The organism is Kosakonia sp. SMBL-WEM22 (genome assembly GCF_014490785.1).
GTDB lineage: Bacteria > Pseudomonadota > Gammaproteobacteria > Enterobacterales > Enterobacteriaceae > Kosakonia.
Genome location: NZ_CP051488.1, coordinates 980,268 through 1,037,938, shown reverse-complemented (window position 1 = coordinate 1,037,938; position 57,671 = coordinate 980,268). Strand labels below are relative to the sequence as shown.

At 56.7% G+C, this 57,671-nt stretch carries 49 protein-coding genes, 4 tRNA genes and 3 rRNA genes (2 of these 56 cut by a window edge); 21 read left to right on the top strand and 35 right to left on the bottom strand.

Annotated elements, in window-relative coordinates; all coding sequences use genetic code 11:
- The 3 genes in view from mazG to rlmD are tightly spaced (at most 60 nt apart) and all read right to left on the bottom strand, a layout consistent with a single transcriptional unit that may run on beyond the window.
- On the bottom strand, positions 1 to 72 hold the beginning of the coding sequence (mazG, locus tag HF650_RS04920) for a nucleoside triphosphate pyrophosphohydrolase (RefSeq protein WP_187801417.1). It extends 720 nt beyond the left edge of the window; 72 of the gene's 792 nt are visible here — the first part of the coding sequence; its start codon is at positions 70 to 72; its stop codon lies beyond the left edge, outside the window.
- A gap of 60 nt (positions 73 to 132) precedes the next feature.
- Positions 133 to 2,370: a GTP diphosphokinase gene (gene relA / locus HF650_RS04915; protein WP_187801416.1), complete on the bottom strand. Its 2,238-nt coding sequence runs from the start codon at positions 2,368 to 2,370 to the stop codon at positions 133 to 135.
- Between the two features lie 52 nt (positions 2,371 to 2,422).
- Positions 2,423 to 3,724, bottom strand: coding sequence for a 23S rRNA (uracil(1939)-C(5))-methyltransferase RlmD (rlmD, locus tag HF650_RS04910; protein WP_187801415.1), 1,302 nt, complete (start codon positions 3,722 to 3,724; stop codon positions 2,423 to 2,425).
- 57 nt (positions 3,725 to 3,781) lie between these two features.
- On the opposite strand from rlmD, the gene barA reads away from it, so the two are divergent.
- On the top strand, positions 3,782 to 6,556 hold the full coding sequence (barA, locus tag HF650_RS04905) for a two-component sensor histidine kinase BarA (protein ID WP_187801414.1): 2,775 nt from the start codon (positions 3,782 to 3,784) through the stop codon (positions 6,554 to 6,556).
- A gap of 52 nt (positions 6,557 to 6,608) precedes the next feature.
- Here the strand turns inward: barA and HF650_RS04900 are convergent, their stop codons facing one another.
- From HF650_RS04900 to syd, 9 genes are all read right to left on the bottom strand, one after another.
- A complete protein-coding gene (locus HF650_RS04900) occupies positions 6,609 to 6,884 on the bottom strand; it encodes a hypothetical protein (protein ID WP_187801413.1) in 276 nt (91 codons plus the stop codon).
- A gap of 39 nt (positions 6,885 to 6,923) precedes the next feature.
- Positions 6,924 to 8,066, bottom strand: a complete 1,143-nt coding sequence (locus tag HF650_RS04895) for a glycerate kinase (RefSeq protein WP_187801412.1) — start codon at positions 8,064 to 8,066, stop codon at positions 6,924 to 6,926.
- A gap of 87 nt (positions 8,067 to 8,153) precedes the next feature.
- Positions 8,154 to 9,494, bottom strand: a complete 1,341-nt coding sequence (gene gudD / locus HF650_RS04890; protein ID WP_187801411.1) for a glucarate dehydratase — start codon at positions 9,492 to 9,494, stop codon at positions 8,154 to 8,156.
- 20 nt (positions 9,495 to 9,514) lie between these two features.
- Positions 9,515 to 10,855 carry an enolase C-terminal domain-like protein gene (locus tag HF650_RS04885; RefSeq protein ID WP_187802609.1) on the bottom strand — a complete coding sequence of 447 codons (1,341 nt, stop codon included), beginning with the start codon at positions 10,853 to 10,855 and terminating at the stop codon, positions 9,515 to 9,517.
- Positions 10,855 to 12,210: an MFS transporter gene (locus HF650_RS04880; RefSeq protein WP_187801410.1), complete on the bottom strand. Its 1,356-nt coding sequence runs from the start codon at positions 12,208 to 12,210 to the stop codon at positions 10,855 to 10,857. The genes HF650_RS04885 and HF650_RS04880 overlap by 1 nt, the downstream gene beginning before the upstream one ends.
- A gap of 380 nt (positions 12,211 to 12,590) precedes the next feature.
- Entirely contained in the window at positions 12,591 to 13,040 is a 450-nt protein-coding gene (locus HF650_RS04875) for a flavodoxin (RefSeq protein ID WP_023479490.1), read from the bottom strand.
- Between the two features lie 5 nt (positions 13,041 to 13,045).
- Positions 13,046 to 13,840 (bottom strand): tRNA pseudouridine(65) synthase TruC, encoded by a 795-nt coding sequence (truC, locus tag HF650_RS04870; protein ID WP_187801409.1) that lies wholly within the window; start codon positions 13,838 to 13,840, stop codon positions 13,046 to 13,048.
- Positions 13,840 to 14,169, bottom strand: a complete 330-nt coding sequence (locus HF650_RS04865) for a YqcC family protein (protein ID WP_187801408.1) — start codon at positions 14,167 to 14,169, stop codon at positions 13,840 to 13,842. The genes truC and HF650_RS04865 overlap by 1 nt, the downstream gene beginning before the upstream one ends.
- A 630-nt stretch (positions 14,170 to 14,799) precedes the next feature.
- Complete coding sequence (gene syd, locus HF650_RS04860; RefSeq protein ID WP_187801407.1) at positions 14,800 to 15,345, bottom strand: SecY-interacting protein; 546 nt, start codon at positions 15,343 to 15,345, stop codon at positions 14,800 to 14,802.
- 68 nt (positions 15,346 to 15,413) lie between these two features.
- Here syd and queF point away from each other — a divergent pair, with 68 nt between their 5' ends.
- The 5 genes from queF (at position 15,414) to xni (ending at position 21,750) form a co-directional block, all read left to right on the top strand.
- On the top strand, positions 15,414 to 16,259 hold the full coding sequence (gene queF / locus HF650_RS04855) for an NADPH-dependent 7-cyano-7-deazaguanine reductase QueF (protein WP_187801406.1): 846 nt from the start codon (positions 15,414 to 15,416) through the stop codon (positions 16,257 to 16,259).
- 89 nt (positions 16,260 to 16,348) lie between these two features.
- Positions 16,349 to 17,713: a nucleotide 5'-monophosphate nucleosidase PpnN gene (gene ppnN, locus HF650_RS04850; RefSeq protein WP_187801405.1), complete on the top strand. Its 1,365-nt coding sequence runs from the start codon at positions 16,349 to 16,351 to the stop codon at positions 17,711 to 17,713.
- Between the two features lie 457 nt (positions 17,714 to 18,170).
- Complete coding sequence (locus tag HF650_RS04845) at positions 18,171 to 19,460, top strand: HAAAP family serine/threonine permease (RefSeq protein WP_187801404.1); 1,290 nt, start codon at positions 18,171 to 18,173, stop codon at positions 19,458 to 19,460.
- A 57-nt stretch (positions 19,461 to 19,517) separates the two neighbouring features.
- Positions 19,518 to 20,885 (top strand): L-serine ammonia-lyase, encoded by a 1,368-nt coding sequence (locus HF650_RS04840; RefSeq protein WP_187801403.1) that lies wholly within the window; start codon positions 19,518 to 19,520, stop codon positions 20,883 to 20,885.
- A 112-nt stretch (positions 20,886 to 20,997) separates the two neighbouring features.
- The gene (gene xni / locus HF650_RS04835; RefSeq protein ID WP_023479496.1) at positions 20,998 to 21,750 is read left to right on the top strand and encodes a flap endonuclease Xni; all 753 of its coding nucleotides are present in this window, start codon (positions 20,998 to 21,000) and stop codon (positions 21,748 to 21,750) included.
- 33 nt (positions 21,751 to 21,783) lie between these two features.
- Here xni and puuE read toward each other — a convergent pair whose 3' ends face one another.
- Genes puuE through HF650_RS04820 form a run of 3 tightly spaced genes read right to left on the bottom strand, consistent with a single transcriptional unit; the run spans position 21,784 to position 24,209 of the window.
- Positions 21,784 to 22,725: an allantoinase PuuE gene (gene puuE / locus HF650_RS04830; protein WP_187801402.1), complete on the bottom strand. Its 942-nt coding sequence runs from the start codon at positions 22,723 to 22,725 to the stop codon at positions 21,784 to 21,786.
- A 30-nt stretch (positions 22,726 to 22,755) separates the two neighbouring features.
- Complete coding sequence (locus HF650_RS04825) at positions 22,756 to 23,493, bottom strand: aspartate/glutamate racemase family protein (protein WP_187801401.1); 738 nt, start codon at positions 23,491 to 23,493, stop codon at positions 22,756 to 22,758.
- The gene (locus HF650_RS04820) at positions 23,490 to 24,209 is read right to left on the bottom strand and encodes a GntR family transcriptional regulator (protein WP_187801400.1); all 720 of its coding nucleotides are present in this window, start codon (positions 24,207 to 24,209) and stop codon (positions 23,490 to 23,492) included. Before HF650_RS04820 ends, HF650_RS04825 begins: the two co-directional genes overlap by 4 nt.
- 146 nt (positions 24,210 to 24,355) lie before the next feature.
- Here HF650_RS04820 and HF650_RS04815 point away from each other — a divergent pair, with 146 nt between their 5' ends.
- Positions 24,356 to 25,828, top strand: a complete 1,473-nt coding sequence (locus HF650_RS04815; RefSeq protein ID WP_187801399.1) for an NCS1 family nucleobase:cation symporter-1 — start codon at positions 24,356 to 24,358, stop codon at positions 25,826 to 25,828.
- A gap of 46 nt (positions 25,829 to 25,874) precedes the next feature.
- Here the strand turns inward: HF650_RS04815 and HF650_RS04810 are convergent.
- Positions 25,875 to 25,951: transfer RNA gene (locus HF650_RS04810), tRNA-Asp, on the bottom strand.
- Between the two features lie 134 nt (positions 25,952 to 26,085).
- Entirely contained in the window at positions 26,086 to 26,817 is a 732-nt protein-coding gene (gene dnaQ, locus HF650_RS04805; protein WP_042712390.1) for a DNA polymerase III subunit epsilon, read from the bottom strand.
- Between dnaQ and rnhA the strand changes: the two genes are divergently transcribed.
- On the top strand, positions 26,771 to 27,343 hold the full coding sequence (gene rnhA / locus HF650_RS04800; protein ID WP_161629337.1) for a ribonuclease HI: 573 nt from the start codon (positions 26,771 to 26,773) through the stop codon (positions 27,341 to 27,343). The genes dnaQ and rnhA overlap by 47 nt on opposite strands.
- Here rnhA and HF650_RS04795 read toward each other — a convergent pair.
- A complete protein-coding gene (locus HF650_RS04795; protein ID WP_187801398.1) occupies positions 27,340 to 28,047 on the bottom strand; it encodes a class I SAM-dependent methyltransferase in 708 nt (235 codons plus the stop codon). The two genes, rnhA and HF650_RS04795, sit on opposite strands and share 4 nt — an antisense overlap.
- 33 nt (positions 28,048 to 28,080) lie before the next feature.
- Between HF650_RS04795 and gloB the strand changes: the two genes are divergently transcribed.
- Together gloB and mltD are read left to right on the top strand one after the other, a co-directional pair.
- Entirely contained in the window at positions 28,081 to 28,836 is a 756-nt protein-coding gene (gloB, locus tag HF650_RS04790; protein ID WP_187801397.1) for a hydroxyacylglutathione hydrolase, read from the top strand.
- A 73-nt stretch (positions 28,837 to 28,909) separates the two neighbouring features.
- Entirely contained in the window at positions 28,910 to 30,280 is a 1,371-nt protein-coding gene (gene mltD, locus HF650_RS04785; protein ID WP_187801396.1) for a murein transglycosylase D, read from the top strand.
- 60 nt (positions 30,281 to 30,340) lie between these two features.
- Here the strand turns inward: mltD and HF650_RS04780 are convergent, their stop codons facing one another.
- Positions 30,341 to 31,141, bottom strand: a complete 801-nt coding sequence (locus HF650_RS04780) for an endonuclease/exonuclease/phosphatase family protein (protein WP_187801395.1) — start codon at positions 31,139 to 31,141, stop codon at positions 30,341 to 30,343.
- A 215-nt stretch (positions 31,142 to 31,356) separates the two neighbouring features.
- On the opposite strand from HF650_RS04780, the gene yafC reads away from it, so the two are divergent.
- Entirely contained in the window at positions 31,357 to 32,253 is an 897-nt protein-coding gene (yafC, locus tag HF650_RS04775) for a DNA-binding transcriptional regulator YafC (protein WP_187801394.1), read from the top strand.
- 35 nt (positions 32,254 to 32,288) lie between these two features.
- Here yafC and dkgB read toward each other — a convergent pair whose 3' ends face one another.
- Positions 32,289 to 33,092 (bottom strand): 2,5-didehydrogluconate reductase DkgB, encoded by an 804-nt coding sequence (gene dkgB, locus HF650_RS04770; protein WP_187801393.1) that lies wholly within the window; start codon positions 33,090 to 33,092, stop codon positions 32,289 to 32,291.
- 184 nt (positions 33,093 to 33,276) lie between these two features.
- On the opposite strand from dkgB, the gene HF650_RS04765 reads away from it, so the two are divergent.
- Together HF650_RS04765 and fabF are read left to right on the top strand one after the other, a co-directional pair.
- A complete protein-coding gene (locus HF650_RS04765) occupies positions 33,277 to 33,822 on the top strand; it encodes a helix-turn-helix domain-containing protein (RefSeq protein ID WP_187801392.1) in 546 nt (181 codons plus the stop codon).
- A 2-nt stretch (positions 33,823 to 33,824) separates the two neighbouring features.
- Positions 33,825 to 35,105: a beta-ketoacyl-ACP synthase II gene (gene fabF, locus HF650_RS04760; RefSeq protein WP_187801391.1), complete on the top strand. Its 1,281-nt coding sequence runs from the start codon at positions 33,825 to 33,827 to the stop codon at positions 35,103 to 35,105.
- A gap of 84 nt (positions 35,106 to 35,189) precedes the next feature.
- On the opposite strand, the gene HF650_RS04755 is transcribed toward fabF, so the two are convergent.
- From HF650_RS04755 to gmhB, 7 genes are all read right to left on the bottom strand, one after another.
- Positions 35,190 to 35,266: transfer RNA gene (locus HF650_RS04755), tRNA-Asp, on the bottom strand.
- Between the two features lie 56 nt (positions 35,267 to 35,322).
- Positions 35,323 to 35,438, bottom strand: a 5S ribosomal RNA gene (rrf, locus tag HF650_RS04750).
- A gap of 201 nt (positions 35,439 to 35,639) precedes the next feature.
- A 23S ribosomal RNA gene (locus tag HF650_RS04745) occupies positions 35,640 to 38,545 on the bottom strand.
- Between the two features lie 177 nt (positions 38,546 to 38,722).
- Positions 38,723 to 38,798: transfer RNA gene (locus tag HF650_RS04740), tRNA-Ala, on the bottom strand.
- A gap of 108 nt (positions 38,799 to 38,906) precedes the next feature.
- A tRNA-Ile gene (locus tag HF650_RS04735) sits at positions 38,907 to 38,983 on the bottom strand.
- Positions 38,984 to 39,056: 73 nt separating this feature from the next.
- Positions 39,057 to 40,598, bottom strand: a 16S ribosomal RNA gene (locus tag HF650_RS04730).
- The 16S, 23S and 5S rRNA genes sit together here with 3 tRNA genes alongside, the layout of an rRNA operon.
- A 368-nt stretch (positions 40,599 to 40,966) precedes the next feature.
- On the bottom strand, positions 40,967 to 41,533 hold the full coding sequence (gene gmhB, locus HF650_RS04725) for a D-glycero-beta-D-manno-heptose 1,7-bisphosphate 7-phosphatase (RefSeq protein ID WP_187801390.1): 567 nt from the start codon (positions 41,531 to 41,533) through the stop codon (positions 40,967 to 40,969).
- 192 nt (positions 41,534 to 41,725) lie between these two features.
- Between gmhB and metN the strand changes: the two genes are divergently transcribed.
- The 6 genes from metN (at position 41,726) to proS (ending at position 47,306) form a co-directional block, all read left to right on the top strand.
- Positions 41,726 to 42,757, top strand: coding sequence for a methionine ABC transporter ATP-binding protein MetN (metN, locus tag HF650_RS04720; RefSeq protein ID WP_187801389.1), 1,032 nt, complete (start codon positions 41,726 to 41,728; stop codon positions 42,755 to 42,757).
- Entirely contained in the window at positions 42,750 to 43,403 is a 654-nt protein-coding gene (metI, locus tag HF650_RS04715) for a methionine ABC transporter permease MetI (RefSeq protein WP_187801388.1), read from the top strand. Before metN ends, metI begins: the two co-directional genes overlap by 8 nt.
- A gap of 40 nt (positions 43,404 to 43,443) precedes the next feature.
- Positions 43,444 to 44,259 carry a MetQ/NlpA family lipoprotein gene (locus HF650_RS04710; RefSeq protein WP_187801387.1) on the top strand — a complete coding sequence of 272 codons (816 nt, stop codon included), beginning with the start codon at positions 43,444 to 43,446 and terminating at the stop codon, positions 44,257 to 44,259.
- Positions 44,260 to 44,366: 107 nt separating this feature from the next.
- The gene (gene rcsF, locus HF650_RS04705; RefSeq protein WP_187801386.1) at positions 44,367 to 44,774 is read left to right on the top strand and encodes an Rcs stress response system protein RcsF; all 408 of its coding nucleotides are present in this window, start codon (positions 44,367 to 44,369) and stop codon (positions 44,772 to 44,774) included.
- A complete protein-coding gene (gene tsaA / locus HF650_RS04700) occupies positions 44,771 to 45,478 on the top strand; it encodes a tRNA (N6-threonylcarbamoyladenosine(37)-N6)-methyltransferase TrmO (protein WP_187801385.1) in 708 nt (235 codons plus the stop codon). Before rcsF ends, tsaA begins: the two co-directional genes overlap by 4 nt.
- Before the next feature lie 109 nt (positions 45,479 to 45,587).
- A complete protein-coding gene (proS, locus tag HF650_RS04695) occupies positions 45,588 to 47,306 on the top strand; it encodes a proline--tRNA ligase (RefSeq protein ID WP_187801384.1) in 1,719 nt (572 codons plus the stop codon).
- Positions 47,307 to 47,353: 47 nt separating this feature from the next.
- Here proS and nlpE read toward each other — a convergent pair whose 3' ends face one another.
- Genes nlpE through HF650_RS04680 form a run of 3 tightly spaced genes read right to left on the bottom strand, consistent with a single transcriptional unit; the run spans position 47,354 to position 49,048 of the window.
- Positions 47,354 to 48,049, bottom strand: a complete 696-nt coding sequence (gene nlpE, locus HF650_RS04690) for an envelope stress response activation lipoprotein NlpE (protein WP_187801383.1) — start codon at positions 48,047 to 48,049, stop codon at positions 47,354 to 47,356.
- A 31-nt stretch (positions 48,050 to 48,080) separates the two neighbouring features.
- On the bottom strand, positions 48,081 to 48,506 hold the full coding sequence (gene arfB / locus HF650_RS04685; RefSeq protein WP_187801382.1) for an alternative ribosome rescue aminoacyl-tRNA hydrolase ArfB: 426 nt from the start codon (positions 48,504 to 48,506) through the stop codon (positions 48,081 to 48,083).
- On the bottom strand, positions 48,503 to 49,048 hold the full coding sequence (locus tag HF650_RS04680) for a YaeQ family protein (protein ID WP_187801381.1): 546 nt from the start codon (positions 49,046 to 49,048) through the stop codon (positions 48,503 to 48,505). The genes arfB and HF650_RS04680 overlap by 4 nt, the downstream gene beginning before the upstream one ends.
- Positions 49,049 to 49,242: 194 nt before the next feature.
- Between HF650_RS04680 and HF650_RS04675 the strand changes: the two genes are divergently transcribed.
- Positions 49,243 to 49,443 carry a YaeP family protein gene (locus HF650_RS04675; protein WP_023480353.1) on the top strand — a complete coding sequence of 67 codons (201 nt, stop codon included), beginning with the start codon at positions 49,243 to 49,245 and terminating at the stop codon, positions 49,441 to 49,443.
- Entirely contained in the window at positions 49,430 to 49,690 is a 261-nt protein-coding gene (gene rof / locus HF650_RS04670) for a Rho-binding antiterminator (protein ID WP_023480196.1), read from the top strand. Before HF650_RS04675 ends, rof begins: the two co-directional genes overlap by 14 nt.
- 25 nt (positions 49,691 to 49,715) lie before the next feature.
- Here rof and tilS read toward each other — a convergent pair whose 3' ends face one another.
- The 5 genes from tilS to dnaE form a co-directional block, all read right to left on the bottom strand.
- Positions 49,716 to 51,011, bottom strand: a complete 1,296-nt coding sequence (gene tilS / locus HF650_RS04665) for a tRNA lysidine(34) synthetase TilS (RefSeq protein ID WP_187802608.1) — start codon at positions 51,009 to 51,011, stop codon at positions 49,716 to 49,718.
- Positions 51,012 to 51,074: 63 nt separating this feature from the next.
- Complete coding sequence (locus HF650_RS04660; protein WP_187801380.1) at positions 51,075 to 51,464, bottom strand: VOC family protein; 390 nt, start codon at positions 51,462 to 51,464, stop codon at positions 51,075 to 51,077.
- 58 nt (positions 51,465 to 51,522) lie between these two features.
- Positions 51,523 to 53,661 carry a lysine decarboxylase LdcC gene (locus tag HF650_RS04655; protein ID WP_187801379.1) on the bottom strand — a complete coding sequence of 713 codons (2,139 nt, stop codon included), beginning with the start codon at positions 53,659 to 53,661 and terminating at the stop codon, positions 51,523 to 51,525.
- A gap of 111 nt (positions 53,662 to 53,772) precedes the next feature.
- Positions 53,773 to 54,732, bottom strand: a complete 960-nt coding sequence (gene accA / locus HF650_RS04650; RefSeq protein ID WP_187801378.1) for an acetyl-CoA carboxylase carboxyl transferase subunit alpha — start codon at positions 54,730 to 54,732, stop codon at positions 53,773 to 53,775.
- A 12-nt stretch (positions 54,733 to 54,744) separates the two neighbouring features.
- Positions 54,745 to 57,671, bottom strand: the 3' portion of a protein-coding gene (dnaE, locus tag HF650_RS04645) for a DNA polymerase III subunit alpha (protein WP_187801377.1). 556 nt of this gene lie beyond the right edge of the window; only the last 2,927 of its 3,483 coding nucleotides appear in the window; its start codon lies beyond the right edge, outside the window; it ends in the stop codon at positions 54,745 to 54,747.

Here is a 57,671-nt window from a genome sequence, read left to right as displayed (position 1 = left end):
GTCCCACGGGCAGCCGGTTTGCGGGTCGCGCAGGCGCTGCATGATCCCGAGCAGACGATCGATTTGTGTCATGAAAAGTCCTTGCTAAAAAGCGATCCTCCCAGGAGATGGGAGGATCGGGTGAAGAGACGATCAGCCGCCGTGCAGGCGACGGGCGTCGATAACATCAGGCACCTGATTCAGTTTGCTCAGCACGCGGCCCAACACCTGCAGGTTGTAGATTTCGATATTCATATCGATGGTCGCCAACTGCTCGCGGGTGTCGCTGCGGCTGGCAACGCCCAGCACGTTGACCTTTTCGTTGGCGAGAATGGTCGTGATATCACGCAGCAGCCCGCTGCGATCGTTCGCCGTGACGCGCACCACCAGCGAGTAGCCCGCCGAGTAGCTTTCGCCCCAGACGGCATCGACGATGCGCTCCGGCGCAACGTTGCGCAGCTCTTCCAGCTGATCGCAATCGGCGCGGTGAATCGAGATGCCGCGCCCCTGGGTGATAAAGCCGACGATTTCGTCACCCGGGATCGGCTGGCAGCAGCGCGCAATGTGGTGCATCAGGTTGCCTACCCCTTCCACTACCACGCGCCCGTTATCTTTGCTGCGGTTCTGCGGTGCGTAGGTCTTCTGCTGCAGCTGCTTGAGCGCAGCAGCATCCTGCTCCTCGGCGCTCGGCTTGTTGAACTGTGCCTGCAGGAAGTTAACCATCTGGTTGAGGCGAATATCGCCGCCGCCAATCGCCGCCAGCAGCTCATCCAGCTCGTTGAAGTTGTAGCGCGGCAGCAGGTGCTTCTCTGCCTCTTTCAGGCTGATGCCGAGGTGCGCCAGCTCGTCGTCGAGGATCTGACGACCGGCAAGAATGTTCTTGTCGCGATCCTGCTTGCGGAACCAGGCGTGAATTTTCGAGCGCCCGCGGCTGGTGGTGACATAGCCGAGGTTCGGGTTGAGCCAGTCGCGGCTCGGGTTCGGCTGTTTCTGGGTGATGATCTCAATCTGATCGCCCATCTGCAGCTGATAGGTAAAGGGCACGATGCGGCCACTGATTTTCGCGCCGATGCAGCGGTGGCCGACATCGCTGTGAATATGGTAGGCAAAGTCCAGCGGCGTGGAGCCGGCAGGCAGATCCACCACATCCCCTTTTGGCGTAAAGACATAGACCCGGTCGTCGAAGACCTGGCTGCGCACTTCGTCGAGCATCTCGCCAGAGTCCGCCATCTCTTCCTGCCAGGCGATCAGCTTACGCAGCCAGGCGATGCGATCTTCATGGGCGGAACGCGCGCCGGTCGCCGTCGCGGTGCCCTCTTTGTACTTCCAGTGCGCGGCAACGCCCAGCTCGGCATCTTCGTGCATCTGGCGGGTGCGGATCTGGATCTCAACGGTTTTACCGCCCGGCCCCAGCACAACGGTATGGATGGACTGGTAGCCGTTCGGTTTCGGGTTGGCGACATAGTCGTCGAACTCATCCGGCAGGTGGCGATAGTGGGTGTGCACAATCCCCAGCGCGGCATAGCAGTCCTGCAACCGCTCGGCGACGATGCGCACGGCGCGGACATCAAACAGTTCGTCGAACGCGAGGTGCTTTTTCTGCATCTTGCGCCAGATGCTGTAGATATGTTTCGGGCGGCCATACACTTCGGCTTTCACGCCTTCGGTCTTCATCTCGGCGCGCAGGTGACCGACAAACTCATCGATGTAGTGCTCACGATCGATACGGCGCTCATGCAGCAGTTTGGCGATGCGTTTGTACTCTTCCGGGTGCAGGTAGCGGAAGCAGTAATCCTCCAGCTCCCACTTCAGCTGGCCAATGCCTAAGCGGTTCGCCAGCGGTGCGTAGATGTTGGTACACTCTTTCGCCGCCAGCACGCGCTCATCTTCCGGCGCATCTTTCACTTCGCGCAGATGAGCGATACGTTCAGCAAGCTTGATGACCACACAGCGGAAATCATCCACCATTGCCAGCAGCATGCGGCGGACGTTATCCACCTGTTCAGAGGAGACGGAATCGGTATGGGTCGCTTTTAACTGGCGGATGGCGGCCATATCGCGCACGCCGTGGATCAGCTCGACCACCGCTTTACCGACGTTTTCACGCAGCACCTCTTCGCTGACCACTTCCGCGTCGGCGAGCGGGAAGAGCAGCGCGGCGCGCAGCGTGTCGGTGTCCATACTCAGCATCGAGAGGATCTCCACCATCTCGATACCGCGTGAAAGCAGGATCTCCGCCTGCGGATGCCCTTGAGTTTGACGCAGACAATAAGCCCAGGTTTCGGTTAAGCGTTCACACGACGGCTGACTGGTAATGCCCAGACTGGCGATCCATTTGGCCGGATCGAATTCACCCGCTTTGTTCAAATGCGCACTGCGTACCGCAACCATTGTCCTCTCCTTTCAGGGACCGGGCCTGCCGAATTCGGCAAGCCGAAATTAATCATTTGTGTTTCACAAACAACACCATCGATTCCAGATGACCAGTGTGCGGGAACATGTCCAGCATCGCTAGCCGCTCAATCTGGTATCCCGCACTCAGCAGCGCTTCACTATCGCGCGCGAGCGTGGCGGGATTACAGGAGACGTAGACCACCCGCCCCGGCGATAATTTTATAATGTGCTGCATGACACCCGCTGCGCCCGCGCGCGCAGGGTCGAGTAAAACTTTGTCAAACCCACGGCTCGCCCACGGCTGTTTTGTAACATCTTCCTCCAGATTTTCATGAAAGAATGTCACATTGTGCAAACCATTCTGTTGTGCGTTCTCCTGCCCTTTTGCCACCAGCTCGGCAACGCCCTCCACGCCAACTACTTCTGCCGCGCGTTTCGCCAGCGGCAGCGTGAAATTTCCCATCCCACAGAAGAGATCAAGAATGCGGTCCTGCGGCTGCACATCGAGCCACGCCAGCGCACGGGCGACCATCTGCTGATTTACGCCATCATTGACCTGGATAAAATCTCGCGGGCTGAAGTGTAAGGGTAGCCCGTCAGAAGCGTAGCAGGGAGTCTGACCAGTGACCTGCTCAACAATATCGCTTTGCGGCGCGAGATAAAGCGCAAGATGATGGGAATGCGAAAAGCGTTCCAGTTTTGCTCTATCGGCGGCGTTTAGCGGCGCGGTGTGACGCAGCACCATCAGCGGTCCATTATCTGCGTCAACCAGTTCGACATGCCCCAGTTGGCGAACGCCGCTTAATTCTGCCAGGCAATCGCGCAGGGGTGTGAGCAGTGCTTCAAGACGGGGCACCAGCACCGGGCATTGTGTGACATTGACAATATCGCTCTCGCCCGCTTTGCGAAAACCCATCTCCAGACGCTGCGTTTTCGGCTGCCAGCTCAGGCTTAAGCGCGCCCGACGGCGATATCCCCATGGCTCGCCGGCGATAACATCATCCACTTCTTGTTTCATCAGGCGTGCCAGCGCGGCGCGTTTGCTGCGCTGTTGCAGCTCAACGCTGGCATGCTGCTGCTGGCAGCCACCGCAGACGCCAAAGTGCGGGCAGCGCGGCGCTACGCGCTCCGGGCTGTCGTTCAGGCGACGGCTCACTTCACCGCGGGCAAACTGGCGCTTCTCCTCTTTAAGGATAATTTCCGCCGTCTCTGCGGGTAACAAACCAGGAATAAACAGCGCTTTACCATTGTGACGCGCCACCCCCTGCCCAAAGGGGTCAAGGTCGTTTACTGTTACGGTTATTTTTTGACGAGTCGTCACACGTCGTTTTGCAGAGTAGAATTGCGCCATTGCGGTGAAAAATCTCAATTACTGATCAATGGCCCCATTCTCCCATAACGGAATTCCATGACCAACTACAGCTTGCGCGCACGCATGATGATTCTGATTCTGGCACCCACCGTGCTTATCGGTGTGCTGCTCAGCATCTTTTTTGTCGTCCATCGCTATAACGATTTGCAGCGTCAACTGGAAGACGCCGGTGCCAGCATTATCGAGCCGCTGGCGGTCTCCAGTGAATACAGTATGACGCTGCAGGATAAAGACGCCATCGGCCAGCTGATTAGCGTCCTGCATCGCCGCCACTCCGATATCGTGCGGGCCATTTCGATTTACGACAATAATAATGCGCTCTTCGTCTCGTCAAACCTGCAGCTGGAGGGCGATTCCCTCAAACTGCCCGCCAATCAGCCTTTCCCGCGCAAGCTGAGTGTCACCCGGCGTGGCGATGTGATGATCCTACGCACGCCAATCCTCACCGAAGGGTTTGCGCCCGCCAGCTCCTCGCTGCCGGCGGATAAGATCACCGGCAATCTGCTCGGCTATGTGGCGCTGGAGCTCGATCTCAAATCGGTGCGTTTGCAGCAGTACAAAGAGATCTTTATCTCCAGCCTGATGATCCTATTTTGTATCGGCATCGCGCTGATTTTCGGGTGGCGGCTGATGCGCGATGTCACAAGCCCGATTCGCAATATGGTTAATACCGTCGACCGCATTCGACGCGGCCAGCTCGATAGCCGCGTCGAAGGGTTTATGCTCGGCGAGCTGGATATGCTGAAAAACGGCATTAACTCAATGGCGATGTCGCTGGCGGCCTATCACGAAGAGATGCAGCACAATATTGACCAGTCCACCTCCGATCTGCGCGAAACCCTGGAGCAGATGGAGATCCAGAACGTCGAGCTGGATCTGGCGAAAAAGCGCGCCCAGGAAGCGGCGCGCATCAAATCTGAGTTCCTCGCCAATATGTCCCACGAGCTGCGTACGCCGCTTAATGGCGTGATTGGCTTTACCCGCCTGACGCTGAAATCGGAGCTGAACCCCACCCAGCGCGACCACCTGCTAACCATTGAGCGTTCGGCCAACAACCTGCTGGCGATCATCAATGACGTGCTCGACTTCTCCAAGCTGGAAGCGGGCAAACTGATTCTGGAGAGTATCCCCTTCCCGCTACGCAGCACGCTGGATGAGGTGGTGACGCTGCTGGCGCACTCGGCCCACGATAAGGGGCTGGAGCTGACGCTGAGTATCAAAAACGATGTGCCGGATAATGTGATCGGCGATCCACTGCGCCTGCAGCAGGTGATCACCAATCTGGTCGGCAATGCGATCAAGTTTACGGAAAATGGCAATATCGATGTGGTGGTGGAGAAGCGCGCCATCAGCAATAACAAAGTGCAGGTGGAGATGCAGATCCGCGATACCGGTATCGGCATTCCCGAGCGCGATCAGTCCCGGCTCTTCCAGGCATTTCGTCAGGCGGACGCCAGCATTTCGCGTCGCCACGGCGGCACCGGGCTGGGGCTGGTGATCACCCAGCGGCTGGTCAATGAGATGGGCGGCGATATCTCTTTCCACAGCCAGCCCAATCGCGGTTCAACCTTCTGGTTCCATATCAATCTCGATCTTAACCCGAACGCTATCAGCGAGATGCAGCCGACCCGCTGTCTGGTCGGCAAACGCCTGGCCTACGTGGAGCCAAATGCGACGGCGGCGCAGTGCACGCTCGATGTGCTGAGCGAAACGCCGCTGGAGGTGATCTACAGCCCGTCGTTTTCCGCCCTGCCGCAAGCGCATTACGACATGCTGTTGATGGCGATCCCGGTGACCGTGCGCGAGCCGCTGAGTATGCAGCATGACCGCCTGGCACGCGCCGCAGAAATGACCGACTACCTGCTGCTGGCGCTGCCGTGCCACGCCCAGGTTGATGCCGAATCGCTCAAACAGGATGGCGCAGCAGCCTGTCTGCTTAAACCGCTTACTTCAACGCGCCTGCTACCTGCGTTAACCGAATATTGCCGCATCACACGGCTGGCAGAGCTGCCCGCGCCGGATGAGAGCAAATTGCCGATGTCGGTGATGGCGGTGGATGATAACCCCGCCAATCTGAAGCTGATTGGCGCCCTGCTTGAGGATCAGGTTCAGCATGTGGAGCTGTGTGAAAGCGGCCTGCAGGCGCTTGAGCGGGCGAAACAGATGCAGTTCGATCTGGTGCTGATGGATATTCAAATGCCGGAGATGGACGGGATTCGCGCCTGCGAATTGATTCGCCAGTTGCCGCACCAGCAGCAGACGCCGGTGGTCGCCGTCACCGCCCATGCGATGGCCGGGCAGAAAGAGAAGCTGCTTAGCGCCGGAATGAATGACTACCTGGCGAAGCCGATTGAGGAGGAGAAGCTGCGTAACCTGCTGCTGCGCTACAAGCCCGGCCACAGTGTCGGCGCGTGGTTGACGCCGCTGGAGACGGAAACAGAGCAGGCACCGCCGGTTATTACCGTGGATGATGACACGACGCTCGACTGGCAGTTAGCCCTGCGTCAGGCGGCGGGAAAATCGGATTTGGCGCGCGATATGCTGCATATGCTGGTCGAGTTCCTGCCGGAGATCCGCAATATGGTCGAAGAGCAGTTGGTCGGAGAGGCGCCCAGCGGGCTGGCAGAGGGGATCCATAAATTGCACGGCAGCTGCGGCTATAGCGGCGTACCGCGCCTGAAAAAGCTCTGTCATTTGCTTGAGCACCAGTTGCGCAGCGGCGTGCCGGCCGAGGATCTGGAGCCGGAGCTTCTCGAATTGCTCGACGAGATGGATAACGTAGCGCGCGAAGCGCACCGGTTGATTGGTTAAGCGCCGGTTCAGTGCCGGATGGCGCGTAAACGCTTATCCGGCCTACGCGGTTTCAGCAGCACTGTACCCGTAGGCCGGATAAGGCGTAGCCGCCATCCGGCAAAACAACCACCCCGGCATATCGCACCTGTAGGCCGGATAAGGCGTAGCCGCCATCCGGCAAAACAACCACCCCGGCATATCGCACCTGTAGGCCGGATAAGGCGTAGCCGTCATCCGGCAAAACAACCACCCCGGCATATCGCACCCGTAGGCCGGATAAGGCGTAGCCGCCATCCGGCAAAACAACCACCCCGGCATACGGCACCCGTAGGCCGGATAAGCGCAAGCGCCATCCGGCACGAACCTTCCAGGCATCCGGCAATGCTTACCGCAATGTCTGCCCTGCTTTTAATACCGCCGCCACATTGCGGGCGGTGAGGCGCACATTCTCCCCGGCGTTGGCTAAGGCATCATCAAGGGAACAGATGCTGTAAATCACGCTGAACACCGCGTCGATGCCATGATCGTGCACCACGCCGACATCGGCGGTCAGGCTGCCAGCAATGCCGATCACTGGAATATCATGCCGTTTGGCGACCTTTGCCACGCCGACCGGCACTTTGCCGTGCACGGTCTGGCTGTCGATTCGCCCTTCGCCGGTGATCACCAGATCCGCATCGGACACGTGCTTATCCAGCGCCAGCGCATCGGTCACAATCTCAATCCCCTGGCGCAGCTCGGCGCCGCAAAACGCATATAACGCCGCTCCCATGCCACCGGCTGCGCCACCGCCGGAGAGCGTTAACACATCGCAATCGAGATCGCGGGCGATGACCTGCGCGTAGTGCGCCAGCGCCCTATCCAGCCGCGCTATCATCTCCGGCGTCGCCCCTTTTTGCGGTCCAAACACCGCCGAAGCCCCCTCTTTACCGGTAAGCGGATTGGTAACATCGCAGGCGACATCGATCCGGCACTGCGCCAGGCGGCGATCCAGCTCGCTAATATCAATGCGCGCCAGGCGCTCCAGCGCTGCGCCGCCTGCGGCGATCTGCTCCCCCTGCTCGTCGAGCAGCTTTGCGCCCAGCGCCTGCACCATGCCTGCGCCGCCATCGTTGGTCGCGCTGCCGCCAATGCCGATAATGATCTGTTTCACACCCGCATCCAGCGCATGGCGGATCAGCTCCCCGGTCCCCCATGAGGTGGTGATTAAGGGATCGCGCTTCGCCGTGGGCACGCGCTCCAGCCCGCTTGCCGCCGCCATTTCAATAAACGCCGATTGCTCATCGCCGGAGAGGCCATAAAAGGCGTCGACCTGCTCGCCGAGCGGCCCTTTAACCGCCACCTTTACCACCCGCCCCTGGGTGGCAGCGACCATCGCTTCTACCGTGCCCTCCCCGCCATCCGCTACCGGAATTTTCACGTACTCAGCGTCGGGATATACCTCGCTAAACCCTGCTTCAATGGCTGTCGCCACCTCCAGGGCCGTTAAACTCTCTTTGTAAGAGTCGGGTGCGATGACAATTTTCATAAGCCGTCCTTACGCATATTCACCACGGTAAGCATACACCTTGCCAGCAGCGGGAAATGCCAGCCCCGGCAAGGAGTGGCAATTTCATTAACGCACCATGCAGGGACGCTTGTTATCAAACTTCCAGTCGGGGATCAGGTACTGCATGCCCATCGCATCGTCACGTGCGCCGAGCCCATGCTTTTGGTACAACTCGTTGGCTTTCATCACCCGATCCATATCCAGCTCAACGCCGAGACCCGGTGTGGTTGGCACCTGCACCATTCCGCCTTTGATCTCAAACGGCGCTTTGGTCAAGCGCTGGTTGCCCTCCTGCCAGATCCAGTGGGTGTCGATGGCGGTAATGTTGCCTGGCGCAGCGGCGGCGACATGGGTGAACATCGCCAGTGAAATATCGAAATGGTTATTAGAGTGCGAACCCCAGGTGAGGCCAAACTCGTGGCACATCTGCGCCACGCGCACCGAGCCCTGCATGGTCCAGAAGTGCGGATCGGCCAGCGGAATATCGACCGATTGCAGCGACAGGGTGTGGCCCATCTGCCGCCAGTCGGTGGCGATCATATTGGTAGCGGTCGGCAGACCGGTGGCGCGACGGAACTCTGCCATCACTTCACGACCGGAGAAGCCCTGCTCAGCCCCGCACGGATCTTCGGCGTAGGCGAGCACGCCCTTCAGCTGCTTGCCGATGGCGATCGCCTCATCGAGTGACCACGCGCCGTTGGGATCGAGGGTCACACGCGCCTGCGGGAAGCGTTTTGCCAGTGCGGAAATCGCTTCCGCCTCTTCCATGCCAGCCAGCACGCCGCCCTTCAGTTTGAAGTCGTTAAAGCCATATTTCTCATAAGCCGCTTCGGCCAGGCGCACTACGCGATCCGGCGTCATCGCCTCTTCATGGCGGATGCGATACCAGTCGCACGCCTCATCCGGCTGGCTCTGGTAAGGCAGCGGCGTCTTTTTGGCATCGCCGACAAAGAAGAGGTAACCGAGCATCTCCACTTCGCTGCGCTGCTGCCCTTCGCCGAGCAGGGAGGCGACGTTAACGCCAAGGTGCTGACCGAGCAGATCGAGCATCGCTGCTTCGATACCGGTAACCACGTGAATAGTGGTGCGCAGATCGAAGGTCTGTAGCCCGCGCCCGCTGGCATCGCGGTCGGCAAAGGTGTTACGCACGCTGTTGAGCACATTTTTGTATTCGCCAAGCGTCCTACCAACCACCAGCGCGGCGGCCTCCTCCAGCGTCTGGCGGATCTTCTCCCCGCCGGGGATTTCGCCAACCCCCGTGTGACCGGCATTATCTTTAATGATGACAATATTGCGGGTGAAAAAAGGCGCGTGCGCCCCGCTCAGGTTCATTAACATGCTGTCGTGACCGGCAACGGGAATAACCTGCATCGATGCCACAACGGGCGTGGAACTGTACGTACTCATATTTATATCCTTTTGCTCTTTTAGTGCCGTCCAAAAACCGGGCGTTTTTTATCAAACGTCCAGCCAGGGATGAGGTACTGCATCGGGCCGGCGTCATTGCGCGCGCCGCCCGGCAAGGTTTTATAGATCGCGTGCGCTTTCTCAATTTGCGCCCAGTCCAGCTCAACGCCAAGACCCGGCGCCTCCGGTACGGCGATTTTGCCCTCGCGGATCTGCAAAGGTTCTTTCGTCAGGCGCGCGTCGCCCTCCTGCCAGATCCAGTGGGTATCAATCGCCGTTGGCGTGCCCGGTGCTGCGGCAGCAACGTGGGTAAACATCGCCAGCGAAATATCGAAATGGTTGTTGGAGTGGCAGCCCCAGGTTAAGCCCCAGTCGTCGCACAACTGCGCGACGCGCACCGCGCCGGAGAGGGTCCAGAAGTGCGGATCGGCAAGCGGAATATCGACCGCGTTGAGCATCACCGCATGGCCCATCTCTCGCCAGTTGGTGGCGATCATATTGGTGGCGACCGGCAGACCGGTAGCGCGGCGAAACTCCGCCATTACTTCACGTCCGGAGAAGCCCTGCTCCGCGCCACAGGGATCTTCCGCGTAGGTCAGCACATCGTTCAGCCCTTTACAGAGGTGGATGGCTTCGTCGAGCAGCCAGGCGCCGTTGGGATCGACGGTAATGCGGGCATCGGGGAAGCGCTTTTTCAGCGCGCGCACGGTGTCAATCTCCTGCTCGCCCGGCAGCACGCCACCCTTCAGTTTGAAATCTTTAAAGCCGTAACGATCCTGCGAGGCTTCGGCGAGGCGCACCACTGCCTCACTGCCCATCGCCTCCTGATGGCGCAGCCGGTACCACTCGTGGCTGCCCGGCGTGGCTTCCAGATAGGGCAAATCGGTTTTGGTGCGATCGCCAACATAGAAGAGGTAGCCGAGCACGGTCACGGCATCGCGCTGTTTGCCCGGCCCCAGCAGTTCGCACACCGGGACATTGAGGGTTTTGCCGAGCAGGTCGAGCAGCGCTGCTTCCAGCGCCGCCACGGCGTTGACGCGCAGTTCAAAGGTCCACGCCCCGTTACCGAAGGTGTCGAAATCCGCCGCCTGGTTGCCTTTGTGCACCCGCTGCACCGCTTTGTTGAGTCGGGCGATCTCTTGCCCTACCACCATTGGCGTGGCATCGACCAGTGTTTGATAGATCACCTCTCCACCCGGCGCTTCACCCACGCCGGTATGCCCGGCGCTGTCCGTCAGCACCACGATATTGCGGGTGAAGTAAGCGTTATGCGCGCCGCCGATATTCATCAGCATGCTGTCGTGCCCGGCAACCGGGATCACCTTCATATCGGTGATAACTGGTGTGGCTTGTGTATTCATCATTCGCGTCCTGTTACGGGTTTAAGTTCGATGCGTTTGATATTGCCCACCAGCACCAGGTAACTGAGCACCGCCACCAGCGCATGAACGCCAACGTAGATCAGCGCGCCGTTAAACGAGCCGGTGGTGCCAACGATGTAGCCAATCGCAATCGGCGTCACGATGCCGGAGATGTTGCCGAACATATTGAATAGGCCGCCGCTCAGGCCGCTGATCTCTTTCGGTGCGGTATCCGCCATCACCGCCCAGCCGAGCGCACCGATGCCTTTGCCGAAGAAGGCCAGCGCCATAAAGGCGATAATCAGGGTTTCTGAATCGGTGTAGTTACAGAACACCATACTCATCGAGAGCAGCATCCCCAGCACGATGGGCGTTTTACGCGCCACGTTCAGCGATCCGTAGCGGCGCATTAACCAGTCGGAGATCACCCCGCCAAGCACGCCACCGACAAAGCCGCAGATCGCCGGGATCGAGGCGACAAAGCCCGCTTTCAGGATCGACATGCCGCGCGCCTGCACCAGATAGACCGGGAACCAGGTGATAAAGAAGTAGGTTAAGGCGTTAATGCAGTACTGCCCAAGATAAACGCCGATCATCATGCGCGAGGCGAGCAGTTGTTTAACCTGGCCCCACTTCTGGGCAAAGGGCACCTTCTGCTGGTTGCTCTTCTGATCCATGTTGATCAGCGCTCCGCCCTCGGCGATATACTCCAGCTCCTTTTTGTTGACGCCCGGATGCTGGTTCGGCTCGTGGATCATTTTCAGCCACAGGAAACTGATGAAGATCCCAAGCCCGCCCATAAAGAAGAAGACGTGCGACCAGCCCACTTCATGGGTCAGCCAGCCCATGATCGGCGCAAAGATCACTGTGGCAAAGTACTGCGCGGAGTTGAAGATGGCGACCGCCGTCCCGCGCTCCTGCGCCGGGAACCAGGCGGCAACTATGCGGCTGTTGCCCGGAAATGAGGGGGCTTCTGCCAGGCCGACCATAAAGCGCAGGGTAAAGAGCGCGATGATAATGCCAAAGCCGCTGAAGAGATCGACGAACCCTTGCAGCAGGGTAAAAAGCGACCAGGTAAAGATGGACCAGAAGTAGACGCGTTTCGAACCGAAGCGGTCCAGCAGCCAGCCGCCCGGGATCTGGCCAATGACATAGGCCCAGGAGAAGGCGGAGAAGACATACCCCATCCCGACAGGATCAAGGCCGATAGCCTTAGACATTTCCGAGCCAGCAATCGATAGCGTAGCGCGATCGCCGTAGTTGAAGGATGTGACGATAAATAGCATCACCACGATCCAGTAGCGGGCATTTGTGCGCTTTTCAGCGCCGCTCGCCGCCTGGCTTAATGCACTCATGGTTGTACTCCCGAAGCATAGATGTTCTTTTCAACATGCATCCTGTACGGCGCAACCTGTAGGGGTAGACAGAACGCTGTCGCTCTTTTTATGCCGCGGCCCGACGCGTTTATACTCCACGGCAGGCGACTTTATTAACTGGCTCAAGGAGTATAAAAAGCGGTCTGCTAACTCTCACCGTGCATCAACACAACATTCGGCGGCAGGTCAGCGCGGATTTGGGGCATTAGCCCAGGACGATGGGGGGTATTTCACGAAAATTGAAACAGACGATAAACGGCGGAGTAAAAGCGCGGGTCAGGTGCGAAGAGTGTGAATGGCGTCGCTTGACGGGGGGTGAAAAGAGGCTAACCCTCCCGGCACGCGGGAGGGAGACGGGCCTATTTCAGCAGGCTTGCCCACTGCTCAACCCACGGGTTGGAGACGCTTTCCGGCTCCGGATCTTCACTGGCGTCAATCAGCAGCACCTCGCCGATGCGCTGCGCGCCCTGCTCTTGCAACAGCGCATCAAACTTTTTCCCGCCGCCGCAGAAGTGGCTGTAGGTGCTGTCGCCCAGCGCAATCACGCCATAGCGCAGCTCGGGCTGGTAGCCGACGGTGTCGCGCAGGTAGTGAAACAGCGGCGCGATGCTGTCCGGTAGATCGCCCTGGCCAGTAGTGGAGGTGACCACCAGCGCGTAGTTGCCTTTGTTGCTCTCCCACTGCGCCGCCTCGGGATCTTCATACACCTTTGCCGTGTGGCCCTGGGCTTCTAAAATCGCCTGCGCTTCTTCCGCTACCAGCAGCGAATTGCCGTACATCGTGCCGACAAAAATGCCTATATTCGCCATGCTTATTACTCCTTGCGTGATTCCAGATTGCCCTCATCCTGACCGCTGAGCCCGCTAAACTCAACCCTTTCATTCTCAGGGAGAAGCCCTCGCCAGCCGAACTGATCCAGCGCCTGCATCCACACCGCATCGAAGCCGGCGCGCAGGGTTAGCGCCTCGCCGGTAAAGGGGTGCGTAAGGCTTAACTGGCTGGCGTGCAGCATCAGGCGGTTGAGGCCAAAATGCGCCGCCGCGCTGCGGTTCTGCCGCAGATCGCCATGCTTGCTGTCGCCAATAATCGGGTGGCGCAGATGGGAGAGATGGCGGCGAAGCTGATGTTTACGTCCGGTTTTCGGCTCCAGCTCGACCAGCCCATAGCGCGTGGAGGGAAACTTACCGATCGCGACCGGCAGCTCGGTGGTGGCAAGGCCGCGATAGTGGGTCACGGCAGGCTGCGGATCTTTGTCGCTGCGGGCAAATTTATCCGCCACTTTATCCAGCTCTTCGACCAACGGATAGTCGAGCAGCGCCTCCTCCATCAGCCAGCCGCGCACGACGGCGTGGTAGCGCTTCTGCATCTGGTGCTGCTCAAACTGCTGGGATAAACGCCGCCCCGCTTCGCTGGAAAGGCCCATCAGCAGAACGCCGGAAGTCGGTCTGTCGAGGCGATGGGCGGTAAAGACATGCTGTCCAATCTGATCGCGCACGGTCTGCATCACCACCACTTTTTCGTCGCGATCGAGCCAGCTGCGGTGCACCAGCCAGCCGGAGGGTTTGTTGACGGCAACCAGCCACTCATCCTGGTAGATTATCTCCAGCATCAGTGCGTTTCGTCGGCAAACAGGGCGTCAAGCTGCTGGAGATGAGCCAGCATCACATCGCGGGAGGGGTGTGTCGCCTCAAGGGCCATTTCGTAATAGGGCGCGATAGCAAACGCCTGCGGCAGCGCCTGCTTACTGTCGAGCAGCGCGTGCATACGTGGGATCAGCACCCATTGCAGCCACTCAAAGGGCGCGAGGGTATCCATGCAGAAGGGTTGCGTGCTCTCGAAGGCGCTCAGCGCCGGGGCAGTAGTTTGCCAGAGATCGTGCTCGCGCAGCTGCGCTTCAATCAGTTGAAGCTGCTGGCGCACGCGTTGATGTTGAGTCATAAAAGCCCCCGTTTAATCAGACTGGCGCGCAGCATAGCAAAGAGCGGGAGAAATAAAAAAAGGGAGCACTGTAAAAACAGTGCTCCCGGTTCGTTTCGCAGCTATCCGGCTACCCGTGTGCTCCCTGCTCATCCATGAAAACTTTTCCTGCGGTCTCCTGACCCGTTCATCCTTAAACAGCGCATCATGCTCACACCACCCCGATGTGACCTGGCCTTATCCTTAAAGCGTGTCCTGGATCCTCCTGATCTACCGTGCATCCTGACCGGCTCTCATTCTCCGTCCTGGAGGTGTCCTTTAACGCACTCCGGCGATTTCCTTTCACTTCGTCCTGAAGTCTGTCCGTGAAGCACCTTCCCGGTGTGTCCAGAAACAACATCATCCTGATGTACGTCTCTTAGTCAGACTCCGTGTCGACAAGAGATAGAATTACGTATTCCGGCCTGTCTTACAAGGAGACTTAACGACAAAGCTATGCCGAAACAGGCCAGCAATGCCATGAGTTATCGCATTAACATTATGATTTCTAATTATTTAAATAACGATAACTCACGTGAGTTATAGAATACGAACAGCCGATCTCCTACAGCCTGTGTAAGAGATCTCTCACACGGGATATAGGCTTAGGGCTTACACGATGGGTTCGAGCTGGGTAAGAAAGTCAGGCAGGGCGTTGGCCAAACGTGTGCGTTTACGCGTACCGAGCGTCTCCTGCACCACTTCACCTGTCAGGTTACAAACCGAAATGACATCCAGCTCGCTATCGAGCGTGGCAACAAAAAGTGTAGGTGATAATTTGAGCCTTTTCTGCGTCACCAGGTGCCCAATCAGATTTTCCTGTACCCGGACAAAATCCGCCTCGCTCCAGGTTTGCAGCAGCGTCAGGCTGATATTCCCCAGCCGCGCGCCCATATCACCGGCAAACTGCGTGGTATAGAACGCATGGATCGGCGGTTGTATCACGATCTCCATCGCCTGTTCAACGGGGTGGACATTCTGCTGCGCCGTAAAGGGCTGCGGCTGCCAGAAAACAGCCTCCTCAGTGGAAGAGATGATGCAGGGCGAAGGGACGCCATACAGCTCCTCACTCTGCGGCCAACTGCCGTGCGCCGCATGCCACGCATCGCAATAACGTTCCGTAAAGGCTTTCAGCGCCTGAGCCGTCTCTTTTTCCACCGATTTCTCTCTTTACTTAAGCCAGGATAAACTTGCGCCATAGTTTACCTGCAAAATGGCGATGAAACATGTCTTCTTATGATAACCACCAGGCGCTCTCAGGCCTGACGCTGGGCAAAACCACAGACTACCGCGACACCTATGACGCCAGCCTGCTGCAAGGCGTGCCGCGCTCCCTCAACCGCGATCCCCTTGGGCTGAAGGCTGATAACCTCCCTTTTCACGGCGCGGATATCTGGACGCTGTACGAGCTCTCCTGGCTCAATGCCAACGGGCTGCCGCAGGTCGCGGTCGGCCAGGTGGAGCTGGATTACGCCAGCCTCAATCTGGTGGAGTCTAAAAGCTTTAAGCTCTATCTCAACAGCTTTAACCAGACCCGTTTCACCAGTTGGGATGAAGTACGCAGCACTTTGCAACGCGATCTCAGCGCCTGCGCGCAGGGTGCGGTAAGCGTCACGCTCTACCGCGTTGATGAACTGGAAGGCGAGCCGGTTGCCCGCTTCGCTGGCCTCTGCATCGACGATCAGGATATCGCTATCGATAACTATGAGTTTGATGCCGCGCTGTTAACCGACGCCGCGCGTGGCGAGGTGGTGGAAGAGACGCTGGTTAGCCATCTGCTGAAATCGAACTGCCTGATAACCCACCAGCCGGACTGGGGCTCAGTACAGATCCACTATCGCGGGAGCCAAATCGACCGGGAAAAACTGCTGCGCTATCTGGTCTCGTTCCGCCATCACAATGAGTTTCACGAGCAGTGCGTTGAGCGCATCTTTATGGATATTCAGCGCTTCTGCCAGCCGGAATCCCTCAGCGTATACGCGCGCTACACCCGACGCGGCGGCCTCGATATCAACCCGTGGCGCAGCAACACCAGCTTCGTTCCGGCAACCGGGCGGCTGGCGCGCCAGTAAAACATGCGTTGGCAGGTTGTTAAACGTCATAAGCCAGGGCTATTGTAATCAGCAGGGAAGATAAAATTTTCGTCCCGTAAGGAGTTCACTTGATTACACATATTAGCCCGCTTGGCTCGATGGATATGTTGTCGCAGCTGGAAGTCGATATGCTTAAACGCACGGCCAGCAGCGACCTGTATCAACTGTTTCGCAACTGTTCGCTCGCTGTACTGAACTCAGGGAGCCAGACCGACAGCAGCAAAGAGCTGCTCTCCCGTAACGAAAGTTTTGATATCAACGTCTTGCGCCGTGAACGCGGCGTCAAGCTGGAGTTGATTAACCCCCCGGAAGAGGCGTTTGTTGACGGGCGTCTGATCCGCGCGCTGCAGGCCAACCTGTTTGCCGTGCTGCGCGATATCCTGTTTGTGAACGGCCAGATCCATAACGCCGGGCGCTTTCAGCATCTCGATATGGAGAGCTCAACCCATATCACCAACCTGGTCTTCTCGATTCTGCGTAACGCCCGTGCTCTGCACGTCGGCGAAGCGCCGAGCATGGTGGTCTGCTGGGGCGGCCACTCGATTAACGAAACCGAGTACCTCTACGCGCGCCGCGTCGGCACCCAGCTTGGCCTGCGCGAGCTGAATATCTGCACCGGCTGCGGGCCGGGGGCGATGGAAGCGCCGATGAAGGGCGCGGCGGTCGGCCACGCGCAGCAGCGTTATAAAGAGGGGTGTTTTATCGGCATGACCGAGCCATCGATCATCGCCGCAGAGCCGCCAAATCCGCTGGTTAACGAGCTGATCATCATGCCGGACATTGAAAAACGTCTGGAAGCGTTTGTGCGTATCGCCCACGGCATTATTATCTTCCCAGGCGGCGTCGGCACGGCGGAGGAGCTGCTCTACCTGTTGGGGATTCTGATGAACCCGGCGAACAAAAACCAGGTGCTGCCGCTAATCCTCACTGGGCCAAAAGAGAGCGCTGACTACTTCCGTGTGCTGGATGAATTTATCGTCAACACGCTGGGCGAAGCCGCGCGCCGCCACTACACCATTATCATTAACGATGCGGCCGAAGTGGCGCGGCAGATGAAAAAGGCGATGCCGCAGGTGAAAGAGAATCGTCGTGAAACCGGCGATGCCTACAGCTTCAACTGGTCGATTCGCATTGCGCCGGATCTGCAGGTGCCGTTCGAGCCGACCCATGAAAATATGGCCAACCTGAAGCTCTACCCGGATCAACCCGTCGAAGTGCTGGCGGCGGATCTGCGTCGCGCCTTCTCCGGCATTGTGGCGGGCAACGTCAAAGAGCACGGCATTCGTGCCATTGAAGCGTTCGGCCCTTACAAAATTCATGGCGACAGTGACATGATGCGTCGGATGGACGATCTGCTGCAGGGCTTTGTCGCCCAGCACCGCATGAAACTCCCCGGCTCGGCCTATATCCCCTGCTACGAAATCTGCGCCTGATCCTCGCTTTTCACCGGGCGGCCATAAGCCGCCCTTATACCTTCACGCGTTTCGCGTCGCAATGCCCCTACCCTGCACAAGGTAATAATCCACTTCAGTTGGCTTAAAAGTCGATAAATCACTGCTAATGGGATGATCTACAGCGCTTTTATCGTCTTTCGCCGCTGTGAGTTTGATCGCATATCTGGCGGGTGATAGCCTTCGCGCCCATAAATCTCAGATGATTTTGGATAAGCAGACAGATGGTCTAAATATGCCCACTTAAGAAGTGGATTATTGCAATTGCGATCCTGATCACTGATAGAGTCATAACATACATGTATCTTTCCGCCGCAAATAATTGCGGTAAGAAATTATAAAAATAGCCGCGATCAACCGGATAAAATATTACCGCTGGCGTCTATGGCAATCGATTTGTCTAAATGGCAGCTTTTTGATTTTCCCAGGAGATTTACCAATGGAAACGACTCAAACCAGTAATCTGGCTTCAACCGGAACGCGGAGCGCATGGCGTAAGACCGACACCATGTGGATGCTAGGCCTCTACGGTACCGCGATTGGCGCTGGCGTACTGTTCCTGCCCATCAACGCTGGCGTAGGCGGACTGATTCCGCTGATCATCATGGCAATCCTTGCCTTCCCAATGACCTACTTCGCACACCGTGGCCTGACCCGCTTTGTGCTCTCTGGTAAAAATCCCGGGGAAGATATCACCGAAGTGGTGGAAGAACATTTTGGTATCGGCGCGGGTAAACTGATTACCCTGCTCTACTTCTTCGCCATCTACCCGATTCTGCTGGTCTATAGCGTGGCGATCACCAATACCGTCGACAGCTTTATGACCCACCAGCTGGGCATGACGCCGCCGCCACGCGCCATTCTCTCCCTGATTCTGATCGTTGGTATGATGACCATCGTGCGCTTCGGCGAGCAGATGATTGTTAAAGCGATGAGCATTCTGGTCTTCCCGTTTGTTATCGCCCTGATGCTGCTGGCGGTCTACCTGATCCCGCAGTGGAACGGCGCAGTGCTGGAAACGCTCTCCTTCAACAGCGCGTCTGCTACCGGCAATGGCCTGTGGATGACCCTGTGGCTGGCAATTCCGGTCATGGTCTTCTCCTTTAACCACTCACCGATCATCTCTTCGTTCGCCGTGGCGAAACGTGAAGAGTACGGCGCAGAAGCAGAACGTAAATGCTCCCGCATTCTGGCCTTCGCTCACATCATGATGGTGCTGACGGTGATGTTCTTTGTCTTCAGCTGCGTGTTGAGCCTGGCACCGGCCGATCTGGCTTCGGCAAAAGAGCAGAACATCTCGATTCTCTCCTACCTGGCTAACCACTTTAATGCGCCGATCATCGCCTGGATGGCACCGATCATCGCAATGATTGCTATCACCAAATCCTTCCTCGGCCACTATCTCGGCGCGCGTGAAGGTTTCAACGGTATGGTGATTAAATCCCTGCGTAGCAAAGGTAAAACCATTGAAATCAACAAGCTGAACCGCATTACCGCGCTTTTCATGCTGCTGACCACCTGGGCGGTTGCCACCTGGAACCCGAGCATCCTCGGCATGATCGAAACGCTGGGCGGCCCGATTATCGCCATGATCCTGTTCCTGATGCCGATGTACGCCATTGCCCGCGTTCCGGCGATGCGTAAATACAGCGGCCACATCAGCAACGTCTTCATTGTGATTATGGGTCTTATCGCTATCTCCGCGATTTTCTACTCCCTGTTCAGCTAATCTCTGCGCGCCGTCCAGCCGGGCGGCGCGATCCCTCTTTGTCATGGATAACGCGTTATGATCAGCGTATTCGATATTTTTAAGATCGGTATCGGCCCCTCCAGCTCGCACACCGTCGGCCCCATGAAAGCCGGCAAACAGTTCACCGACGATTTGATTGCCCGCGGCCTGCTGCGCGATGTCACCTGCGTGGTGGTCGATGTTTACGGCTCGCTCTCCCTGACTGGCAAAGGTCACCATACGGATATCGCCATTATTATGGGCCTGGCCGGCAACCTGCCGGATAGCGTCGATATTGATGCGATCCCGGCCTTTATTCAGGATGTGAATACGCATGGCCGCCTGCTGCTGGCGAACGGCGAGCATGAAGTGGAGTTCCCGGTCGATCGCTGCATGAACTTCCATGCTGATAACCTCTCGCTGCATGAGAACGGCATGCGCATTACCGCGCTGGCGGGCGAAACGGTGCTCTACAGCCAGACTTATTACTCGATTGGCGGCGGCTTTATTGTCGACGAAGCGCACTTCGGCCAGACCACCAGCGCGCCGGTTGAGGTGCCTTACCCCTATAAAAACGCAGCCGATTTACAGCGTCACTGCCAGGAGAGCGGGCTTTCCCTCTCCGGCCTGATGATGAAAAACGAGCTGGCGCTGCACAGTAAAGAGGAGCTGGAGCAGCACCTGGCGCGTGTCTGGGAGGTGATGCACGGCGGCATTGAGCGCGGCATCAACACCGAAGGCGTGCTGCCAGGCCGACTGCGCGTACCGCGTCGTGCCGCTGCACTGCGCCGCATGCTGGTCAGCAGTGATAAAACCACCACCGATCCGATGGCAGTTGTCGACTGGATCAATATGTTCGCGCTGGCGGTCAATGAAGAGAACGCCGCCGGTGGCCGCGTAGTGACCGCACCGACCAACGGTGCCTGCGGCATTGTCCCGGCGGTGCTGGCCTATTACGACAAGTTTATCCGCGAAGTGAACGCTAACTCGCTGGCGCGCTATCTGCTGGTCGCCAGCGCCATCGGCTCGCTCTATAAGATGAACGCCTCTATCTCCGGCGCGGAAGTGGGCTGCCAGGGCGAAGTGGGCGTCGCCTGCTCAATGGCGGCGGCTGGCCTGGCTGAGCTGCTTGGTGCCAGCCCGGCGCAGGTGTGCATTGCGGCGGAAATCGGTATGGAGCACAACCTCGGTCTGACCTGCGATCCCGTCGCCGGCCAGGTGCAGGTGCCCTGCATTGAGCGTAACGCGATTGCCTCGGTTAAAGCGGTGAACGCTGCGCGTATGGCGCTGCGCCGCACCAGCGAGCCGCGCGTCTGCCTAGATAAAGTAATCGAGACGATGTACGAAACCGGGAAAGATATGAACGCCAAGTACCGCGAAACCTCCCGCGGTGGGCTGGCGATGAAGGTCGTTACCTGCGATTAACCTGCCTGACAGATGCCTCGTTTTGCGAGGCATCTTCCTGAATAGTCACCGTTTCATAGCCTCAAAAAGCGGGCAATGTTACCCTTAGCGCTCGCTTACAAGGAGGGTATCCGTGGCTCATCTGCTTATTGTCGACGCACTCAATCTGATTCGCCGTATTCACGCAGTGCAGGGGTCTCCCTGCGCGGAGACCTGCCTGCACGCGCTCGAGCAGCTGATTGTGCATAGCCAGCCGACACACGCGGTGGCGGTATTCGATGATGAAGCGCGCAATCAGGGCTGGCGACACCAGCTGCTGCCGGACTATAAAGCAGGCCGACCACCGATGCCGGAGCCGCTGCATCAGGAGATGCCCGCCCTGCGCGCGGCGTTTGAGCAGCGCGGCATTCGCTGCTGGGCAACGCCGGGCAATGAAGCCGACGATCTCGCCGCCACACTGGCGGTGAAAATGGCGCAGGCGGGGCAAGAGGCAACGATTGTCTCGACGGACAAAGGCTACTGCCAGCTGCTCTCACCCACCATCCGCATCCGCGACTACTTCCAGAAACGCTGGCTCGATGCGCCGTTTATTGACCAGGAGTATGGCGTCACCCCGCAGCAACTGCCGGACTACTGGGGGCTGGCGGGCATCAGCAGTTCAAAAGTGCCGGGCGTCGCCGGGATTGGGCCGAAAAGCGCCACCCAGCTGCTCAGCACCTTTCCGACGCTGGAAGCGCTATATGACAACCTTGCCGAGGTGCCTGAGAAGTGGCGGCAGAAGCTGGAGGCGCACCGCGAGATGGCCTTTATCTGCCGGGATGTCGCGCGTCTGCAAACGGATTTACAGCTTGATGGCAACCTGCAGCAGCTGCGCCTGACGCGCTAACCTTCGCCCGCGCACTGGCGGGCAGCAGGCCGGTTACGCTTTATAGGGGTGATGTTTCAGCCAGTGCTCGGCGATCTCCTGGCGGCGGCAGATCCACACCTTGTCGTGGCTCTGCACGTAATCAAGAAAACGCTGCAGGGCACGAAACCGTCCCGGCCGCCCCAGCAGGCGGCAGTGCATGCCGATCGACATCATCTTCGGCGCCGTTTCGCCCTCGGCATAGAGCACATCGAAGCTATCTTTCAGATAGGTATAAAACTGCTCGGCGGTGTTGAACCCCTGCGCGGTGGCAAAGCGCATGTCGTTGGCATCCAGCGTGTAGGGCACAATCAGATGCGGTTTCTCGCCGACGGTAGTCCAGAAGGGGAGATCGTCGCCGTAGTAGTCGCTGTCATAGAGAAAATCCCCCTGCTCCACCACCAGCGCGCGGGTATTGGGGCTGTCGCGCCCGGTATACCAGCCGAGCGGGCGTTTGCCGAACAGCGTTTGCAGGATCTCAATCGCCTGCTGCATATGCTGGCGCTCGGTCTGGATATCGAGATCCTGATAGTGGATCCAGCGCCAGCCGTGGCTCACCACGTCATAATCCGCCGCCTTGATCGCCTCGACGATTGCCGGGTTGCGCGCCAGCGCCATCGCCACACCAAACACCGTTAACGGCAGGCCGCGCAGCTGAAACTCCTGATGGATGCGCCAGAAACCGGCGCGCGAACCGTACTCATAGAGGGAGTCCATCGACATATGACGCGCCGGGTAGCTGGCCGCGCCGATGATGTCGGAGAGAAACTGCTCCGAGCCGCTGTCGCCGTGCAGAACATGGTTCTCGCCGCCCTCTTCAAAATTAAGCACAAACTGCACGGCGATGCGCGCGCCGCCCGGCCACTGTGCGTGCGGCGGTTTGCCAGCGTAGCCCGTCATATCGCGCGGGTAGTCGGCAGTAAAGTGCCAGAAGGGAGTCTCGGTTGCTGCTTGCATGCTGATTCGACCTCTTAACCGGGGCCGCCTTCAACTGAGCATATCGAAGCATCCTGAAAGCGGCTTTTTATTGGGATACGCGAGATCGCCATATTTACTGGTGCCAAAACCGAGGGTGAGCAGGGATTCAACCATTTTGACCGCCGCCGTTACGCCGTCGATCACCGGGATGCCCAACTCCTGCGTCAGCTCACTGGCAAGGTTCGCCATACCGCCGCACCCCAGCACAATCGCCCCGCTTCCATCCTCACGTTTGGCTTGTATACAACGCTCGCGTACCTTTTGCTGAGCAAGACCCGTGCCATCTTCCAGAGCCAGCACTGGTAAATCGATGGCGTGCAGCGCAGCGCAGTGATGTTCAAAGCCATACTGGCGCAGTAAATGGCGAGCGATGATCACCGTGCGCGGCAGCGTGGTGACAATCGAGAAGCGCGTCGCCACCAGCGTCGCCATATGCATCGCCGCTTCGGCAATGCCAATAACCGGGCCGCTCGCCAGCTCGCGCGCCGCCAGCAATCCCGGATCGCCAAAGCAGGCGATCACATGCCCCTGCGCACCCTGCGCTTTGCCCTGCTTGACCTGCTCCAGCACGCCAATGGCGGCAATCGCTTCGTCGAAATGCCCCTCAATTGACTCCACGCCCTGTGTCGGGCAGCTGGCGAGAATGGTTGTGCCCGGCGAGGCGATGCGGCGCGCGGCGCTGGCAATGGTTTCGGTCATCTCCGGGCTGGTGTTGGGGTTGATTACCTGTATACAAAATGCGCTCATTGCGGCTCTCCTCGGGTGCCAAACAGGCGGGTAAAATCGGGCAGCGTTTCGCCGCTGCGCTCAAAGCGCAGGCTGGAAACAATGTGGTCGAAGTGGTGCGCCATGGCGTGCTCAAGGCCCGCCAGGTCTTTGTTACGTAACAGTTCGATTAACGCATCGTGATCGTGACAGCGGCAGCCCTGCTGCCACGGCGCGCCCCAGGCGGCAATCACCAGCGAGGAGCGCTGCGTCAGGGTGGTGATAATGTCGGTCACTACCGCATTGCCCGATATCGCCTGCAGTTGAATATGAAAAGCCGCCGAGTGGCGAATGGCCGCTGCGCCATCATGCTGCTTGTGTGCCGCTTCCTCCTCGCCAATGGTCGCCTCCAGCGCTGCCAGATGCGGCGGTTGCAGATGCGCAAGCACCTGAGGCAGGTTGGCACACTCGATCATTTTGCGTGTGGCGAAGATCTCTTTTGACTCCTCGATGCCAGGATTCGCGACAAATGCACCGCGTCTGGGCGCGATGGTGATCATTTGCACCGTTGCAAGGCGCGTGAGCACTTTACGAATGCCGGTGCGGCTGACACCAAATACTTCCGCCAGCGCCTCTTCCGGCAGCTTACTGCCCGGCGGCAACTGGTGCTCAACAATGGCCGTTAACAGCGATTGCCAGATGAAATGCTCTCTCTCTTCCCGATCCGCAGGTGCCTGTAGCCCCGTGTAGTGGTTCATAACCTGATTCCTGTGTGTCGCAGCATTGCCTTTTTTGTATACGTTTTTTATGCATCTTGTATACAAAAAATCCAAACCTGGCCTGGTTAATGCAATAGCCGATAGCAGACCTATGAACGCTATCGCTATTTAAAGGAGCAGATTCCATGCCAAACCCTGAACCGCAGTACGATGCTCGTTATAGCCCAAGGTTGACCAACGAGGACCTTGCCCCGACTCGCCAGCAGAACTGGACCTGGTACAACATCTTTTCGTTCTGGATGTCCGATGTGCACAGCATGGGCGGCTATGTGGTTGCCGCCAGCTTCTTTGCCTTAGGGCTTGCCAGCTGGCAGGTGCTGCTCTGCCTGTTGGTGGGGATCTGTATTGTGCAGCTCTGTGCAAACCTGGTGGCGAAGCCGAGCCAGATGACCGGCGTACCCTATGCGGTAATTTGCCGTCAGGCATTTGGCGTCTTCGGTGCCAATATTCCGGCGGTGATCCGCGGGCTTATCGCCTTCGCCTGGTACGGTATTCAAACCTATCTCGCCGCCAATGCCCTGATGCTGGTGGCGCTCAAATTCTGGCCTTCGCTGGGCGCACTGACAAGCAGCCACTTTCTGGGGCTGTCGGCGCTGGGCTGGATCTGCTTCGGCATTATGTGGGCGCTACAGGCGCTGGTCTTCTGGCATGGTATGAACGCGATCAAACGTTTTATTGATGTTGCCGGACCGGCGGTCTATGTGGTGATGATGGCGCTGGCGGGCTGGATCCTCTACCAGACCGGATTTGATGGCATCTCCTTTACCCTTGCCAGCAAAACGCTGACTCCCGGCGAGCAGGCGTGGCAGATGATCACCGCCACGGCGCTGGTGGTCTCCTACTTCTCCGGCCCGCTGCTTAACTTTGGTGACTTCTCCCGCTACGGCAAAAGCATGCAGGATATTCGTCGCGGCAACCGCTGGGGACTGCCCTTTAACTTCCTGCTCTTCTCGATTGTGACGGTGGTTATTGTTTCGGGAACGCAATCCCTGTTTGGCAAAATGATCACCGATCCGATTGAAACCGTCAGCCACGTCGGCAGCGACTTGGCGATGGCGATTGGCCTGCTGACCATGATCACCGCGACCATCGGCATTAATATTGTCGCGAACTTCGTCTCGCCGGCGTTTGATTTTTCCAACTGCGCACCGCAGAAGATCAGCTTCCGTACCGGAGGGATGATTGCGGCAGTCGGCTCCGTGCTACTGACGCCGTGGAATCTGTTCCAGTCGCCGGAGCTGATCCACTACACGCTGGATGTGCTCGGTGCTTGCATCGGCCCGCTGTTCGGCATTCTGCTGGCGGACTTCTACCTGATTAAGCGCGGCAAAGTGTTTGTCGACGATCTCTTTACCGTCTCCCCAAGCGGGCGTTACTGGTACAAAAACGGTTTTAACCCGAAAGCGATTGCTGCGCTGCTGCCGTCGGTGATGGTAGGCCTGGTGATTAGCTTTATTCCGGCGCTTCACGAAGTGGCAAACTTCAGCTGGTTTATCGGCGTCTTTCTCGGCTCGGGCTGTTACTGCTGGCTGGCGCGCCATGAGCGTGCGGGCGTGGAGAGCGGGTTTATCGCCCAGCGCGCGGTAGTGAAGGAGTAGAAACGACGAAGGCCTGAATCATTGCTGATTCAGGCCTTCTGAATAGTGGCGGAACGGACGGGACTCGAACCCGCGACCCCCTGCGTGACAGGCAGGTATTCTAACCGACTGAACTACCGCTCCGCGTTGTGTTCCTGTTAGGGAACGAGGCGCATATTACGTATTGCGCCTGATGCCGTCAACGCTTTTTCTCTTGTTTTGAATCGTTTGCTGCAAAAATCGCCCACCGACTGATTTTTCACGGTTAATAAATGAATTTAGCCGCGCCAGAGGCAACTTCCACCCTTTTTCTGTACTAAATCGAGGCGCGATTCATGGGCCATCAGCTCTTCATCACTGGCTAAAACAACGCGCAGTTTGTTTGCCTGGCGCACAACGCGCTGGATCCCCGCTTCGCCTGACTGATTCTGGTTCTCGCCCTCCATCGAAAACTTTATCGATGTCTGGCCGCCGGTCATCATCAGATAGACGTCGGCAAGAATTTGGGAGTCGAGAAGCGCGCCGTGCAGCGTTCGCTTGCTGTTGTCTATTTCGTAACGCGAGCAGAGCGCATCGAGGCTGTTACGCTTGCCCGGGAACATCCTGCGCGCCAGCGCCAGGCTGTCGGTGATTTTGCAGAAGGTTTCGGTTTTCGGAATGCCACGGTTCAGCTTACTGAACTCATAATCCATAAAGCCGATATCAAACGAGGCGTTATGGATCACCAGCTCCGCGCCGCGGATATAGTCGATAAACTCATCGGCAATATCGCCGAAGGTCGGTTTATCGAGCAGGAACTCGTCGGCGATACCGTGAACGCCAAACGCTTCCGGGTCCACCAGCCGATCGGGCTTCAGGTAGACGTGATAGTTATTACCAGTCAGGCGGCGGTTTATCACCTCGACCGCACCGATCTCAATGATCTTATGCCCTTCGTAGTGCGCACCGATTTGGTTCATACCGGTGGTTTCGGTATCGAGGACGATCTGTCGTGTAATTGCAGTGCTCATAGCGGCCATTTATGTCAGACTTGTCGTTTTCAACTCAGGAAGTCTACCAGAGATGCTCAAACAGGTAGAAATTTTCACCGACGGATCGTGCCTCGGCAATCCGGGACCGGGTGGATATGGCGCCATTTTACGTTATCGCGGACATGAGCGGACCTTCAGCGAAGGCTACCGTTTAACCACCAACAACCGCATGGAGCTGATGGCGGCAATTGTCTCCCTCGAAGCACTAAAAGAGCACTGCGAAGTGGTGCTCAGCACCGACAGCCAGTATGTGCGCCAGGGCATTACCCAGTGGATCCACAACTGGAAAAAGCGCGGCTGGAAAACGGCGGATAAGAAGCCGGTTAAAAACGTCGATTTGTGGAAGCGGCTGGATGCAGCGCTTAGCCAGCATCAAATTCGCTGGGAGTGGGTAAAAGGCCACGCCGGGCATCCGGAAAACGAACGCTGCGATGAACTGGCGCGCGCGGCGGCGATGAATCCCACTCAGGAAGATGTCGGTTACCAGCCGGAAACCCTGGCTTAAGACTGCCGTGTCGCGCCAACGGCCTGCGGCACGCGCGCCCGTGAGCGGCTCTGCTTTAACGGGTTGATTGTCAGCGGAATGGTGCGTTTACGGGCCACGATCAGCTGCATACAGCCCAACGCCGGCAGATGCGTGCTCAGCAGCTTTCCGCCCTGCTTTGTCCAGGGCAACACGCGAAAGCGGCTATAATGAAGCACTTCAAAATTGAGCAGCGCGAGCCAGTCGAACTGGCGCGTGAGGGTGAACATTCGGCTTTTGACGGCCGGCGAGCGGCGCGCAAACGGCACTGCTTTGCAGACGCCCAACAAGCTGATGGGATTAAACCCGCTCATCACCAGCCAGCCGTCGTCAATCAGCACGCGATCGACCTCCTGTAGCAGCCGGTGAGGATCGGGGCACCAGGGCAGCGTATGGGCCAGCAGGCAGGCATCGACGGACTTTTCGGCGAATGGCAAAGAGAGCGGGTCCGCACGCACCTGCGCCGGTTCGCCTGCCAGCGAGACATTGACCTGATGGGAGATCGCGCAGCTTTCGAGGTTGATTTCCGCGCTGAGGTTGCCAATCTTAAGCAGGTGAAAACCATACATTTTCGCCAGCCATGGCTTGAGCTCCTCCTCCAGCGCCTGGCGGTAATAAACACCTTTTGGGAGCGCGCCCCAGCTAACGGGCGCGACGAATTTTCGGGGAGTCCTTGCCGGCTTCATTACAACCTTCCGCTACGCTTTGAGAGGTAATTTATGAATCTTAACAGTATTCCCGCGTTTCAGGACAACTACATCTGGGTGTTGAGCGAAGATGACGGGCGTTGCCTGATTGTCGATCCGGGCGAGGCCGCCCCGGTGCTGCGCGCCATTAAAGAGCACCAGTGGCAGCCCGAAGCTATTTTGCTGACGCATCACCATAACGATCATGTTGGCGGCGTGCAGGCACTGCGGGAGACTTTCCCCGATGTGGTGGTGTATGGGCCAACAGAGACACAACATAAGGGCGCAACCCGGGTTGTGGCCGAAGGCGATACGGTCACCGTTTTGGGCCAGGATTTCTCGGTCTTCGCCACTCCAGGCCACACTTTAGGACATATCTGTTTCTTCAGTTTCCCTTACCTTTTTTGCGGCGATACGCTTTTCTCTGGCGGCTGTGGAAGATTATTCGAAGGGACGGCAATGCAGATGTATCAATCCTTCTGTAAAATTAATGCCCTTCCCGATGACACGGTGATTTGTTGCGCACATGAATACACTTTAGGGAATATGAAGTTTGCCGTTAGCATACTGCCTCAAGATGCAGAGGTTCAGGAATACTATAAGAAAGTGAGTGAGTTACGTGCTAAAAACGAAAAGACACTCCCCGTAATTCTGAAAAATGAGCGGAAAATAAATTTATTTTTACGTACGGAAGATACTGATTTAATTGAAGTAATAAATCAAGAGAGGGTATTGCAACATCCAGAGGAGCGTTTCGCCTGGTTACGGGCAAAGAAAGATGCTTTCTGACATTGCGGGTTGCCTTTTCAAAACATCGCCGTTATCATCGCTCGTCTTTTAAGCAACTACTATTGACACACACATGAAGGCAAAAGCGATATTACTCGCCTCTGTCCTGCTCGTGGGGTGCCAGGCGTCGCAGCGCGACGGTTCGGTACAACAGCACGCACAGAGCCTTTCTGCAGCTGGTCAAGGGGAAGCTGGGAAGTTCACAAGTCAGGCACACTGGATGGACGACGGAACACTCGCCGACCAAACGGATAGCAACTTGTGGGCCTCCATAAGCGACGAGCTAAAGATGGGAATTCCGGAAAACAGCCGGATTCGCGAACAGAAACTGAAGTATTTAAACAATAAGAGCTATCTCCACGATGTAACTTTACGGGCAGAGCCGTATATGTACTGGATAGCTGGGCAAGTTAAAAAACGTAACATGCCCATGGAACTGGTACTACTACCCATAGTGGAGAGCGCTTTTAACCCGCACGCAACGTCTGGTGCCAATGCCGCAGGCATTTGGCAAATCATTCCGAGCACAGGGCGAAATTATGGTTTAAAACAGACACGCAGCTACGATGCGCGTCGTGATATTGTGGCCTCTACTACGGCCGCACTCGACATGATGCAGCGTCTTAACCGTATGTTTGACGGCGACTGGTTATTGACCGTTGCCGCCTATAACAGCGGTGAAGGCCGCGTGTTGAAGGCAATTAAAGCGAACAAAGCGCAGGGGAAACCCACCGATTTTTGGTCGCTGTCACTGCCTTATGAAACAAAGATTTATGTGCCGAAGATGCTGGCGTTGAGCGATCTCCTCAAAAACAGCAAACGCTATGGCATTAATCTGCCAACGCCGGACGAAAGCCGTGCGCTGGCGCGCGTCAGGCTGAGTAGCCCGGTAGAAGTGGGTCAGCTGGCTGAAATGGCGGGAATCTCCGTCAACAAACTGAAGGCATTTAACGCAGGCGTTAAAGGTTCGACGTTGGGTTCAGCCGGTCCACAGTACGTGATGGTGCCGAAGAAACATGCAGATCAGCTGCGTGAGTCGCTGGCATCTGGCGAAATTGCTGCCGTACAGCCGACGCTGGTTGCAGATAACACCCCGCTCTCCAGCAAGAGCTACAAGGTTCGCTCAGGCGATACGCTTTCAGGCATCGCGTCACGCCTCGGCGTAAGCGCGAAGGATCTGAAGCAGTGGAATAATCTGCGCGGCGCGAACCTGAAAGTGGGCCAAAACCTGACGGTTGGTGCAGGCAGCAGCGCACAACGTCTTGCCAGCAACAGCGATAGCATTACCTATCGCGTGCGCAAAGGTGATTCGTTGTCGAGTATCGCGAAACGTCACGGCGTGAACATCAAAGATGTGATGCGCTGGAACACCGATACCTCCAATTTGCGACCGGGCGATCAAATCACGCTCTTCGTGAAGAACAGCGCAACGCCTGACTCTTGACCTGAAGCAATGATAAAAGCACCGTCTCCCCGCGGTGCTTTTTTTTGTCTTTTTTTCGCCCTATTTGCCGGCAGGGAGCGGGCTGAACTCCACCAGCAGGGGGTTGTGATCCGATGCGCGGGTCACCAGCACCGACGCCTCATCAACGTTTAACCCACGATAGAAGACAAAATCGAGCGGTCGGCCAAAGGCACGCCTGCGGTTATCGTCGGTGAATCGAACTTGCCGCAGCGCCATTTCGCGCGCAAAACGGTAGAGCGCGTTCATGCGCGGACGGCTCCAGGCGTTAAAATCCCCGGCCATAATTACCGGACCATCGTGACGACCAATCTGATCGCCAATCGGCAACAGCTGTTTGCTATAAACATCGACACCGAGACTGAAATTGACCGCATGAACATTCACCACCATCAGATTACGGCTGTCCGGCAGCGGATAGACCGTCACCAGAGCTGACTTGGCCAGCCGCAGAATCGGCTCACGCTCGCGCAGAGGACAGCAGTAGACCGGATGGGCAGAAGAGAGCGTCATCACGCCTGAGGGGTGCTGAGGCAGCACAAAGGCGGGAACCTGATCGGCAGCAAGGTAGTTGCTGGTTGCGAAACTCACCAGCTCAGGCGTCGTCTGCGCTTCCTGCAACAGCACCAGGTGCGCATCTTTGCCGAAACTTTGCAGCACCGAGAGCCACTCCGCTCGCTGCTGCTTAAAGATGTTCCATACCAGCACGCGGATCTTTTCATCCTGGCTTAAAGGAACGCCGGCAGGTAAAGCCTGACCAATACTGGCGAACGACCCCGGCGGTAAAATGCGCTCCGCTGGTTGTCCGGCAACATATCGCATAGCGTAAGTATTTTTCGCCACTTCGGCTTTAAACCTCTTTGATTTCCGCGCCCGAAAAAGGGGCATCACTCAGTTATAGGGATTGTAGACCATAGTTTCAACGAATAATCACCAGAAAAGAGCCTGCTTGTATAGGCGCCATTGACCTTAACGCCGCGCGATGGCGTTGCGACACGCGGCGTGGTTAAATACGGCCGCATGAATAATCTCGTTGTAATGTTGCTACAGAGGCAATAATGAAAACCACCTCGGAAGAGCTCGCCATTTTTGTCGCGGTTGTGGAGAGCGGCAGTTTTAGCCGCGCGGCTGAACGTCTCGGTCAGGCAAACTCGGCTATCAGCCGGGCGGTGAAGAAGCTGGAGAATAAGCTCGGCGTTAACCTGCTCAACCGCACGACTCGCCAGCTTAGCCTCACCGAAGAGGGCGAGCGCTATTTTCGTCGCGTGCAAACAGTGCTGCAGGAGATGGCGGCGGCGGAAAACGAGGTGATGGAGAATAAATCGGTGCCGCGCGGCACGCTACGTATTGATGCCGCCACACCGGTGGTGCTGCACTTTTTAATGCCGCTGATTAAGCCATTTCGTGAACGTTATCCGGAGATCAGTCTGTCGCTGGTCTCGAGCGAAACCTTTATCAACCTGATTGAACGTAAAGTGGATGTCGCTATTCGCGTCGGCAAACTGACCGATTCCAGCCTGCGCGCGCGTCCGCTCTTTAAGAGCTACCGCAAAATTATCGCTTCACCTGAATACCTTGCCCGTTACGGAACACCCGAAACGGTGGAGGATTTGCAAAAACACGTCTGCCTCGGCTTTACGGAGCCGGTATCGCTGAATACATGGCCGGTGGCGGCAGCGGATGGGCAACTACTGGAGGTGACGCCGACGCTCGCCTCTAACAGCGGTGAAACCCTTAAACACCTCTGCCTGAGCGGCAACGGTATTGCCAGCCTGTCGGATTATATGATTGATAAAGAGCTGGCGAGCGGCGAGCTGGTTGCGCTGATGTCAGATAAACTGCTGCCGGTAGAGATGCCCTTCAGCGCCGTCTACTACAGCGATCGGGCTGTGAGCACGCGTATCCGCGCGTTTATCGACTTCGTCAGCGCGCATGTACCGCAGACCGGCAGATAAGAGAAACGGGAGCCAGGCTCCCGTCACGTTGCTGATTAATCCCACTCAGGCGCAAGCCCTTCCGGGCTGACCAGCCGGTCGTTGCACTCCAGTGCGGCGATGGCGGCTCTGTCATCCGCATCCAGTTTCAGACTCTGCGCTTGCAGGTTACTCGCCAGATTTTCGCGTTTGGTTGAGGAGGGGATCACTGCGTACCCCTCCCCCATTGCCCATGCCAGAATCACCTGCGCTGGCGTTGCGCGATGTTTCCCGGCGATGCGGGCAATCGTGGCATCTTTCAGCGCCTTACCATACGCCAGCGTCATATAGGAGGTGATATGGATCCCGTGCTCTTTTGCCCACTGCGTCACTTTGCGGTTTTGCAGATAGGGAGAGAGTTCAATCTGATTAGTGGCAATATTTTCCACGCCGACTGCCGCAATCGCCTGCTCCATCAACCCAATCGTGAAGTTGGAGACGCCAATCTGACGCGTTAGCCCCTGCGCTTTAGCGTTCATCAACTGCTGCATCGACTCGGCAACCGGCACCGCTGCGCCGGGCGACGGCCAGTGAATCAGGGTTAAATCCACGTAGTCAGTGCCTAACTTTTTCAGGCTCTCTTGCAGGCTCGGGATCAACTTCTCTTCACCCAAGTTTTCAGTCCAGATTTTGGTAGTGATAAACAACGATTCCCGCGTAACACCGCTCTGCGCCAGCGCTTCGCCAATGGCGGCTTCATTGCCATAAATCTGTGCGGTATCAATCACGCGATAACCCAACTCAAGGGCCGTTTTCACCGAGGCAATAACCGCGTCATCGGTTAAACGGAAGGTTCCCAGGCCAAATGCAGGGATAGACATATCAGTTCCTCTCTCACTATTTCTTAACAGATGGCGTGATTATGGTGAGTTGGGCACTGAGGAAAAAGAGGCGGGAAAGCAGAGGATATTTGCCACAAGGGCAATAGTGCTAAAAGTAGTGACTTGCATATTGAAAGTTACTATGACACTTTGGTGCGGCATATTTACTAGAGCAGATACCAACATGAAAAATGAAGCGCTTTACCAGGCTCCCTGCCCTGTCGCCCGAAGTCTGGGGCGCATTGGTGACAGCTGGAGCATGATTATCCTGCGCGATGCTTTCGCAGGGTTCACCCGCTTCGATGAGTTCCAGAAAAGCGCCAATATTGCGCCGAACATCCTCTCCCGACGCCTTAGAGAGCTGGTTGCCGAGGGGCTGCTTGAAAAGGTGTGCTACAGCACGACCCCGCCGCGCTATGAATATCACCTCACGCCATTAGGTAATGATTTTCGTCCCGTCATCATCGCGCTGGCGCAGTGGGGAAATCGGCATTTCTCCCCTGAGGGCCCGCAAATGGCGCTGGTTGAGCGCGAAACCGCGCGCCCCATCGAGGCGATCCTCGTTGATAAGGTCACCGGCGAAGTCATAACCCCTGAAAAATACGCCATGGTGCCGGGCCCGGCAGCGTCGCCGGTTCTCCACTATCGCCATAACTATTTGCAACGTAAGCACGCCGGAGAGACGTCGCTGAAATATGCGCCACAATTAGAGATGAATAAGGAGGAGTGAATATGAGCAGTTCGCAAAAGCGCGTCGTGATAACCGGTATGGGCATCGTCAGCCCACTTGGCTGTGGCCTTTCCCACGTCTGGTCATCATTAGTTGCAGGCAAATCGGGTATTTCCCGCCTTGATGATGAAATGGTAGACGATATCGCCTGCAAAGTGGCAGGCCAGGTCCCTTCGATTGAAAAGGATCCGCACCACGGTTTCGATCCGTTAAGCACGATCCCGGCGAAAGAACGCAAAAAAATGGATCGTTTTATTGAGTTTGCGCTGGTGGCAGCAAAAGAGGCGCTGACGCAGGCGAACTGGTTTCCACAGGAGGAGGCGCAGCGCGATCGAACCGCAACGGTTATCGCGACCGGGATTGGCGGCTTCAGCGAGATCACCAACGCAGTACGCACCACGGATTCTCGCGGGCCACGTAAGCTCTCCCCGTTTACCGTTCCCTCTTTCCTCGCCAACCTTGCAGCCGGTCATGTGTCGATTAACTATGGTTTTCGCGGCCCGATCGGCGCGCCCGTCTCGGCATGTGCGGCCGGAGCGCAGGCAATTGGTGATGCCGCGCGGTTGATACGCAGCGGCGAGGCCGATATCGCCTTATGCGGCGGCAGTGAAGCAGCGATCCATCGGGTCAGCCTTGCCGGATTTGCTGCGGCACGCGCGCTGTCGAGCGGTTTTAACGATCAACCGACAACGGCTTCACGCCCCTTTGATCGCGATCGTGATGGTTTTGTGATGGGCGAAGGTGCCGGGCTGTTGGTGATTGAATCTCTCGACCATGCGCTGGCGCGTGGCGCTACGCCGCTGGCGGAACTGGTGGGGTATGGCACCAGCGCGGATGCGCATCACCTTACTGCTGGCCCGGAAGATGGAAACGGTGCCGCACGAGCGATGGAAGCCGCGATCCGTCAGGCGGGCATTGCAACCTCCGATATTCAGCACATCAACGCTCATGCGACCTCAACCCCGGTCGGCGATAAGGGCGAACTGGCAGCGATAAAGCGTGTGTTTGGTGCGAACAGTGGCGTAGCAATCACCTCCACTAAATCAGCGACGGGGCATCTTTTGGGTGCGGCGGGGGGTATTGAAGCGATTTTCACGGTTCAGGCGTTGCGTGAACAGATTGCTCCACCGACGCTCAATTTACATCATCCTGATGAGAAGGCCGATGGGTTAAATCTGGTGGCGCTTGTCGCACAGCCGCTTGAGATGCGCTACGCGATGTCGAATGGGTTTGGCTTCGGCGGAGTGAACGCAAGTTTGCTCTTAAAGCGCTGGGAAGAGTAAAGATCAGGGCCGTTCGGCCCTTTTGTATCAAAGTACAGACGAAAAAAAACCGTATCTCGTGAGAGATACGGTTCTTAAAATAAGTGGCGGAACGGACGGGACTCGAACCCGCGACCCCCTGCGTGACAGGCAGGTATTCTAACCGACTGAACTACCGCTCCACCGAATTTTTTCTACAACCACCGGTTTGTTGCCCCGGTTTACTGCTTAATTTGATGCCTGGCAGTTCCCTACTCTCGCATGGGGAGACCCCACACTACCATCGGCGCTACGGCGTTTCACTTCTGAGTTCGGCATGGGGTCAGGTGGGACCACCGCGCTAGTGCCGCCAGGCAAATTCTTTGTGCTCCGTCCTGTGTCTTTTACGCCGCTTCTGCGTTGGCTGCCTTCGCTCGCAACAGTCACATACTTCAGTATGCTCCTGTCGTCTCGTCTCAGTTGCCGCCTTGCTGCTGCGTAAAATCCTTCGGACTTAACATCTAATCTGGTATCAGCTGAAAATCTTCTCTCACGCCAAAACATCTTCGGCGTTGTAAGGTTAAGCCTCACGGTTCATTAGTACCGGTTAGCTCAACGCATCGCTGCGCTTACACACCCGGCCTATCAACGTCGTCGTCTTCAACGTTCCTTCAGGAGACTTAAAGTCTCAGGGAGAACTCATCTCGGGGCAAGTTTCGTGCTTAGATGCTTTCAGCACTTATCTCTTCCGCATTTAGCTACCGGGCAGTGCCATTGGCATGACAACCCGAACACCAGTGATGCGTCCACTCCGGTCCTCTCGTACTAGGAGCAGCCCCCCTCAATTCTCCAGCGCCCACGGCAGATAGGGACCGAACTGTCTCACGACGTTCTAAACCCAGCTCGCGTACCACTTTAAATGGCGAACAGCCATACCCTTGGGACCTACTTCAGCCCCAGGATGTGATGAGCCGACATCGAGGTGCCAAACACCGCCGTCGATATGAACTCTTGGGCGGTATCAGCCTGTTATCCCCGGAGTACCTTTTATCCGTTGAGCGATGGCCCTTCCATTCAGAACCACCGGATCACTATGACCTGCTTTCGCACCTGCTCGCGCCGTCACGCTCGCAGTCAAGCCAGCTTATGCCATTGCACTAACCTCCTGATGTCCGACCAGGATTAGCTGACCTTCGTGCTCCTCCGTTACGCTTTAGGAGGAGACCGCCCCAGTCAAACTACCCACCAGACACTGTCCGCAACCCGGATCACGGGTCCACGTTAGAACATCAAACATTAAAGGGTGGTATTTCAAGGTTGGCTCCACGCAGACTGGCGTCCACGCTTCAAAGCCTCCCACCTATCCTACACATCAAGGCTCAATGTTCAGTGTCAAGCTATAGTAAAGGTTCACGGGGTCTTTCCGTCTTGCCGCGGGTACACTGCATCTTCACAGCGAGTTCAATTTCACTGAGTCTCGGGTGGAGACAGCCTGGCCATCATTACGCCATTCGTGCAGGTCGGAACTTACCCGACAAGGAATTTCGCTACCTTAGGACCGTTATAGTTACGGCCGCCGTTTACCGGGGCTTCGATCAAGAGCTTCACCTTGCGGTTGACCCCATCAATTAACCTTCCGGCACCGGGCAGGCGTCACACCGTATACGTCCACTTTCGTGTTTGCACAGTGCTGTGTTTTTAATAAACAGTTGCAGCCAGCTGGTATCTTCGACTGGTTTCAGCTCCGTGAGCAAGTCACTTCACCTACGCACCAGCGTGCCTTCTCCCGAAGTTACGGCACCATTTTGCCTAGTTCCTTCACCCGAGTTCTCTCAAGCGCCTTGGTATTCTCTACCTGACCACCTGTGTCGGTTTGGGGTACGATTTCGTGTTACCTGATGCTTAGAGGCTTTTCCTGGAAGCAGGGCATTTGTCACTTCAGCACCGTAGTGCCTCGTCATCACGCCTCAGTGTTAGAGTGAACCGGATTTACCTGGAACACACACCTACACGCTTAAACCGGGACAACCGTCGCCCGGCCGACATAGCCTTCTCCGTCCCCCCTTCGCAGTAACACCAAGTACAGGAATATTAACCTGTTTCCCATCGACTACGCCTTTCGGCCTCGCCTTAGGGGTCGACTCACCCTGCCCCGATTAACGTTGGACAGGAACCCTTGGTCTTCCGGCGAGCGGGCTTTTCACCCGCTTTATCGTTACTTATGTCAGCATTCGCACTTCTGATACCTCCAGCATGCCTCACAGCACACCTTCGCAGGCTTACAGAACGCTCCCCTACCCAACAACACATAGTGTCGCTGCCGCAGCTTCGGTGCATGGTTTAGCCCCGTTACATCTTCCGCGCAGGCCGACTCGACCAGTGAGCTATTACGCTTTCTTTAAATGATGGCTGCTTCTAAGCCAACATCCTGGCTGTCTGGGCCTTCCCACATCGTTTCCCACTTAACCATGACTTTGGGACCTTAGCTGGCGGTCTGGGTTGTTTCCCTCTTCACGACGGACGTTAGCACCCGCCGTGTGTCTCCCGTGATAACATTCTCCGGTATTCGTAGTTTGCATCGGGTTGGTAAGCCGGGATGGCCCCCTAGCCGAAACAGTGCTCTACCCCCGGAGATGAATTCACGAGGCGCTACCTAAATAGCTTTCGGGGAGAACCAGCTATCTCCCGGTTTGATTGGCCTTTCACCCCCAGCCACAGGTCATCCGCTAATTTTTCAACATTAGTCGGTTCGGTCCTCCAGTTAGTGTTACCCAACCTTCAACCTGCCCATGGCTAGATCACCGGGTTTCGGGTCTATACCCTGCAACTTAACGCCCAGTTAAGACTCGGTTTCCCTTCGGCTCCCCTATACGGTTAACCTTGCTACAGAATATAAGTCGCTGACCCATTATACAAAAGGTACGCAGTCACCCCATAAAGAGGCTCCCACTGCTTGTACGTACACGGTTTCAGGTTCTTTTTCACTCCCCTCGCCGGGGTTCTTTTCGCCTTTCCCTCACGGTACTGGTTCACTATCGGTCAGTCAGGAGTATTTAGCCTTGGAGGATGGTCCCCCCATATTCAGACAGGATACCACGTGTCCCGCCCTACTCATCGAGCTCACAGCCAGAGTGCTTTTGTGTACGGGGCTGTCACCCTGTATCGCGCGACTTTCCAGACGCTTCCACTAACACTCAGGCTGATTCAGGCTCTGGGCTGTTCCCCGTTCGCTCGCCGCTACTGGGGGAATCTCGGTTGATTTCTTTTCCTCGGGGTACTTAGATGTTTCAGTTCCCCCGGTTCGCCTCGTTAACCTATGTATTCAGTTAACGATAGTGCAACGGATTGCACTGGGTTTCCCCATTCGGACATCGCCGGCTGTAACGGTTCATATCACCTTACCGGCGCTTTTCGCAGATTAGCACGTCCTTCATCGCCTCTGACTGCCAGGGCATCCACCGTGTACGCTTAGTCGCTTAACCTCACAACCCGAAGATGTTTCGTAAAACACCTTAAGTTGCGAAAATTTGAGAGACTCACGAACAATTCGCATTGTTCAGTGTTTCAATTTTCAGCTTGATCCAGATTTTTAAAGAGCAAAACTTCGCAGCACACACAGAATGTGTACTCTGAAGTTTTCTTGTACCGAACAGTGAGGATGGTGGAGCTATGCGGGATCGAACCGCAGACCTCCTGCGTGCAAAGCAGGCGCTCTCCCAGCTGAGCTATAGCCCCATCGTAGTTAAACTCTGTTACCCGTAATTTTTCCTGAGACAAGGCGTGAAAGGTCGAAGCATACTGAAGTATGCGAGTCGTTTCACAACGCTGTATTCAGGGAAAATTTGGTAGGCCTGAGTGGACTTGAACCACCGACCTCACCCTTATCAGGGGTGCGCTCTAACCACCTGAGCTACAAGCCTGCAGAGATTTTCACTGCTCGTTATTTTTCATCAGACAATCTGTGTGGACACTACAGGGAAAGGTTCTTTAAGGTAAGGAGGTGATCCAACCGCAGGTTCCCCTACGGTTACCTTGTTACGACTTCACCCCAGTCATGAATCACAAAGTGGTAAGCGCCCTCCCGAAGGTTAAGCTACCTACTTCTTTTGCAACCCACTCCCATGGTGTGACGGGCGGTGTGTACAAGGCCCGGGAACGTATTCACCGTGACATTCTGATTCACGATTACTAGCGATTCCGACTTCATGGAGTCGAGTTGCAGACTCCAATCCGGACTACGACGCACTTTATGAGGTCCGCTTGCTCTCGCGAGGTCGCTTCTCTTTGTATGCGCCATTGTAGCACGTGTGTAGCCCTGGTCGTAAGGGCCATGATGACTTGACGTCATCCCCACCTTCCTCCAGTTTATCACTGGCAGTCTCCTTTGAGTTCCCGGCCTAACCGCTGGCAACAAAGGATAAGGGTTGCGCTCGTTGCGGGACTTAACCCAACATTTCACAACACGAGCTGACGACAGCCATGCAGCACCTGTCTCACAGTTCCCGAAGGCACCAATCCATCTCTGGAAAGTTCTGTGGATGTCAAGACCAGGTAAGGTTCTTCGCGTTGCATCGAATTAAACCACATGCTCCACCGCTTGTGCGGGCCCCCGTCAATTCATTTGAGTTTTAACCTTGCGGCCGTACTCCCCAGGCGGTCGACTTAACGCGTTAGCTCCGGAAGCCACGCCTCAAGGGCACAACCTCCAAGTCGACATCGTTTACGGCGTGGACTACCAGGGTATCTAATCCTGTTTGCTCCCCACGCTTTCGCACCTGAGCGTCAGTCTTCGTCCAGGGGGCCGCCTTCGCCACCGGTATTCCTCCAGATCTCTACGCATTTCACCGCTACACCTGGAATTCTACCCCCCTCTACGAGACTCAAGCCTGCCAGTTTCGGATGCAGTTCCCAGGTTGAGCCCGGGGATTTCACATCCGACTTGACAGACCGCCTGCGTGCGCTTTACGCCCAGTAATTCCGATTAACGCTTGCACCCTCCGTATTACCGCGGCTGCTGGCACGGAGTTAGCCGGTGCTTCTTCTGCGGGTAACGTCAATCGACGCGGTTATTAACCGCATCGCCTTCCTCCCCGCTGAAAGTACTTTACAACCCGAAGGCCTTCTTCATACACGCGGCATGGCTGCATCAGGCTTGCGCCCATTGTGCAATATTCCCCACTGCTGCCTCCCGTAGGAGTCTGGACCGTGTCTCAGTTCCAGTGTGGCTGGTCATCCTCTCAGACCAGCTAGGGATCGTCGCCTAGGTGAGCCGTTACCCCACCTACTAGCTAATCCCATCTGGGCACATCTGATGGCAAGAGGCCCGAAGGTCCCCCTCTTTGGTCTTGCGACGTTATGCGGTATTAGCTACCGTTTCCAGTAGTTATCCCCCTCCATCAGGCAGTTTCCCAGACATTACTCACCCGTCCGCCACTCGTCAGCGAAGCAGCAAGCTGCTTCCTGTTACCGTTCGACTTGCATGTGTTAGGCCTGCCGCCAGCGTTCAATCTGAGCCATGATCAAACTCTTCAATTTAAAGTTTGATGCTCATCGAATTAAACCGTAATGAATTACGTGTTCACCCGTGAGACTTGGTATTCATTTAGTGTCCGAAGACATTAAGAATCCATGTCACCTGAGTGCCCACACAGATTGTCTGATAAATTGTTAAAGAGCAGTTGCGACGCGCTTCAGCGCTCTGTCGCGAGGTGGCGTATATTACGCCTTCCTCTTTCAGAGTCAACCCTCAATTTCAGGATTTTTTTCTCTTCCGACTTAACGTCGCTGCAAGCTGTTGTTTGCTTAGCGCCGTGTCGATGGAGGCGCATTATAGGGAGCCCACGAGGAATGACAAGCGGAAAAATGCATTTTTATTTCAACCGCTCATCTTTTCGACATAACGGCTAATTTTGGTGCTTTTTAATCGCTGCAGGCAGCTCCGCAAGGCTATTTAACACCCAATCTGCACTTTTTTCCGCCTCTGGCGTCACCGGCTTACCGCTACGCACCAGCACTTTCGTACCGACGTCCGCTGCCGCACCCGCCTGCATATCTTCCATCTTGTCACCCACTATATAAGAAGCGGCCATATCAATGTGCAGGAAGTCACGTGCAGAGATCAGCATCCCCGGCTGTGGCTTACGGCAATCGCATGTCTGGCGATACTCCTCTACGCTCGCCTCAGGATGATGCGGGCAATAGTAGATACCATCCAAATCGACATCGCGATCGGCAAGCGACCAGTCCATCCATTCGGTCAGCGTCTCGAATTGCGCTTCAGTAAATAAACCGCGCGCAATACCGGACTGGTTGGTGACAAGCACCAGTGCATAACCCATCGCTTTTAATTCACGCATGGCATCAATGACGCCATCGATAAACTCGAAGTTATCAATCTCATGCACATAACCGTGATCGATGTTAATCGTGCCGTCACGATCGAGAAAAATAGCGGGTACTAAAGTTGCCAAAGGTTTACTCCTGATAAAGGCGTTGTTGCTGCGTAGTATCTCATGTTTCGCTACGCAGGAAAGTGCTCATCATAACAGCGCGACATTGATTCAGACGTCTGGATGCCTTACCATCCGCTTTGTTTACGGCTCTTTCCCGTAACCGGCAGAACAAAATGCCACGGCTCACTCTTATACGATAAAAATAATCTAATGATTAAACTTTCGAATATCACCAAGGTGTTCCAGCAGGGAAACCGAAAAATTCAGGCGTTAAACAACGTCAGTCTGCATGTACCTGCTGGCCAAATTTATGGCGTGATTGGCGCGTCCGGCGCAGGAAAAAGTACGCTGATTCGCTGCGTAAACCTGCTTGAGCGCCCATCTCAAGGCAGCGTGCTGGTCGATGGGCAGGATCTGACCCAGCTCTCCGAAGCGGAATTAACCAAAGCGCGCCGCCAAATCGGCATGATCTTCCAGCACTTCAATTTGCTCGCTTCCCGCACTGTGTTTGGCAACGTGGCGCTGCCGCTCGAGCTGGATAACACGCCCCGCGAAGAGATTAACCGCCGCGTTAAAGAGCTGCTCGAGCTGGTCGGCCTCGGTGATAAGCACGACAGCTACCCGGCTAACCTCTCCGGCGGGCAGAAACAGCGTGTCGCCATCGCACGTGCGTTAGCCAGCAACCCAAAAGTGCTGCTGTGCGATGAAGCCACTAGCGCCCTCGATCCGGCAACTACCCGCTCCATTCTGGAGTTATTGAAAGACATTAATCGCCGCCTGGGCCTGACCATTCTGTTGATCACTCATGAGATGGACGTGGTTAAGCGCATCTGCGACTGCGTGGCGGTGATCAGCAACGGTGAGTTAATTGAGCAGGATACTGTCAGCGAAGTCTTCTCCCATCCGAAAACGCCGCTGGCGCAGCAGTTTATTCAGTCGACGCTGCATCTGGACATCCCGGAAGACTATTTACAGCGTCTTCAGTCTGAGCCGCAGGCAGATAGCGTACCGATGCTGCGTATGGAGTTTACCGGCCAGTCGGTAGACGCGCCGCTGCTGTCGGAAACCGCCCGTCGTTTCAATGTGAATAACAATATTATCAGCGCGCAGATGGATTACGCCGGCGGCGTGAAGTTCGGCATTATGCTGACCGAAATGCACGGCACCACGCAGGAGACACGGGCGGCCATCGCCTGGCTGCAAGAACATCATGTAAAAGTAGAGGTACTCGGTTATGTCTGAGGCAATGATTTGGCTCTTCGCCCGCAGCATCTGGGAAACGTTGTTTATGACCTTTGCCTCCGGCCTGCTCGGTTTTATCGTCGGTCTGCCGTTCGGCGTATTACTTTATGTGACCCGTCCCGGCCAGATTATGCAGAACCTCACGCTCTATAGCGCGATTTCAGCAACGGTCAACATCTTCCGCTCCATCCCCTTCATTATTCTGCTGGTGTGGATGATCCCGTTTACTCGCGTCATTGTTGGCACCTCTATTGGTCTTTACGCGGTGATCGTGCCGCTGACCGTTGGCGCAGCGCCGTTTATCGCCCGTATGGTAGAGAACGCCCTACTTGAACTGCCGGCAGGTCTGATTGAAGCCTCCCGCGCAATGGGCGCCACGCCGATGCAGATCATCCGCAAGGTATTGCTACCGGAAGCGCTGCCTGGATTAATCAATGCCGCGACCATTACGCTGATTACGCTGGTCGGATACTCAGCGATGGGCGGTGCCGTGGGCGCGGGCGGTCTTGGCCAGTTAGGTATTCAGTACGGCTATGTCACCTATAACCCATTAGTGATGAACACAGTTTTAGTACTGCTTGTGGTTTTGGTTTACTTAATTCAATTCGCGGGCGATCGTATCGTCCAGGCTGTGACGCACAAATAACGTTACACAACATAACGACTCTGACAGTAAGGAATAACTGATGGCTTTTAACCTCAAGACCTTTGCCGCCATTGGCGCGCTAATCGGCTCTCTGGCGCTGGTCGGCTGCGGCCCGGATGAAAAAGATCCGAATCACATTAAAGTCGGTGTGATTGTTGGCGCTGAACAGCAAGTTGCGGAAGTGGCGCAAAAAGTAGCAAAAGAGAAGTATGGCCTCGATGTTGAGCTGGTGACCTTTAACGATTACGTGCTGCCGAACGAAGCGCTGAGTAAAGGCGATATCGACGTTAACGCTTTCCAGCATAAGCCATACCTCGATCAGCAGATCAAAGACCGCGGCTTCAAACTGGTGCCGGTCGGCAACAGCTTTGTCTACCCGATCGCTGGCTATTCAAAAAAAATCAAAGCGATCTCCGAACTGCAGGATGGTTCTCAGGTTGCGGTGCCTAACGATCCGACCAACCTTGGTCGTGCCCTGCTGCTGCTGCAGAAAGAGGGTCTGATCAAACTGAAAGATGGCGTTGGCCTGATGCCGACGGTGCTGGATGTCACTGAAAACCCGAAAAAACTGAAGATCGTTGAGCTGGAAGCTCCGCAGCTGCCGCGCTCACTGGACGATGCGCAGATTGCGCTGGCGGTGATTAATACCACCTATGCCAGCCAGATTGGCCTGACCCCGGAAAAAGACGGCATCTTTGTTGAAGATAAAAACTCCCCGTACGTGAACCTGATCGTCGCACGCGAAGATAATAAAGACGCGGAAAACGTGAAGAAATTTGTGCAGGCGTTCCACTCTGACGAAGTCAGCGAGGCTGCCAACAAAGTCTTTAACGGCGGCGCGGTGAAAGGCTGGTAATCTCATCAGTCTGTAATATCATTCAGGGCGGGCGAAAGCCCGCCTTGTCATTTGGGCACGCCCTTGATTCAATACGGCGTTAAGAAAATTTTTGTGAGGATACTTTTATGCGTGCTTTCCCGATCTGTCTATTAGCACTCACGCTGAGCGGCTGTTCGTTGCTAAGCAGATCACCTGTCGAACCCGTGCAGAACACCGCAGCGGAACCCAAAGCAGAGCCGCAAAAAGCGAAAGTCGCGCGCGCCGCTCCCGTTCGCATCATTACTAACGCAGAAGAGCTGGTCGGTAAGCCGTTCCGCGATCTCGGTGAAGTGACCGGCGAATCATGCCAGGCCAGCAATCAGGATTCTCCGCCGAACATCCCTACCGCTCGCAAACGCCTGCAGATCAACGCTTCGAAAAAAGCTAAAGCGAACGCCGTCCTGCTGCATAACTGCGAAGTCACCAGCGGCACGCCAGGCTGCTACCGCCAGGCACTCTGTGTCGGCTCTGCGCTGAATATCTCGGCCAAATGAGTCAGTTTGCTTTCGAGCAAATCGGCGTTATTCGCTCACCCTATAAAGAGAAGTTCGCTGTCCCGCGCCAGCCAGGCCTGGTAAAACACGGCGGTGGCGAACTTCACTTGCTGACGCCTTACAACCAGCCCGATGCGGTTCGCGGCCTGGAGGCGTTCAGCCACCTTTGGGTGCTGTTTGTTTTTCATCAGACGATGGAAGGCGGCTGGCGTCCGACGGTGCGCCCCCCACGCCTCGGCGGCAATACCCGCATGGGGGTGTTTGCCACCCGCTCGACCTTTCGCCCCAACCCGATCGGTATGTCACTGGTCGAACTGAAGGGCATTCGCTGCCATAAAGATCAGGTGATCCTGCAGCTCGGCAGTCTCGACCTGGTCGATGGCACGCCGGTGGTCGATATCAAACCCTATCTCCCCTTTGCAGAAGCGCTGCCCGCTGCGCAGGCAAGCTATGCGCAGCACGCTCCCGCCGCGACTGTCGCCGTGACCTTTGCCGCTGAACTTGCACCGGCCCTCGCCCTGCTGGAGAAACGCTTCCCGCACTTTGCTACGTTTGTGCAGGAGGTGCTGTCGCAGGATCCGCGCCCAGCCTATCGCAAAGAGGAGGAGCCGGGGAAAACCTACGCCGTCTGGCTGCATGATGTGAATGTCCGCTGGCGCGTTGTCGATAGCGGTTTTGAAGTGTTTGCCCTTGAACCACGCTAATTTTAAGCCCCTCTCTTTTGGCATCTCTGCCGGGCTGATAAACTAAACCACTTTTTTGTGTCAGGCCGCCTCCGGCCTGCTCCAATTGTCCAAATGGAACCGTAACAACATGCGTACTAGCCAATACTTGCTCTCTACTCTGAAAGAGACGCCTGCCGACGCCGAAGTGATCAGCCACCAGCTGATGCTGCGCGCCGGGATGATCCGCAAACTGGCCTCCGGGTTGTACACCTGGTTACCCACTGGTCTGCGCGTCCTGAAAAAAGTCGAAAACATCGTGCGTGAAGAGATGAACAACGCCGGTGCGATTGAGGTGTCCATGCCGGTCGTGCAGCCAGCCGACCTGTGGCAAGAGAGCGGTCGCTGGGAGCAGTACGGTCCGGAACTGCTGCGTTTTGTCGATCGCGGCGAGCGCCCGTTCGTGCTCGGCCCGACCCACGAAGAGGTGATCACCGATCTGATCCGCAACGAGCTGAACTCCTACAAACAGCTGCCGCTGAACTTCTTCCAGATCCAGACTAAGTTCCGCGATGAAGTGCGCCCGCGCTTCGGCGTGATGCGCTCGCGCGAGTTCCTGATGAAAGATGCTTACTCGTTCCATACCTCTCAGGCGTCGCTGCAAGAGACCTATGACGCGATGTACGCCGCGTACAGCAAAATCTTCAGCCGTATGGATCTCGATTTCCGCGCGGTGCAGGCAGACACCGGCTCCATCGGCGGTAGCGCATCCCATGAGTTCCAGGTGCTGGCGCAGAGCGGCGAAGATGATGTGATCTTCTCTGACTCCTCCGATTTCGCCGCCAACATTGAGTTTGCCGAAGCGCTGGCACCGAAAGCGCCGCGCGCGGCTGCCACGCAGGAGATGACGCTGGTCGATACGCCAAATGCGAAGACCATCGCCGAGCTGGTTGAGCAGTTCAATCTGCCGATTGAGAAGACCGTTAAAACTCTGCTGGTGAAAGCCGAAGAGGGTGCCAGCGCGCCGCTGATTGCGCTGCTGGTGCGTGGCGATCACGAACTGAACGAAGTGAAAGCGGAAAAACTGCCGCAGGTTGCCAGCCCGCTGACCTTCGCCACCGAAGAAGAGATCCGCGCACTGGTCAACGCAGGCCCGGGTTCACTTGGCCCGGTTAACCTGCCGATCCCGGTCGTAATTGACCGCACCGTTGCCGCGATGAGCGACTTCTCTGCGGGCGCGAACATTGATGGCAAACACTACTTTGGCATCAACTGGGATCGCGACGTGGCGACCCCGGAAGTAGCCGATATCCGCAACGTGGTAGCAGGCGATCCAAGCCCGGACGGCAAAGGCACCCTGCTGATTAAACGCGGTATCGAAGTGGGCCATATCTTCCAGCTCGGCACCAAATACTCTCAGGCGCTGAATGCCGCCGTGCAGGGTGAAGATGGCCGCAACCAGATCCTGACCATGGGCTGCTACGGTATCGGCGTGACGCGCGTTGTCGCGGCGGCGATTGAGCAGAACCACGACGATCGCGGCATTATCTGGCCGGACGCTATCGCCCCGTTCCAGGTTGCCATCCTGCCGATGAACATGCACAAGTCATACCGTGTGCAGGAGCTGGCGGAAAAACTCTATGCCGATCTGCGCGCGCAGGGTATTGAAGTGCTGATGGACGATCGTAAAGAGCGTCCGGGCGTGATGTTTGCCGATATGGAACTGATCGGCATTCCGCATACCGTGGTGATTGGTGACCGCAACCTCGACAACGACGATATCGAATACAAATATCGTCGCAGCGGCGAGAAGCAGATGATCAAAACCGGCGATGTGCTGGATTACCTGGTCAAAGCCATCAAAGGCTAAGCCAATAAAAAAGCCCCGTAACGGGGCTTTTTTTATGCTGTCAGACACTACTCATCACAGTCTTTATCCGCGCTGAATTTGCCTTTGTTGTTCGTCACCAGCACTCTCTGCGCCGCACCGTTGTCCGGGTTCGGCTCCAGCGCAAAATGCCCCTCCACCACCAGCAGAATCGGCTTCAGCTCCGTGCCGCGCGCCGCCGCATAATCGCGCTCAAGCTGCGCATTGCTGGCGACCGCCACCTCTTTTCCGGTCGCGCAATCGGTAAAGACTGCCGCATCCGCCATATATTTATACATGCCGCGCATCGCCATCGGCGTGGTTGGCAGCGGTGCTTTCACCGGTTGCAGGGTGTAGTTGAGCGACGACTTAATCGGGTTGCCCTCCTGATCCAGCATCTCCAGCGCGTCACCCTTCGCACGGAAGTAGGTTTTGTTGCCATGGCTATCGGTAAGCACTAATTTGTCCGCCGTGCGCGCCCAGTTGCCATAGGTGCCGAATACCGATGGCGCTTTCCCGCCCTGGTACCGCTGGTTCATTACCCAACTGCCCTCTTTTTGCAGAAACAGCGAGGTTTCAATACCTTCACAATCCGCGCAGGGCAAGACACCGCGCCAGCTCTGCTGCATCGGTTTCAGCTCTTCGACCTGGGTAGGCTGTACCATCTCCGTCTCGTTACGGTTATTACAGCCAAAAAGGGCAAAGAGGGTACACCCTGCCGCGACGGCTAAAATCGCTCTATTCACACTCGTTTCCTTATGCTTGTTTCCGTTGTCTTTATCCGCCGTCATGACGACGGACTTTGCCGCGTAGCGCTTTGACCGTCGACTTTTGTGACTTCGTCGATAACCGCCGCTCTTTCGAGGCGCGGGTTGGGCGCGTGGCCCGACGGCTTTTCTGCACTACGGTTAACTCTTTAATTAGCGCAACCAGGCGGGCTATCGCCGCTTCGCGGTTCATCTCCTGGCTGCGGTACTCCTGCGCTTTGATAACAATCCAGCCATCCTGGCTTATCAAATGGTGCGACACGTCGAGCAAGCGCGCCTTGTAATACTCTGGCAGGCTGGAGGCGCGAATGTCAAAACGCAGATGAATAGCGGTTGAGCTTTTGTTGACGTGCTGCCCGCCCGCACCCTGTGAGCGCACGGCGGTGATCTCCAGCTCATCCTCAGGCAGGGAGACGGAGCGGGAGATCTCAATCATGGTTGCTGCCAGGTTTCAAAATGGAACTCCACATTTTGCGTGGCATCAGAGAGCCAGATTGCGCCATCCTGCAGCGTCGCCTGCAGATTCATAGTGCGATCGTCAGCGAATGCGCTAAGTGCTGCCAGCTGTGCGTCATCCAGATACCAGATACGTAAATTGCTGAAAGTTGCGCAGCGCGCCTGGTTTTGCTGCCACCAGATGTTTGCCGCGCGCGAGTTATAGGTAAAGAGCGCCACCTCTTTTGCCTGGTTACACGCCTTCTTCAGTCGCTTCTCATCTGGCAGGCCAAGCTCGATCCAGAGATCGATCCCGAGGTAGTCGTTGCGCAGCCACGCTTCAGGCTCCTCATCAGCGCTCAGCCCGCGCGTAAACTGCAACCGCTCGTCGGCATACTTTATCCAGGCCAGCAGGCGCAGCATCATGCGCTCCTGCGTTTCGGAAGGATGACGGGCCAGCGTTAGGGCGGCGTCTAAAAACTGGTTCCGATCCATGTCGGCCACATTCACCGTCGCCTTATAAATTGTCGCTTTTAACGCCATTACACCCTCCTTCATAAAATGGCCGCCATTGTAGCGAAAATAAGCATAAAGCGCTGTTATCTCTTGCCGCTAGCGTTATTCATCGCTCTGATAATGGTAAACAAGCTATGGTATAGTCACCTTGCTAAACAGAAGTTAACTTCGTAGGCTTAGTGTTATCTCACAGTAAAGCCGGGAGACTGGCAGGAGGTGATGTGGATAATTATTGTGAGCTAGTGCGCAAACGTTATGCGGAAATCGCCAGCGGAGATGTGGGGTATATCCCGGACGCGCTGGGGTGCGTATTGAAGGTCTTGAATGAAATGGCGTCGGATGACACCCTTTCAGAGTCGGTCAGGGATAAGGCAGCTTATGCTGCCGCGAACTTACTGGTGAGCGATTATGTCAATAAATGATGCCTATCAACCCATCAATTGTGATGATTATGACAATCTTGAACTCGCCTGCCAGCATCATCTTTTATTGAAGCTGGAAATGAAAGATGGCGAGGTCCTCAGCGCCAAAGCGAACGATCTGCTGTTACGTAAAAACGTTGAGTATCTGGTGATTGACGCCGCCGGGGAGACCCGTGAACTGCGTCTGGACAGAATCGCCAGCTTCAGCCATCCCGAAATCGGCACCGTAGTGGTGAGCGAGTCCTGAACCGTGCGGGCAGCGTCGCTGCCCGCTATCTTTGCCACACCAGACGCACACCCATTTGCCCCGCCTCTTTTACCCCTTCCTGCGTTACAAACCGATCGGCCGCCGCAATCAGCGTATCGCCATAAAAGAGCAGCGGCGTGGCATCGCGCTGCCACGGGGGAACGCCCAGCTCCTGCCACAGTTTTTTCAGCTTCCGCCCGCCGTGACGGCCGACGATATGGATCAGGCCGGGTGCCTGAAAGCGCACGGAGACCGCTTCACCGATAGCGGGCGCACGTAACTCCCCGCCGGACATCAACGACAGAGAGCCTAATCCCTGCGGCAGAGTGAGCGTGGCGTAAGGCGCAGGCCAGCTAAGCTCGACATCACGCGGATGCGCGGTGCGCTTCACCCACCACAGCTCCCCCTGATAACGCCGCACCTCATCATCGCCAATGCGCAAGCACGGCACCGCATCTTCCCGGGCGAGCGCCACCTCCTGCCACATGCGATCGAGCATCGCCCGCGAAGGCATTGCCGCCCCGCGCTGCGCCAGCCAGCGGCGCAAAAGCGCCCGCCGTCGGGCCTCGCTGTACGCGGTGAGAGGCGCAATCGTCAACGCCCCCTCTGCGCTGGTCATGGTTGATAATGACTCTGCCAGCAGCTCATCCAACAACTGCTCCTGGTCACCGCACAGCGCGGCACTGCGCGCCGCCGCATCGGCAAAATGCGGCCAGCGGGCGTTTAACAGGGGAAGGATATCCTGACGCAGGAAATTGCGGTCGAAGCGCGTGTCGGTGTTGCTCTCATCCTCGATCCAGCCGAGGTGATGATCGCGCGCCCACTGCTCCAGTGCCGCCCGGCTCTGGTTGAGCAACGGGCGGATCAGCTGCGTATCGGCAAACGGCAAACTCTGCGGCATCGCAGCCAGCCCGGCCGGCCCGCTGCCGCGTTTAAGCGCCAGCAGCACTGTCTCGCACTGATCGTCGAGATGCTGAGCGGTGACCAGCACTTCACCCGCTAACAGCGCATCACGAAAAGCCTGGTAGCGCGCGGTACGCGCCTGCGCCTCTATTCCCTTCCCGTCGTCCACCAGCGTGACGCGAGCAGTTAATAGCGGGATCTGCCAGCTTTCACATAGTGATTCGCAGTGTGCAACCCAGCGATCGGCATGCGGGCTTAAGCCGTGATGCACATGAATGGCGCGCAGCTGCACGTCGGGGTGATCTTCACGCCAGAGCCGCAGCTGATGCAGCAAAACAGTGGAGTCGAGCCCACCGCTGAACGCCACCAGAAACTGGCGTGATTCGGTCGGCAACGAGAGAAGCAGTGGCGTGGTCATAGTGAGTGTTGATACGGGAACAATGCCCGGCACGTTACCGGGCATTCGCAGAAGTGGCAAGCCTTACTGCTGGTAAAGCTCCAGCGGCAGGCCATCGGGATCGTTAAAAAAGGTGAAGCGTTTATCGGTGCAGGGGTCGATGCGGATCTCTTCACACGCCACGCCCTGCGCGGTGAGGTGCGCTACCGCCTGGTCAATATCTTCCACGCTGAACGCCAGGTGGCGCAGCCCACAGGCTTCCGGCCGGCTGGGGCGTGCGGGCGGGAACGGAAACGAGAACAGTTCGATAACGTACTGCCCGTTAAGCGCCAGATCGCCTTTCCATGAGTCGCGCGCTTCGCGATAGACCTCACTGAGCAGCGTAAAACCGAGAATGTCGCAGTAGAAGGCTTTGCTCTTCGCATAATCCGTCGCGATGATGGCGATATGGTGAACCTGTTTTAAACCCAGCATAATCTCTCCTTTTTTTGATGCCAGAACGTTACGCCCGCCGGGAAACGCCCGCAACCATTCAGCTCGTTTTTAGGACTCTGACGTAATAACACCCCTCTTCGTCTCGTTTTGCGCCGTGAATATCCGTTTCGAAACCGGGATAGTGGCGGCCAATGGCGCAGAGCATCAGCAGGAAGTCGAGCACCGCCCGGCTCTGCTCGGTGATCATCTCACCCGGCATCACCAGCGGCACGCCCGGCGGATAGGGCAGGATCATATTGGCGGAGACGCGCCCGATAAGCGCCTCCAGCGCTACCGTTTCGACATCGCCGCGCACCTGTCGCTGCCATGCCTGATGCGGCGTCAGCTTCATCTCCGGCAACACGTCGAAGGCCTGCAACATCAGGCGCGGCAGATCGTGCTGGCGGATCAGCTTGTGGATCCCCTGCGCCAGATCCTGAATACGCATATTGCGGTAGAAATCGGGATCTTCCGCGTAGAGATCCGGCAGCATATTGCGCACCCGCAGGTTGAGATCGTAGGCACGCTTAAACTCCATCAAGCCGCGCAGCAGACCCATTGCCCGCGTTTTATCAATGCCGATACTGAAGAGAAACAGCAGATTATAAGGCCCGGTTTTCTCTACCACGACGCCGCGCTCATCAAGGAACTTCGCCACCAGCGCCGCCGGGATCCCCTCTTCGCCCATATTGCCGACCTCATCCATGCCCGGCGTCAGGATCGTCACCTTCACCGGATCGAGGAACATATGATCCTCATCGGCCTCGCGAAAACCGTGCCACTCTGCACCTGGAGCTACCGGCCAGCACTCCGCTTCATCAATCTCTTCCGGCTGCCAGATATCAAAGAACCAGCCATCGGCCTCCTCTTTCAGCCGCTGAACCTCTTTACGGAAGTGGAGCGCGCGCTCTACCGAGCGGTTAATGAGCCGCTTGCCAGGATTGCCGCGCAGCATCGCCGCCGCCGTTTCGATGGAGGCGACCAGCGGATAACTCGGTGACGTCGTGGTATGCATCATAAAGGCTTCGTTAAAAGCATCTTCGTCATATTCACCTTTGATATGAATCAGCGACGCCTGCGAGAAGGCAGCCAACATTTTGTGCGTCGACTGCGTTTCATAGAAGACTTTCCCCGGCACGCGATCGCCGCTCATGCCGCTCTTGCCAGCGTAAATCGGGTGGAAATTGGTGTAGGGAACCCAGGCGGAGTCGAAGTGAATCGACGGTACATCCAGCGTCTTCTTGATCCAGTCGGTGTTGTAGAGCAGGCCGTCATAGGTCGAGTTGGTGATCACCGCGTGCACCGGCCAGCTTGCGCCTGGCGTAGCAACGATCTTCTGCTCAATGCTGACTGAGCTAAACTCGCGGCGCGGAATGCCGCCAAGAATGCCCAGCGCGTTACGCCCCGGTTTCAGCCACAGCGGCGTAACATCACTCATCATCAGCAGGTGAGCCAGTGATTTATGGCAGTTACGGTCAATAAGCAGCGTGCTGCCGGTTGGTGCGGCGTACATACCGACGATCTTATTCGACGTGGAGGTGCCATTCGTCACCATATAGCTCTGCTCTGCGCCGAAGGTGCGGGCAATATACTCCTCCGCCTCGAGGTGCGGGCCGGTGTGATCGAGCAGCGATCCGAGCTCCGTCACCGAGATCGAGACATCTGCTTTCAGCGTGTTGCCGCCAAAGAAGTCATAGAAGAGGCAGCCGACCGGGCTTTTTTGGTAGGCGGTGCCCGCCATATGCCCTGGCGTACAGAAGGTGTACTTCCCCTCTTTGACGTAGGTAAACAGCGCCCGGGTAAAGGGCGGCGTAATGTTCTCCAGGTACTCTTTGGTGTATTGCGCGATACGCGTCGCAATATCATCCGCTACGCTCAGTGCATATTCGAAGAACCATAGCGCCATGCGCATATCCTGGGCGCTGACATCCATCGTCGAGTGGGTGTTAATAAAACCGTAGAGCGGGAGGTATTCGTTAAGCTGGTTGATCTCGCAGCACAGGTCGAGGTTGTACTCGTCCCAGTCAAAGATCACGCCACAGATGCGGGGATTATGTTCGATAAATTTCAGTAAGTCGGTGCTGTTTCTTGGCCAGATGATCTGAAAACCCTGCGCCTGTAAGGCCTGTTCCAGCTCCTTAATCGGCTCATCTTTGTAGAAAACGCCATGGGGTCCCATGATGGCAATAATATTCACAACTACCTCCGTTAAAAACCTTAGCTAAGCATAGTTGAGGTAAACAGCAGGTATAAAAAAAGCCGCACCCGGGGTGCGGCTCATTATCGCGTTTTACACAGCGTTTCGCTATCAGGCGTAGCCGTAGCTCATCAGACGCTGGTAGCGGCGGTTGCGCAGATCTTCTTTGCTCAGCCCTTCCAGATCGGCGAGATCGGCCAGCAGCTGCGCTTTCAGTGAAGCGGCAATCGCTTCTGGGTTGCGGTGCGCGCCGCCCAGCGGTTCCGGAATGATAGAGTCAATTAGTTTCAGCTCTTTCAGACGCGGTGCAATGATGCCCATCGCATCGGCCGCCAGCGGTGCTTTGTCAGCGCTTTTCCACAGAATCGAGGCGCAGCCTTCCGGAGAGATCACGGAGTAGGTGCTGTACTGCAGCATATTGACCTTGTCGCCAACGCCAATCGCCAGCGCGCCGCCGGAGCCGCCTTCGCCAATCACGGTGCAGATAACCGGCACATTCAGGCGAGACATTTCACGCAGGTTGCGGGCAATCGCTTCAGACTGACCGCGCTCTTCCGCGCCGACGCCCGGATAAGCACCCGGCGTGTCGATGAAGGTGATGATCGGCATGTTAAAGCGTTCCGCCATCTCCATCAGACGCAGCGCTTTACGATACCCTTCCGGCGCTGGCATACCGAAGTTGCGGCGAATCTTCTCTTTCGTTTCACGGCCTTTCTGATGACCAATGATCATCACCGGGCGACCATCCAGACGCGCGATGCCGCCAACGATAGCTTTATCGTCAGCATAGGCGCGGTCGCCGGCCAGCTCGTCAAATTCGTCGAACGCCAGGCGGACATAATCCAGGGTGTATGGACGCAGCGGATGGCGGGCTAACTGCGCAACCTGCCAGGCACCGAGATCGGCAAAGATTTTACGTGTCAGCTCTACGCTCTTTTCACGTAGACGATGCACCTCTTCGTCGATGTTAATATCCAGTTTTTCATCCTGACGGCCAACGGCGGTCAGAGAATCGATTTTCGCTTCCAGCTCAGCAATCGGCTGTTCGAAATCAAGGAAATTCAGACTCATAGTATTCCTGTATTAGTCAAACTCCAGTTCCACCTGCTCCGAACCAATGAGTCCACGCAGATCGTTAAGTAAACGATCGCTCGGAGAGACACGCCAGGTTGCGCCGAAGCGTAACCGCGCGCGCGCATCCGTCCTCTGGTAATAGAGATGTACTGGAATGGTTCCCGAACGGTGGGGTTCCAGAGACTGACGGAGTCGGTTTAAAAGCTGGTCATCAATTTGCCTGTCCGTCAGCGATATAGCAAGCCCGCGGGCATATTTTTCACGGGCCTCGTCAATGTCCATGACTTCACGGGCGGTCATTTTAAGCCCACCGCTGAAGTCATCAAAGCTGACCTGTCCGCTGACGATAAGTATGCGGTCTTTTTCCAGCAGCTGCTGGTATTTATCCAGCGCGTCAGTGAACAACATCACTTCCAGACGCCCGGAACGGTCATCCAACGTACAGATGCCGATACGATTGCCGCGCTTGGTGACCATAACCCGCGCAGCAATGACGAGCCCGGCCGCCGTGGTGACCTTCCCACGTTCGGTCGGATGCATGTCTTTCAGCCTGTAGCCTCCGACATAGCGCTCTATCTCTTTTAAATACTGGTTAATCGGGTGACCCGTCAGGTAGAGCCCCAACGTCTCCCGCTCGCCCTCAAGCTGGACCTGCTCCGGCCACGGCTGGCAGCTGGCGTAGGATTGCTCAATCTGCTCCGGCTCTTCCGCCAGCACGCCGAACATATCCGCCTGGCCGATCGCTTCCGCTTTCGCGTGCTGATCGGCCGCTTTCAGCGCATCGCCCAGCGAGTTCATCAGCGCGGCGCGGTGCGGGCCAAGGCGGTCGAACGCCCCGGACATAATCAGCTTTTCCAGCACCCGGCGATTGAGCTTTTTGATATCGGTACGCGCACAGAGATCGAACAGCTCGCGGAAATAGCCGCCGTTATTACGCGCTTCGATGATCGCCTCGATCGGCCCTTCGCCCACGCCTTTGATCGCGCCAATGCCGTAGACGATCTCGCCATCATCATTGACGTGGAAGTGGTAGAGCCCGGAGTTAATGTCCGGCGGCAGGATCTTCAGCCCCATGCGCCAGCACTCATCCACCAGCCCGACCACTTTCTCGGTGTTGTCCATATCAGCGGTCATTACCGCCGCCATAAACTCGGCCGGATAGTGCGCTTTCAGCCATAGGGTCTGGTAGGAAACCAAAGCATAGGCGGCGGAGTGCGATTTGTTAAATCCATACCCGGCGAATTTCTCCACCAGGTCGAAGATTTTCATCGCCAGCTCGCCGTCGATACCATTTTTCTTCGCGCCATCTTCAAAGATAGAGCGCTGCTTGGCCATCTCTTCCGGCTTCTTCTTACCCATCGCACGACGCAGCATATCCGCGCCGCCAAGGGTATAACCGGAGAGCACCTGGGCAATCTGCATGACCTGTTCCTGATACAGGATAATGCCGTAGGTCGGCTCCAGCACTGGCTTCAGGCTCTCGTGCTGCCACTGCACGTCCGGGTAGGAGATCTCTTCGCGCCCGTGCTTACGGTCGATAAAGTTATCTACCATGCCCGACTGCAGCGGCCCCGGGCGGAACAGCGCCACCAGAGCGATCATATCTTCGAAGCAGTCCGGCTGCAGACGCTTAATCAGATCCTTCATGCCGCGGGATTCAAGCTGGAAGACCGCCGTGGTCTCCGAGCGTTGCAGCATGTCGAAGCTCTTCTTGTCTTCCAGGGGAATGGCGGCGATATCCAGCGGCGGCTCGCCCTGCTTCTCGCGCCGGGCGTTGATCATCTCCAGCGCCCAGTTGATGATGGTCAGCGTACGCAGCCCAAGGAAGTCAAACTTCACCAGGCCTGCGTACTCCACATCGTTCTTATCAAACTGAGTAACCGGATGCTGCCCGGCTTCATCGCAGTAAAGCGGGGCAAAATCAGTAATTTTGGTGGGTGCAATCACCACGCCACCGGCATGTTTACCGGCGTTACGCGTTACCCCTTCCAGCTTGCGCGCCATATCAATCAGCGCCCGCACCTCTTCGTCGGCTTCGTAGATCTCCGGCAGCTGCGGCTCCGCTTCAAACGCTTTTGCCAGCGTCATGCCCGGATCGGGCGGCACCAGCTTGGAGATACGGTCAACAAAGCCGTAGGGGTGGCCCAGCACGCGGCCAACGTCGCGGATAACCGCTTTCGCCGCCATAGTACCGAAGGTGATGATCTGCGATACCGCGTCGCGGCCATACATATCCGCCACGTGTTCGATCACCTGATCGCGTTTCTCCATGCAGAAGTCGACGTCGAAGTCGGGCATCGAGACACGTTCCGGGTTGAGGAAACGTTCGAACAGCAGGTCAAACTCCAGCGGATCGAGATCGGTGATCTTCAGGGCATAGGCCACCAGCGATCCGGCACCGGAACCACGTCCTGGCCCCACCGGTACGCCGTTATCTTTCGACCACTGGATAAACTCCATAACGATCAGGAAGTAGCCCGGAAAGCCCATCTGGTTGATAACCTGAAGCTCAACATCGAGGCGCTCGTCGTAAGGCGGGCGTTTCTCGGCGCGCACTGCCGGATCGGGGAAGAGAAATTCGAGTCGCTCTTCCAGCCCCTCTTTCGATTTCACAACCAGGAAATCTTCAGTGGTCATATCCCCGGTCGGGAACTGTGGCAGAAAGTACTCGCCGAGGCGCACGGTGACGTTACAGCGTTTAGCAATTTCGACGCTGTTTTCCAGCGCTTCCGGAATATCGGAGAAGAGTTCGCACATCTCCTCTTCGTTGCGCATGTATTGCTGCGCCGAGTAGTGACGCGGGCGCTTGGGATCGTCGAGGGTAAAGCCATCGTGGATCGCAACGCGAATCTCATGGGCGTCAAAGTCGCCCTCTTCGAGGAAGCGGACATCGTTGGTGGCGACAACCGGCAAACCCTGCGCTTCCGCCAGCGCGA

What these genes read in the sequence shown, in the direction of transcription:
- relA (WP_187801416.1), bottom strand. Translation starts at nt 2,370, where the DNA reads ATGGTTGCGGTACGCAGTGCGCATTTGAACAAAGCGGGTGAATTCGAT.
- rlmD (WP_187801415.1), bottom strand. Translation starts at nt 3,724, where the DNA reads ATGGCGCAATTCTACTCTGCAAAACGACGTGTGACGACTCGTCAAAAA.
- barA (WP_187801414.1), top strand. Translation starts at nt 3,782, where the DNA reads ATGACCAACTACAGCTTGCGCGCACGCATGATGATTCTGATTCTGGCA.
- HF650_RS04895 (WP_187801412.1), bottom strand. Translation starts at nt 8,066, where the DNA reads ATGAAAATTGTCATCGCACCCGACTCTTACAAAGAGAGTTTAACGGCC.
- gudD (WP_187801411.1), bottom strand. Translation starts at nt 9,494, where the DNA reads ATGAGTACGTACAGTTCCACGCCCGTTGTGGCATCGATGCAGGTTATT.
- HF650_RS04885 (WP_187802609.1), bottom strand. Translation starts at nt 10,855, where the DNA reads ATGAATACACAAGCCACACCAGTTATCACCGATATGAAGGTGATCCCG.
- HF650_RS04880 (WP_187801410.1), bottom strand. Translation starts at nt 12,210, where the DNA reads ATGAGTGCATTAAGCCAGGCGGCGAGCGGCGCTGAAAAGCGCACAAAT.
- HF650_RS04875 (WP_023479490.1), bottom strand. Translation starts at nt 13,040, where the DNA reads ATGGCGAATATAGGCATTTTTGTCGGCACGATGTACGGCAATTCGCTG.
- truC (WP_187801409.1), bottom strand. Translation starts at nt 13,840, where the DNA reads ATGCTGGAGATAATCTACCAGGATGAGTGGCTGGTTGCCGTCAACAAA.
- HF650_RS04865 (WP_187801408.1), bottom strand. Translation starts at nt 14,169, where the DNA reads ATGACTCAACATCAACGCGTGCGCCAGCAGCTTCAACTGATTGAAGCG.
- queF (WP_187801406.1), top strand. Translation starts at nt 15,414, where the DNA reads ATGTCTTCTTATGATAACCACCAGGCGCTCTCAGGCCTGACGCTGGGC.
- HF650_RS04845 (WP_187801404.1), top strand. Translation starts at nt 18,171, where the DNA reads ATGGAAACGACTCAAACCAGTAATCTGGCTTCAACCGGAACGCGGAGC.
- HF650_RS04840 (WP_187801403.1), top strand. Translation starts at nt 19,518, where the DNA reads ATGATCAGCGTATTCGATATTTTTAAGATCGGTATCGGCCCCTCCAGC.
- puuE (WP_187801402.1), bottom strand. Translation starts at nt 22,725, where the DNA reads ATGCAAGCAGCAACCGAGACTCCCTTCTGGCACTTTACTGCCGACTAC.
- HF650_RS04825 (WP_187801401.1), bottom strand. Translation starts at nt 23,493, where the DNA reads ATGAGCGCATTTTGTATACAGGTAATCAACCCCAACACCAGCCCGGAG.
- HF650_RS04820 (WP_187801400.1), bottom strand. Translation starts at nt 24,209, where the DNA reads ATGAACCACTACACGGGGCTACAGGCACCTGCGGATCGGGAAGAGAGA.
- HF650_RS04815 (WP_187801399.1), top strand. Translation starts at nt 24,356, where the DNA reads ATGCCAAACCCTGAACCGCAGTACGATGCTCGTTATAGCCCAAGGTTG.
- dnaQ (WP_042712390.1), bottom strand. Translation starts at nt 26,817, where the DNA reads ATGAGCACTGCAATTACACGACAGATCGTCCTCGATACCGAAACCACC.
- HF650_RS04795 (WP_187801398.1), bottom strand. Translation starts at nt 28,047, where the DNA reads ATGAAGCCGGCAAGGACTCCCCGAAAATTCGTCGCGCCCGTTAGCTGG.
- gloB (WP_187801397.1), top strand. Translation starts at nt 28,081, where the DNA reads ATGAATCTTAACAGTATTCCCGCGTTTCAGGACAACTACATCTGGGTG.
- mltD (WP_187801396.1), top strand. Translation starts at nt 28,910, where the DNA reads ATGAAGGCAAAAGCGATATTACTCGCCTCTGTCCTGCTCGTGGGGTGC.
- yafC (WP_187801394.1), top strand. Translation starts at nt 31,357, where the DNA reads ATGAAAACCACCTCGGAAGAGCTCGCCATTTTTGTCGCGGTTGTGGAG.
- dkgB (WP_187801393.1), bottom strand. Translation starts at nt 33,092, where the DNA reads ATGTCTATCCCTGCATTTGGCCTGGGAACCTTCCGTTTAACCGATGAC.
- HF650_RS04765 (WP_187801392.1), top strand. Translation starts at nt 33,277, where the DNA reads ATGAAAAATGAAGCGCTTTACCAGGCTCCCTGCCCTGTCGCCCGAAGT.
- fabF (WP_187801391.1), top strand. Translation starts at nt 33,825, where the DNA reads ATGAGCAGTTCGCAAAAGCGCGTCGTGATAACCGGTATGGGCATCGTC.
- metN (WP_187801389.1), top strand. Translation starts at nt 41,726, where the DNA reads ATGATTAAACTTTCGAATATCACCAAGGTGTTCCAGCAGGGAAACCGA.
- metI (WP_187801388.1), top strand. Translation starts at nt 42,750, where the DNA reads ATGTCTGAGGCAATGATTTGGCTCTTCGCCCGCAGCATCTGGGAAACG.
- HF650_RS04710 (WP_187801387.1), top strand. Translation starts at nt 43,444, where the DNA reads ATGGCTTTTAACCTCAAGACCTTTGCCGCCATTGGCGCGCTAATCGGC.
- rcsF (WP_187801386.1), top strand. Translation starts at nt 44,367, where the DNA reads ATGCGTGCTTTCCCGATCTGTCTATTAGCACTCACGCTGAGCGGCTGT.
- tsaA (WP_187801385.1), top strand. Translation starts at nt 44,771, where the DNA reads ATGAGTCAGTTTGCTTTCGAGCAAATCGGCGTTATTCGCTCACCCTAT.
- proS (WP_187801384.1), top strand. Translation starts at nt 45,588, where the DNA reads ATGCGTACTAGCCAATACTTGCTCTCTACTCTGAAAGAGACGCCTGCC.
- arfB (WP_187801382.1), bottom strand. Translation starts at nt 48,506, where the DNA reads ATGATTGAGATCTCCCGCTCCGTCTCCCTGCCTGAGGATGAGCTGGAG.
- HF650_RS04680 (WP_187801381.1), bottom strand. Translation starts at nt 49,048, where the DNA reads ATGGCGTTAAAAGCGACAATTTATAAGGCGACGGTGAATGTGGCCGAC.
- rof (WP_023480196.1), top strand. Translation starts at nt 49,430, where the DNA reads ATGTCAATAAATGATGCCTATCAACCCATCAATTGTGATGATTATGAC.
- tilS (WP_187802608.1), bottom strand. Translation starts at nt 51,011, where the DNA reads ATGACCACGCCACTGCTTCTCTCGTTGCCGACCGAATCACGCCAGTTT.
- HF650_RS04660 (WP_187801380.1), bottom strand. Translation starts at nt 51,464, where the DNA reads ATGCTGGGTTTAAAACAGGTTCACCATATCGCCATCATCGCGACGGAT.
- accA (WP_187801378.1), bottom strand. Translation starts at nt 54,732, where the DNA reads ATGAGTCTGAATTTCCTTGATTTCGAACAGCCGATTGCTGAGCTGGAA.